The organism is Lysinibacillus sp. NPDC048646 (assembly GCF_050272295.1).
In the GTDB taxonomy this organism is placed as follows: Bacteria; Bacillota; Bacilli; order Bacillales_A; family Planococcaceae; genus Lysinibacillus.
On record NZ_JBNNLZ010000030.1, the window covers coordinates 1 to 52,160 of the forward strand.

Annotated in this window: 53 protein-coding genes, 1 tRNA gene, 1 other RNA gene, 1 pseudogene and 1 other annotated feature; of the genes and pseudogenes, 45 read left to right on the forward strand and 11 right to left on the reverse strand. The window is 38.4% G+C overall.

The window, feature by feature from the left end; all coding sequences use genetic code 11:
* Nucleotides 1–467: 467 nt before the first annotated feature.
* From guaB to asnB, 3 genes are all read left to right on the forward strand, one after another.
* Nucleotides 468–1,931: an IMP dehydrogenase gene (guaB, locus tag ACQKII_RS21545; RefSeq protein ID WP_427462505.1), complete on the forward strand. Its 1,464-nt coding sequence runs from the start codon at nucleotides 468–470 to the stop codon at nucleotides 1,929–1,931.
* Nucleotides 1,932–2,073: 142 nt separating this feature from the next.
* Nucleotides 2,074–3,405: a D-alanyl-D-alanine carboxypeptidase family protein gene (locus tag ACQKII_RS21550; RefSeq protein WP_427462506.1), complete on the forward strand. Its 1,332-nt coding sequence runs from the start codon at nucleotides 2,074–2,076 to the stop codon at nucleotides 3,403–3,405.
* 105 nt (nucleotides 3,406–3,510) lie between these two features.
* Entirely contained in the window at nucleotides 3,511–5,349 is a 1,839-nt protein-coding gene (gene asnB / locus ACQKII_RS21555; protein WP_427462507.1) for an asparagine synthase (glutamine-hydrolyzing), read from the forward strand.
* A gap of 66 nt (nucleotides 5,350–5,415) precedes the next feature.
* On the opposite strand, the gene ACQKII_RS21560 is transcribed toward asnB, so the two are convergent.
* Nucleotides 5,416–6,825 carry a PLP-dependent aminotransferase family protein gene (locus ACQKII_RS21560; RefSeq protein ID WP_427462508.1) on the reverse strand — a complete coding sequence of 470 codons (1,410 nt, stop codon included), beginning with the start codon at nucleotides 6,823–6,825 and terminating at the stop codon, nucleotides 5,416–5,418.
* A gap of 105 nt (nucleotides 6,826–6,930) precedes the next feature.
* On the opposite strand from ACQKII_RS21560, the gene pdxS reads away from it, so the two are divergent.
* From pdxS to serS, 3 genes are all read left to right on the forward strand, one after another.
* Nucleotides 6,931–7,815, forward strand: coding sequence for a pyridoxal 5'-phosphate synthase lyase subunit PdxS (pdxS, locus tag ACQKII_RS21565; RefSeq protein ID WP_427462509.1), 885 nt, complete (start codon nucleotides 6,931–6,933; stop codon nucleotides 7,813–7,815).
* Nucleotide 7,816: 1 nt separating this feature from the next.
* The gene (pdxT, locus tag ACQKII_RS21570; protein WP_427462510.1) at nucleotides 7,817–8,380 is read left to right on the forward strand and encodes a pyridoxal 5'-phosphate synthase glutaminase subunit PdxT; all 564 of its coding nucleotides are present in this window, start codon (nucleotides 7,817–7,819) and stop codon (nucleotides 8,378–8,380) included.
* Nucleotides 8,381–8,429: 49 nt separating this feature from the next.
* Nucleotides 8,430–8,645, forward strand: a binding site (T-box leader).
* 74 nt (nucleotides 8,646–8,719) lie between these two features.
* On the forward strand, nucleotides 8,720–10,000 hold the full coding sequence (serS, locus tag ACQKII_RS21575) for a serine--tRNA ligase (protein ID WP_427462511.1): 1,281 nt from the start codon (nucleotides 8,720–8,722) through the stop codon (nucleotides 9,998–10,000).
* Nucleotides 10,001–10,442: 442 nt separating this feature from the next.
* On the opposite strand, the gene ACQKII_RS21580 is transcribed toward serS, so the two are convergent.
* Nucleotides 10,443–11,309 (reverse strand): LysR family transcriptional regulator, encoded by an 867-nt coding sequence (locus tag ACQKII_RS21580; protein WP_427462512.1) that lies wholly within the window; start codon nucleotides 11,307–11,309, stop codon nucleotides 10,443–10,445.
* Nucleotides 11,310–11,846: 537 nt separating this feature from the next.
* Here ACQKII_RS21580 and ACQKII_RS21585 point away from each other — a divergent pair.
* The 5 genes from ACQKII_RS21585 (at nucleotide 11,847) to ACQKII_RS21605 (ending at nucleotide 16,648) form a co-directional block, all read left to right on the forward strand.
* Complete coding sequence (locus ACQKII_RS21585; protein WP_427462513.1) at nucleotides 11,847–13,073, forward strand: ABC transporter substrate-binding protein; 1,227 nt, start codon at nucleotides 11,847–11,849, stop codon at nucleotides 13,071–13,073.
* Between the two features lie 97 nt (nucleotides 13,074–13,170).
* The gene (locus ACQKII_RS21590; protein WP_427462514.1) at nucleotides 13,171–14,052 is read left to right on the forward strand and encodes a branched-chain amino acid ABC transporter permease; all 882 of its coding nucleotides are present in this window, start codon (nucleotides 13,171–13,173) and stop codon (nucleotides 14,050–14,052) included.
* Nucleotides 14,053–14,066: 14 nt separating this feature from the next.
* Nucleotides 14,067–15,119 carry a branched-chain amino acid ABC transporter permease gene (locus ACQKII_RS21595; protein ID WP_427462515.1) on the forward strand — a complete coding sequence of 351 codons (1,053 nt, stop codon included), beginning with the start codon at nucleotides 14,067–14,069 and terminating at the stop codon, nucleotides 15,117–15,119.
* Nucleotides 15,112–15,909 (forward strand): ABC transporter ATP-binding protein, encoded by a 798-nt coding sequence (locus tag ACQKII_RS21600; protein ID WP_427462516.1) that lies wholly within the window; start codon nucleotides 15,112–15,114, stop codon nucleotides 15,907–15,909. The genes ACQKII_RS21595 and ACQKII_RS21600 overlap by 8 nt, the downstream gene beginning before the upstream one ends.
* A complete protein-coding gene (locus tag ACQKII_RS21605) occupies nucleotides 15,902–16,648 on the forward strand; it encodes an ABC transporter ATP-binding protein (RefSeq protein ID WP_427462517.1) in 747 nt (248 codons plus the stop codon). The genes ACQKII_RS21600 and ACQKII_RS21605 overlap by 8 nt, the downstream gene beginning before the upstream one ends.
* A 191-nt stretch (nucleotides 16,649–16,839) precedes the next feature.
* Here ACQKII_RS21605 and ACQKII_RS21610 read toward each other — a convergent pair whose 3' ends face one another.
* Nucleotides 16,840–17,280, reverse strand: a complete 441-nt coding sequence (locus tag ACQKII_RS21610; RefSeq protein ID WP_427462518.1) for a hotdog fold thioesterase — start codon at nucleotides 17,278–17,280, stop codon at nucleotides 16,840–16,842.
* 498 nt (nucleotides 17,281–17,778) lie between these two features.
* On the opposite strand from ACQKII_RS21610, the gene ACQKII_RS21615 reads away from it, so the two are divergent.
* The 15 genes from ACQKII_RS21615 to paaX all read left to right on the forward strand — a co-directional run bounded on the left by ACQKII_RS21615 (nucleotide 17,779) and on the right by paaX (nucleotide 30,350).
* Complete coding sequence (locus tag ACQKII_RS21615) at nucleotides 17,779–19,110, forward strand: phenylacetate--CoA ligase family protein (protein ID WP_427462519.1); 1,332 nt, start codon at nucleotides 17,779–17,781, stop codon at nucleotides 19,108–19,110.
* Nucleotides 19,107–20,123 carry an NAD(P)/FAD-dependent oxidoreductase gene (locus tag ACQKII_RS21620; RefSeq protein ID WP_427462520.1) on the forward strand — a complete coding sequence of 339 codons (1,017 nt, stop codon included), beginning with the start codon at nucleotides 19,107–19,109 and terminating at the stop codon, nucleotides 20,121–20,123. The genes ACQKII_RS21615 and ACQKII_RS21620 overlap by 4 nt, the downstream gene beginning before the upstream one ends.
* 31 nt (nucleotides 20,124–20,154) lie before the next feature.
* Nucleotides 20,155–20,394, forward strand: coding sequence for a ferredoxin (locus tag ACQKII_RS21625; protein ID WP_427462521.1), 240 nt, complete (start codon nucleotides 20,155–20,157; stop codon nucleotides 20,392–20,394).
* Nucleotides 20,395–20,463: 69 nt separating this feature from the next.
* Entirely contained in the window at nucleotides 20,464–21,417 is a 954-nt protein-coding gene (gene paaA / locus ACQKII_RS21630) for a 1,2-phenylacetyl-CoA epoxidase subunit PaaA (protein WP_427462522.1), read from the forward strand.
* Nucleotides 21,418–21,438: 21 nt separating this feature from the next.
* Complete coding sequence (gene paaB, locus ACQKII_RS21635) at nucleotides 21,439–21,792, forward strand: 1,2-phenylacetyl-CoA epoxidase subunit PaaB (protein WP_427462523.1); 354 nt, start codon at nucleotides 21,439–21,441, stop codon at nucleotides 21,790–21,792.
* Complete coding sequence (paaC, locus tag ACQKII_RS21640; RefSeq protein WP_427462524.1) at nucleotides 21,785–22,588, forward strand: 1,2-phenylacetyl-CoA epoxidase subunit PaaC; 804 nt, start codon at nucleotides 21,785–21,787, stop codon at nucleotides 22,586–22,588. The genes paaB and paaC overlap by 8 nt, the downstream gene beginning before the upstream one ends.
* 27 nt (nucleotides 22,589–22,615) lie before the next feature.
* Complete coding sequence (gene paaD, locus ACQKII_RS21645; protein ID WP_427462525.1) at nucleotides 22,616–23,113, forward strand: 1,2-phenylacetyl-CoA epoxidase subunit PaaD; 498 nt, start codon at nucleotides 22,616–22,618, stop codon at nucleotides 23,111–23,113.
* Nucleotides 23,114–23,134: 21 nt separating this feature from the next.
* Nucleotides 23,135–23,437 (forward strand): EthD family reductase, encoded by a 303-nt coding sequence (locus ACQKII_RS21650; protein WP_427462526.1) that lies wholly within the window; start codon nucleotides 23,135–23,137, stop codon nucleotides 23,435–23,437.
* Nucleotides 23,437–24,213, forward strand: coding sequence for an enoyl-CoA hydratase/isomerase family protein (locus ACQKII_RS21655; RefSeq protein WP_427462527.1), 777 nt, complete (start codon nucleotides 23,437–23,439; stop codon nucleotides 24,211–24,213). Before ACQKII_RS21650 ends, ACQKII_RS21655 begins: the two co-directional genes overlap by 1 nt.
* 2 nt (nucleotides 24,214–24,215) lie before the next feature.
* On the forward strand, nucleotides 24,216–24,989 hold the full coding sequence (locus ACQKII_RS21660; protein WP_427462528.1) for an enoyl-CoA hydratase-related protein: 774 nt from the start codon (nucleotides 24,216–24,218) through the stop codon (nucleotides 24,987–24,989).
* 16 nt (nucleotides 24,990–25,005) lie between these two features.
* Entirely contained in the window at nucleotides 25,006–26,514 is a 1,509-nt protein-coding gene (locus tag ACQKII_RS21665) for an aldehyde dehydrogenase family protein (protein ID WP_427462529.1), read from the forward strand.
* A 73-nt stretch (nucleotides 26,515–26,587) separates the two neighbouring features.
* Nucleotides 26,588–27,460, forward strand: coding sequence for a 3-hydroxyacyl-CoA dehydrogenase (locus ACQKII_RS21670; protein ID WP_427462530.1), 873 nt, complete (start codon nucleotides 26,588–26,590; stop codon nucleotides 27,458–27,460).
* Nucleotides 27,453–28,658: an acetyl-CoA C-acyltransferase gene (locus ACQKII_RS21675; RefSeq protein WP_427462531.1), complete on the forward strand. Its 1,206-nt coding sequence runs from the start codon at nucleotides 27,453–27,455 to the stop codon at nucleotides 28,656–28,658. The genes ACQKII_RS21670 and ACQKII_RS21675 overlap by 8 nt, the downstream gene beginning before the upstream one ends.
* A gap of 69 nt (nucleotides 28,659–28,727) precedes the next feature.
* Entirely contained in the window at nucleotides 28,728–29,504 is a 777-nt protein-coding gene (locus tag ACQKII_RS21680; protein WP_427462532.1) for an enoyl-CoA hydratase-related protein, read from the forward strand.
* Nucleotides 29,505–29,525: 21 nt separating this feature from the next.
* Nucleotides 29,526–30,350, forward strand: a complete 825-nt coding sequence (paaX, locus tag ACQKII_RS21685) for a phenylacetic acid degradation operon negative regulatory protein PaaX (RefSeq protein ID WP_427462533.1) — start codon at nucleotides 29,526–29,528, stop codon at nucleotides 30,348–30,350.
* 46 nt (nucleotides 30,351–30,396) lie between these two features.
* Here the strand turns inward: paaX and ACQKII_RS21690 are convergent, their stop codons facing one another.
* Nucleotides 30,397–30,795, reverse strand: a complete 399-nt coding sequence (locus ACQKII_RS21690) for a PaaI family thioesterase (RefSeq protein WP_427462534.1) — start codon at nucleotides 30,793–30,795, stop codon at nucleotides 30,397–30,399.
* A gap of 20 nt (nucleotides 30,796–30,815) precedes the next feature.
* The gene (locus tag ACQKII_RS21695; RefSeq protein ID WP_427462554.1) at nucleotides 30,816–31,805 is read right to left on the reverse strand and encodes an NAD(P)H-dependent flavin oxidoreductase; all 990 of its coding nucleotides are present in this window, start codon (nucleotides 31,803–31,805) and stop codon (nucleotides 30,816–30,818) included.
* A gap of 44 nt (nucleotides 31,806–31,849) precedes the next feature.
* Here ACQKII_RS21695 and ACQKII_RS21700 point away from each other — a divergent pair, with 44 nt between their 5' ends.
* Entirely contained in the window at nucleotides 31,850–32,365 is a 516-nt protein-coding gene (locus ACQKII_RS21700) for a gamma carbonic anhydrase family protein (RefSeq protein WP_427462535.1), read from the forward strand.
* Nucleotides 32,366–32,530: 165 nt separating this feature from the next.
* Here ACQKII_RS21700 and tadA read toward each other — a convergent pair whose 3' ends face one another.
* Nucleotides 32,531–33,046 (reverse strand): tRNA adenosine(34) deaminase TadA, encoded by a 516-nt coding sequence (tadA, locus tag ACQKII_RS21705; RefSeq protein WP_427462536.1) that lies wholly within the window; start codon nucleotides 33,044–33,046, stop codon nucleotides 32,531–32,533.
* Nucleotides 33,047–33,372: 326 nt separating this feature from the next.
* Between tadA and ACQKII_RS21710 the strand changes: the two genes are divergently transcribed.
* The 11 genes and pseudogenes from ACQKII_RS21710 to ACQKII_RS21760 all read left to right on the forward strand — a co-directional run bounded on the left by ACQKII_RS21710 (nucleotide 33,373) and on the right by ACQKII_RS21760 (nucleotide 41,871).
* Nucleotides 33,373–33,714, forward strand: coding sequence for an ArsR/SmtB family transcription factor (locus tag ACQKII_RS21710; RefSeq protein ID WP_427462537.1), 342 nt, complete (start codon nucleotides 33,373–33,375; stop codon nucleotides 33,712–33,714).
* A gap of 64 nt (nucleotides 33,715–33,778) precedes the next feature.
* Entirely contained in the window at nucleotides 33,779–34,726 is a 948-nt protein-coding gene (locus ACQKII_RS21715) for a cation diffusion facilitator family transporter (protein ID WP_427462538.1), read from the forward strand.
* 85 nt (nucleotides 34,727–34,811) lie between these two features.
* On the forward strand, nucleotides 34,812–35,144 hold the full coding sequence (locus tag ACQKII_RS21720) for a metal-sensitive transcriptional regulator (protein ID WP_143999261.1): 333 nt from the start codon (nucleotides 34,812–34,814) through the stop codon (nucleotides 35,142–35,144).
* A gap of 104 nt (nucleotides 35,145–35,248) precedes the next feature.
* A complete protein-coding gene (copZ, locus tag ACQKII_RS21725; RefSeq protein ID WP_427462539.1) occupies nucleotides 35,249–35,455 on the forward strand; it encodes a copper chaperone CopZ in 207 nt (68 codons plus the stop codon).
* A gap of 83 nt (nucleotides 35,456–35,538) precedes the next feature.
* Entirely contained in the window at nucleotides 35,539–37,950 is a 2,412-nt protein-coding gene (locus ACQKII_RS21730) for a heavy metal translocating P-type ATPase (protein WP_427462540.1), read from the forward strand.
* A gap of 149 nt (nucleotides 37,951–38,099) precedes the next feature.
* On the forward strand, nucleotides 38,100–38,738 hold the full coding sequence (locus ACQKII_RS21735) for a deoxynucleoside kinase (protein WP_427462541.1): 639 nt from the start codon (nucleotides 38,100–38,102) through the stop codon (nucleotides 38,736–38,738).
* On the forward strand, nucleotides 38,735–39,403 hold the full coding sequence (locus tag ACQKII_RS21740) for a deoxynucleoside kinase (protein WP_427462542.1): 669 nt from the start codon (nucleotides 38,735–38,737) through the stop codon (nucleotides 39,401–39,403). The genes ACQKII_RS21735 and ACQKII_RS21740 overlap by 4 nt, the downstream gene beginning before the upstream one ends.
* A 131-nt stretch (nucleotides 39,404–39,534) precedes the next feature.
* Nucleotides 39,535–40,065: a TIGR00730 family Rossman fold protein gene (locus tag ACQKII_RS21745; protein WP_427462543.1), complete on the forward strand. Its 531-nt coding sequence runs from the start codon at nucleotides 39,535–39,537 to the stop codon at nucleotides 40,063–40,065.
* A 159-nt stretch (nucleotides 40,066–40,224) separates the two neighbouring features.
* A complete protein-coding gene (gene tnpA / locus ACQKII_RS21750) occupies nucleotides 40,225–40,698 on the forward strand; it encodes an IS200/IS605 family transposase (protein ID WP_427462544.1) in 474 nt (157 codons plus the stop codon).
* Nucleotides 40,699–40,962: 264 nt separating this feature from the next.
* A pseudogene (locus ACQKII_RS21755) lies at nucleotides 40,963–41,337 on the forward strand (PAS domain-containing protein); the annotation flags it as partial.
* Nucleotides 41,338–41,379: 42 nt separating this feature from the next.
* A complete protein-coding gene (locus ACQKII_RS21760; protein ID WP_427462555.1) occupies nucleotides 41,380–41,871 on the forward strand; it encodes a methyl-accepting chemotaxis protein in 492 nt (163 codons plus the stop codon).
* A 35-nt stretch (nucleotides 41,872–41,906) separates the two neighbouring features.
* On the opposite strand, the gene ACQKII_RS21765 is transcribed toward ACQKII_RS21760, so the two are convergent.
* A complete protein-coding gene (locus ACQKII_RS21765) occupies nucleotides 41,907–43,322 on the reverse strand; it encodes a DHA2 family efflux MFS transporter permease subunit (protein ID WP_427462556.1) in 1,416 nt (471 codons plus the stop codon).
* A gap of 189 nt (nucleotides 43,323–43,511) precedes the next feature.
* On the opposite strand from ACQKII_RS21765, the gene ACQKII_RS21770 reads away from it, so the two are divergent.
* Nucleotides 43,512–44,132 (forward strand): RraA family protein, encoded by a 621-nt coding sequence (locus ACQKII_RS21770; protein ID WP_427462545.1) that lies wholly within the window; start codon nucleotides 43,512–43,514, stop codon nucleotides 44,130–44,132.
* Between the two features lie 49 nt (nucleotides 44,133–44,181).
* Here ACQKII_RS21770 and ACQKII_RS21775 read toward each other — a convergent pair whose 3' ends face one another.
* The 4 genes from ACQKII_RS21775 to ACQKII_RS21790 all read right to left on the reverse strand — a co-directional run bounded on the left by ACQKII_RS21775 (nucleotide 44,182) and on the right by ACQKII_RS21790 (nucleotide 47,929).
* Nucleotides 44,182–45,456 (reverse strand): cation:dicarboxylate symporter family transporter, encoded by a 1,275-nt coding sequence (locus ACQKII_RS21775; protein WP_427462546.1) that lies wholly within the window; start codon nucleotides 45,454–45,456, stop codon nucleotides 44,182–44,184.
* Nucleotides 45,457–45,547: 91 nt separating this feature from the next.
* On the reverse strand, nucleotides 45,548–46,426 hold the full coding sequence (locus tag ACQKII_RS21780; RefSeq protein ID WP_427462547.1) for a response regulator: 879 nt from the start codon (nucleotides 46,424–46,426) through the stop codon (nucleotides 45,548–45,550).
* The gene (locus ACQKII_RS21785; protein WP_427462548.1) at nucleotides 46,427–47,689 is read right to left on the reverse strand and encodes an ATP-binding protein; all 1,263 of its coding nucleotides are present in this window, start codon (nucleotides 47,687–47,689) and stop codon (nucleotides 46,427–46,429) included. It lies immediately after the preceding gene.
* A 147-nt stretch (nucleotides 47,690–47,836) separates the two neighbouring features.
* Nucleotides 47,837–47,929: transfer RNA gene (locus ACQKII_RS21790), tRNA-Ser, on the reverse strand.
* Between the two features lie 193 nt (nucleotides 47,930–48,122).
* Between ACQKII_RS21790 and ffs the strand changes: the two genes are divergently transcribed.
* The 6 genes from ffs (at nucleotide 48,123) to ACQKII_RS21820 (ending at nucleotide 51,837) form a co-directional block, all read left to right on the forward strand.
* An RNA gene (ffs, locus tag ACQKII_RS21795) (signal recognition particle sRNA large type) lies at nucleotides 48,123–48,390 on the forward strand.
* Nucleotides 48,391–48,534: 144 nt separating this feature from the next.
* A complete protein-coding gene (gene dnaX, locus ACQKII_RS21800) occupies nucleotides 48,535–50,319 on the forward strand; it encodes a DNA polymerase III subunit gamma/tau (protein ID WP_427462549.1) in 1,785 nt (594 codons plus the stop codon).
* Between the two features lie 21 nt (nucleotides 50,320–50,340).
* The gene (locus ACQKII_RS21805) at nucleotides 50,341–50,655 is read left to right on the forward strand and encodes a YbaB/EbfC family nucleoid-associated protein (protein WP_427462550.1); all 315 of its coding nucleotides are present in this window, start codon (nucleotides 50,341–50,343) and stop codon (nucleotides 50,653–50,655) included.
* A 12-nt stretch (nucleotides 50,656–50,667) separates the two neighbouring features.
* Nucleotides 50,668–51,264, forward strand: a complete 597-nt coding sequence (gene recR, locus ACQKII_RS21810; protein WP_427462551.1) for a recombination mediator RecR — start codon at nucleotides 50,668–50,670, stop codon at nucleotides 51,262–51,264.
* A 13-nt stretch (nucleotides 51,265–51,277) separates the two neighbouring features.
* On the forward strand, nucleotides 51,278–51,493 hold the full coding sequence (locus tag ACQKII_RS21815; protein ID WP_427462552.1) for a YaaL family protein: 216 nt from the start codon (nucleotides 51,278–51,280) through the stop codon (nucleotides 51,491–51,493).
* 71 nt (nucleotides 51,494–51,564) lie between these two features.
* Entirely contained in the window at nucleotides 51,565–51,837 is a 273-nt protein-coding gene (locus tag ACQKII_RS21820) for a pro-sigmaK processing inhibitor BofA family protein (RefSeq protein ID WP_427462553.1), read from the forward strand.
* Nucleotides 51,838–52,160: the final 323 nt, after the last annotated feature.

Below are 52,160 nucleotides of genomic sequence, written 5' to 3' on the forward strand. Positions count from 1 at the left end.
CTTTAGCGCCGATGGTAGTTGGGGGCTTCCCCCTGTGAGAGTAGGACGTCGCTAGGCATCCAAAACAGTCAGCTGATTGCTGGCTGTTTTTTTATTTATAAAAAATACTAATGAGAATGTCAAATAATTAAAAGAAAAGAGTGCAAAACTTCTATAAAAAGATGTTATCTAATAATATTTACATACTTATTTTGATTTAGTGATACTATAGGTAGGTAAAAAAGAAGTATTACAAAATTAAATGTCTTGTTTTGAGTTCTTGAGCTTTCAATAAAAAAAATATTTCTTGCGCAATAAGTAGTACATTAAATTAAGAAATATTTTCTTTTGAATATGAAATCAGGGCATGAAAATTGGTATAACGAAAAGTCTGAATTGTCTTTCTTTTATAAGTTTCTTGACAGTAGCATGACACGTTGTTAATCTTACAATTAATATTCTTTTAACTATAGGGGGAAGTTACGATAATGTGGGAAACTAAATTTGCCAAAGAAGGTTTAACTTTTGATGATGTATTATTAGTACCAGCTCATTCAGAAGTATTACCGAAAGATGTTGATTTATCAGTTCAACTAACACCAAAGATTAAATTAAATATTCCAATGGTCAGTGCAGGCATGGATACTGTAACAGAGTCTAAAATGGCTATTGCTATGGCACGCCAAGGTGGTATTGGTATTATCCATAAAAATATGGGTATTGATGAGCAAGCTGAACAAGTAGAAAAAGTAAAGCGTTCTGAAAATGGTGTTATTACAAACCCATTCTTCTTAACTCCGACTCACCAAGTTTTCGATGCTGAGCACTTAATGGGTAAATACCGAATCTCTGGTGTACCAATTGTTGATAGTATGGAAAACCAAAAGTTAGTAGGGATTATTACAAACCGTGATCTACGTTTTATCTCTGACTACTCTTTAAAAATTGAAGATGTAATGACAAAAGAAGACTTGATTACAGCTCCTGTTGGTACGACATTAGAGGACGCTGAAAAGATTCTTCAGCAATATAAAATCGAGAAACTTCCAATTGTTGATGAAGACGGTAAATTAACAGGTTTAATCACAATTAAGGATATCGAAAAAGTAATTGAATTCCCGAACGCTGCAAAAGATGTACACGGTCGTTTACTAGTTGGTGCAGCGGTAGGCGTTTCAAAGGATACTATGATACGTATTGAGAAGCTTGTGGAGGCGCAAGTAGATATCGTAGTTATTGATACAGCACATGGTCATTCAGAGGGAGTTCTACAAACAATTCGTTTGATTCGTGAAGCATATCCTGAACTAGAAATCATTGCTGGTAACGTGGCAACAGGTGAAGGTGCTCGTGCATTATTTAATGCTGGTGCAGATGTTGTCAAGGTGGGTATCGGGCCAGGCTCTATTTGTACCACTCGCGTTGTTGCAGGCGTGGGTGTACCGCAAATTACAGCTGTTTACGATTGTGCGACAGTTGCTCGTGAAGTAGGTAAAACAATTATTGCGGATGGCGGAATTAAGTACTCTGGTGATATCGTAAAAGCACTTGCAGCTGGCGGTAACATCGTTATGCTGGGATCACTTCTTGCAGGTACTTCTGAATCCCCTGGCGATACTGAAATTTTCCAAGGTCGTCGCTTCAAAGTTTATCGTGGAATGGGATCGATTGGAGCAATGGAAAAAGGTTCAAAAGACCGTTACTTCCAAGAAGATGCGAAAAAGTTAGTGCCAGAGGGTATTGAAGGTCGTCTTCCATACAAAGGTCCATTAGCAGATACAATTTATCAACTTATTGGTGGTATTCGTGCTGGTATGGGTTACTGTGGAGCTCCTAGCCTTGAATATTTACGTGACAATGCTCAGTTCATCCGTATGACAGGTGCAGGTCTTCGTGAATCGCACCCACATGATGTACAAATTACTAAAGAATCACCAAACTATTCAATGTAATATATTGTTAGCAACTTTTATGCTCTCGTATCGTCTACAAAGATGACACGAGAGCATTTTTTTATGATAGAGATTGCGCACTTACGATAATATCTATGATAAAATTGTCGAGGACAAGATTATTTATTGGAGGGCTTTGAAGGTGAAAAAGACACTGAACACCGTATTACGTTTGCTCCTAGTTCCTGCTCTGTTAATTAGTATGTTTGCGGGAATTCCTGTGAAGGCAAATGCAGAATCAGGTTTAGGACTACACGTGGATGCTGCGATTTTAATAGACGCAGATTCAGGAAAAATTTTATATGAAGAAAATGCAGATACTTCACTAGGTATCGCGAGTATGACAAAAATGATGACTGAATACCTGTTATTGGAAGCAATTGATGCAGGTACAGTTAAGTGGGATCAGGAATATCACGTAACAGATTATACGTATCGTATGTCTCAAAACCGCGCTTTAAGTAATGTACCATTACGTGCAGATGGTTCATACACGATTCGTGAACTATACGAAGCAATGGCCATTTATTCTGCTAACGCTGCTACAGTCGCTATAGCAGAAACAATTGCGGGTACTGAAACTGAGTTTTTAAAACTAATGAATAAAAAAGCAGAAGAGCTTGGTCTTGAAGGCTATAAATTTGTCAATTCCACTGGCTTAAACAATGCTGATTTATTCGGAATGCATCCAGCCGGTACTGGTGCGAAAGATGAAAACGTAATGCCTGCTAAATCTGTAGCCAAATTAGCATATCATTTACTAAAAGATCATCCAAATGTATTAGAAACGTCTAAAATTGCAAAAAAGACGTTCCGTGAAGGTACAGATGATAAAATTGAAATGTCTAACTGGAACTTTATGTTACCTGGACTAGTATTCCAATATGAGGGCGTAGACGGATTAAAAACAGGTACAACAGACTTTGCTGGACATTGCATTACAGGTACTGCAGAGCGCAATGGTACACGTTTAATTTCTGTTGTTATGAAGGCTGTAGATGCAAATGGACAAAGCTCTAAAAGAGCTCGCTTTGATGAAACAGCTAAATTATTTAACTATGGCTTCTCACAATTCTCGAAACAAGAAATTATTCCAGCGAACTATAAGTTTAAAGATCAAGAAACAGTAAAAGTTACGAAAGGGAAAGAAAACAAAGTAGCGATTGCTGTTAAAGAACCAGTTTCATTTATGATCAAGTCATCTGAGAAAGATTTATATAAACCTAAATTAGAATTAGATAAAAAGAGTCTGGAAGCTGGCGTGAAAAAAGATACTGTTGTGGGTAAGGTCGTTATTGAGCGCACAGAAGGCACAGATTACGGCTTTATTGATGGCAAGGACCTTTCAGCCGATGTTGTCACAACAGAAGCTGTAGAACGTGCTAGCGGTATCTCACTATTCTTCCAAGGTATCAGTAGCTTCTTCGGTAATCTATGGAGTGGCATCTCTGACTTCGTTGGCGGATTATTTTAAACATTAATATAAAGGGAACACGCAAATGTTGAGAAAACATTGCGTGTTTTTTTTCACATTTTGCAAATTTCTTGCATACGCTATTAGTCGAAAGGATGTGGCTAAATGTGTGGCATTACAGGGTGGGCTAGTTTTCAAAGAGATTTGCGTAATAGTAATCAAATATTGAAGTCCATGTCGCAAACATTAAATAAACGAGGACCAGACGATGAGAATACTTGGTGTAGTGAGCATATTGCATTTGGCCATCGACGGTTAGCAGTTATAGATTTAATCGGTGGGAAGCAGCCGATGAAAAAAAAACACGATGGTGTAAACTATGTCATTACATATAATGGCGAGCTGTACAATACAGAAGAAATTCGAAACGAGTTGCAAAAGAGAGGGCATATTTTCAAAACGCATTCAGATACTGAAGTACTTTTAACCGCTTATATTGAATGGAAAGAGCAATGTGTTGATTATTTAAATGGGATATTTGCTTTTGGTGTGTGGGATGAGGGAGCACAATCACTTTTTCTATGCCGGGATCGCCTAGGTGTAAAACCGTTATATTATACGGAGCAGCAAGATGGTTTGCTTTTTGCTTCAGAGGTGAAGGCATTATTGGCACACCCAACGGTTCAACCTATCGTTAATACAGAAGGGCTAGCAAATATTATGGCTCTAGGACCATCAAGAACACCTGGAAAATCACTTTTCCAAAATATTAATGAATTACGCCCAGGATATGCTATGCGCTTCTCTAGAGAGGGATTACGCGTATGGCAGTATTGGCAACTTCAAAGTAAAAAGCATGAGGAATCGCTAGAGGAAACGATTGATCAAGTACGTTTTTTACTAACGGATGCTATAGAACGTCAGCTTGTATCAGATGTACCTATTTGTACGTTTCTTTCAGGTGGCTTAGATTCGAGTATTATTACGGGTATTGCCGCGAATACATTTCAACAACAAAATAAAGGCAAACTTCATACGTACTCAATTGACTTTGAGGACAACGAACGTTTCTTTAATCCACATTCTTTTCAAGTGTCAACAGACACATATTGGATTCAAAAAATGAAAGAGACGTTTGATACAACACACCATGCAGAGGAGATTTCACAGCAACAGTTAATTGATTTATTGATAGAGGCTGTAGTTGTAAGAGATTCACCAGGTATGGCTGATGTAGACTCGTCGTTATTATGGTTTTGCCGTGAAATTAAAAAGGATTTTACTGTCGCTTTATCAGGTGAATGTGCCGATGAAATTTTTGGTGGCTATCCATGGTTTACAGAAACCACTACAGGCTTTCCTTGGATCCGGTCATTGCCTGAAAGAACGGCCATGTTACGAGAGGAATGGCGTAAAAAGTTATCTGTGGAAGCATATGCACAGCAAGTATATGCACAAACAATTAGTGAGGTACCGCGCCTTGATGGGGAAAACAATGAGGAGTCGAATCGACGTGAGCTGTTTTATTTAAATATGGTGTGGTTTATGCAAACTTTACTAGAACGGAAAGATCGTATGAGCATGGGAGCGAGTCTAGAAGTGCGCGTGCCGTTTGCTGATCATCGTCTTGTGGAATATGCATGGAATATTCCTTGGGAAATGAAGAATCTAGGTGGCAAAGAAAAGGGATTACTTCGTAAAGCAATGGAACATTTATTGCCTGAGGAAGTATTATATCGGAAAAAGAATCCCTATCCGAAAACCTATCATCCTGTTTACACAACTGGCGTTCAAAAATGGCTGAGAGACATATTGAACGATAAAAATTCTATTCTTCATGAATTATTTGAAAGAGGAAAATTATTGGAGCTTATTGAAACAGGAGGAAATACCTTTAAAGTGCCTTGGTATGGACAATTAATGGCGGGTCCACAGCTACTTGCCTATTTAGGGCAAATACATGTATGGTTTGAGCATTATAATATTCAATTGAAGGAATCATAAAAAATAGCAACAACCATCCTTTCACCTTTATAGGGGAAATGGATGGTTGTTTTTTGTCACCTTCAGTTAGTGACCTCGCTGTATGTCCCAACAATCCATTAGTCGCTCAATAGAAGCTTCAATTTGGTGAACAGGAATACCACCAAAGCCTAGTAAAAACTGTGCTTGTGTAGACAGTAGTCCATCCAGGCGATAATCCGATAAAGGATAAATACCAATTCCTGCATTGTTGGCGTGCTGTTGTAATTGTTTTTCTGATAAAGAGTGTTGAACATTGAGTAAGACATGCATCCCTGCCTGCTCACCTGTCATCTTAACTTGTGCAGAATAATTTTCTAAAATAGTAGTTAGCTTATCATGTTTTTTGCGATACACTTTTCGCATCCGATTTAAATGCTTAGAAAAATGGCCATCCCGCATAAAATTTGCTACGATATGCTGATCAAATCTTGGCACTGTTGAAGAGTAATAGTTAAAAACATCGTTATAAGTTGCAAGCAGTTTTGGTGGTAGCACAAAATAAGCCACACGTAAGGACGGCATTAACGATTTTGTAAAAGTACTCATATAGATGACTTTATCGTTACGATCTAATGCTTGAAGCGCTGGGATTGGTTTCCCAGTATAACGAAATTCAGAGTCATAGTCATCCTCGATAATATAACGGGAAGGACTCTGCGCTGCCCAATTCAATGCTTGTGCTCGTCTTGTTGCAGATAATACGGCACCGGTTGGGAATTGGTGGGATGGCGTTATATAAACAACATCAGCATTTGTTTTTTCGAGGGCATGAATAACAATTCCTTCATCATCGACTTCAATGGGTAAAACCTTTCGCTTATGTTGCGAAAACATCCGGTGCACGGTTGGATAACCTGGATTTTCAAGTGCAAAGCAAGTATCTTCGCTGAAGAGACGTAATATCATTGGCAGAAGTTGTTCCGTACCAGAGCCAATAACAATTTGCTCAGGGCTGCAGACAACTCCACGTGATTGATATAAATAATTAGCAATTTCCGTACGCAATGCTCGTTCTCCTTGCGGCTCCCCTGTTAATAATAAATCCTTTGAAGCATCATCAAAAAGGTCTCTTGCGTATTTGCGCCATGTTTGGAAGGGAAAGGCGTCAATATCAATAGAACCAGGGTTAAAATCAATCATGTAAGATTTTTTCTTTGGCTGTTCGTTTAAGAAAGTAGTGGTGTCTTGTTGGATATACGGTAGTTCATCAATTTCCTCTACAAAATAGCCAACCCGTGATTTTGACATAATATAGCCCTCAGCAAGTAATTGAGCATAAGCAATTTCAATAGTTGTTTGGGAAATATTTAGAAAATCTGATAATTTTCTCTTCGATGGTAATTTTTCACCAACGGCAATTTTCTTCGTAATAATGGCTTCTTTTATACCACTATAAAGCTGATCGTAGAGCGGTTTACCGCCATCTTTCTCAAGTTCAAATAATAGCATGTCCATGTTAGATAATTCACCTGACCTTATGATTGTTTTATAAACTGAATATTTTTATATGGTCAATTTCTATTATACTAAATTTCATCATGAAGGTGGAGGTTAGAGAAAATGAAACAAACTGGGACAGAGTTAGTAAAACGTGGGATGGCTGAAATGCAAAAGGGTGGCGTCATTATGGACGTTATTAATGCTGAGCAGGCAAAAATTGCTGAGGCAGCGGGTGCTGTAGCTGTTATGGCTTTAGAGCGAGTACCATCAGATATACGTAAGGCGGGTGGCGTTGCACGTATGGCAGATCCACGCATCGTAGAAGAAGTGATGAGTGTGGTCTCAATACCAGTGATGGCAAAGGCACGTATTGGTCATATTGTAGAGGCACGTGTATTAGAAGCAATGGGTGTTGATTATATTGACGAGAGTGAAGTCCTAACACCAGCAGATGAGGAATACCATTTATTAAAGAGTGATTATACAGTGCCTTTTGTTTGTGGTTGTCGCGATTTAGGGGAAGCGGCTCGCAGAATTGGAGAGGGAGCTTCAATGCTACGTACGAAGGGTGAGCCTGGTACAGGAAATATTGTAGAGGCAGTGCGTCATATTCGTAAGGTGAATGCACAAGTGCGTAAAGTCGTAGGTATGACAGAGGACGAATTAATGACAGAGGCTAAATTACTTGGTGCGCCATTTGAATTATTACGAGAAATAAAAAAAATTGGTCGCTTGCCAGTTGTTAACTTTGCAGCAGGAGGTGTCGCTACACCCGCGGATGCTGCGTTAATGATGGAGCTAGGTGCAGATGGAGTATTTGTTGGCTCGGGTATTTTCAAATCAGAAAATCCAGAGAAATTTGCACGTGCTATTGTAGAAGCAACAACACATTACAAGGATTATAAGTTGATTGCAGACATTTCCAAAGAACTTGGTGTACCGATGAAAGGGATTGATATTGCACAGCTGAGCCAGAATGAACGCATGCAAGAACGAGGCTGGTAAGATGAAACAGATAGGTGTGTTAGCTTTGCAGGGCGCGGTACGAGAGCATGCACAAATGTTAGAGGCAATTGGTTGCAAAGTTGTGTTAGTAAAGCATATGAAGGATTTAGCAGAGCTTGATGGTCTTGTATTGCCAGGCGGAGAAAGTACTACGATGAGGAAGTTATTAAATCATTATGAGCTTCTAGAACCAATTCGTGTACTTGCACAACAAGGGTTGCCGATGTTTGGTACTTGCGCGGGACTTATTCTATTGGCAAAAGAAGTAATCGGTTATGAATCACATATAGGTGTTATGGATGTAGTAGTGGCTCGTAATTCTTTTGGACGTCAGGTGGACAGCTTCGAGATATGTCTTGATATTCCGGCAATTGGTGAAGCGATATCAGCAGTATTTATTCGTGCGCCGCATATTATATCCGTTGGCGAAGGTGTGGAAATTCTAGCACAGCATGATGGGAAAATCGTGTTAGCACGTGATGGTCATCTACTAGGATGTTCATTCCATCCCGAATTAACGACAGACTCACGCATCCTCGAATATTTTGTGACGTCTATGGTGTGACTTGCAAAATCTTGTTTCATATAGTACAGTATGGTTAAAATTTAAATAAGTGAACACGATGATGGGAAGTAGTAGCAAGCACGTTTTTTTTAGAGAGTCAGCGGGTGGTGGAAGCTGGTAAAAGCACTTGTGAATCCGTCCTGGAGTTGCGCAGTCGAAGTGAGTAAAGTAGGCTGTCGCCGGTTGAAATGCCGTTATGAGATAAGTGGATTAGGCGAATGTCTAATCAATTAGGGTGGCAACGCGGGTAGCTCTCGTCCCTTTCTTGGGATGAGGGCTTTTTTGTGTTCAATTTTAAAAGCTTTTCCCATCATTATGAATCTACTGGAGGTATGAACAATGTTAGATATTAAACGCGTCCGTGATAATTTCGCGGAAATTAAAGAAATGTTGTTAACACGCAATGAAGATTTAGGAAACTTAGACGACTTTGACGGCTTAGATGCAAAACGTCGTGAGTTAATTGCTAAAACGGAAGAGCTTAAAGCTGAACGTAATAAAGTATCTGAGCAAATTTCTGTGATGAAGCGTAACAAAGAAAATGCAGATGAAGTAATTGCACGTATGCGTCAGGTTGGCGACGATATTAAAGAGCTAGACACACAGCTAAATGATGTAGAAGATCGCTTTAAAGATATGATGATGCGCTTACCAAATATTCCGCATGAATCTGTACCAGTTGGCACAACTGAGGACGATAATGTAGAGGAATATACTTGGGGTGAAGTGCCAACGTTTGATTTTGAAATCAAAGCACACTGGGATATTGCTACGGATCTTCAAATTGTAGATTTCGAACGAGGTGCAAAAGTAGCAGGTAGTCGATTCTTATTCTATCGTGGGCTTGGTGCTCGTTTGGAACGTGCATTAATGAGCTTTATGATGGATCTACATGCTGAAGAGCATGGCTATGAAGAAATGCTACCCCCTGTTATTGTAAATCGTGATAGCTTAACAGGTACGGGACAATTACCAAAATTTGAAGAGGATGTCTTCAAATTGGATGACACAGATTATTTCATGATTCCAACTGCAGAAGTGCCAGTCACAAACTTCTACAGAGATGAAATTCTTCCTATTGAAGCTTTACCACAGGGTTTTGCAGCATATAGCGCTTGCTTCCGCTCTGAAGCGGGCTCTGCAGGTCGCGATACGCGAGGTTTAATTCGCCAGCACCAATTTAATAAAGTAGAATTAGTACGTTTTGTTAAACCAGAGGAATCTTATGAACAACTAGAGCTATTAACAGGTCATGCTGAAAAAGTGCTACAATTATTAGGCTTACCTTATCGTAAATTGAAAATGTGTACAGCTGATTTAGGCTTCACAGCTGCGAAAAAATATGATTTAGAAGTATGGATTCCAGCACAAAATATGTACCGTGAAATCTCTTCTTGCTCAAACTTTGAGGATTTCCAAGCGCGTCGTGCAAATATTCGTTTCCGTCGTGAACCAAATGCAAAACCAGAGTTCGTACACACATTAAACGGTTCAGGTCTAGCAATTGGTCGTACAGTAGCAGCGATCTTAGAAAACTATCAACAAGCCAACGGCAGCGTAGTAATTCCGGAAGTTTTAAGACCATATATGGGCGGAAAAGATATTATTGCCCCAAAATAATGTCAGTTGAAAGAGCAGCGACAGACTTAAGCTGACAGAAGCGAAGTAATACCAGAAGTCTTAAGACCGTATAGGGTCGGTACAGAAGTAATACTTCAAAAATGAAATAATTTTATGTAAATTAAACTACTTTAGTGTACTTATTTCGGAAGTTACCTAAAGTAGTTTTTGTTTTTTTATGTTTATATGGCTCATCAACAAATGAATGTCATGTGGTACAAAAGCATTATTTACATAACGTAAAAAACAGCCAGACACACTTTTATTTGGAGTACTGGCAGCTTTTTAGTATTCACTATCTTTTTTTATCTTTCCCGTTAAGGAAGTACAAAGAAGTAACCTTTATATAGAAAAAGTGTAATCTGTATTGAAAGTATCTAACGTTCTATGTGATGAAGAATAGTGTAGCATGCCAGGGTCTTCACTATTAATGTGCCATCTACTATCTAAACAACTCTAAAAAATTCAGTGCGGATTTTGCTAAGTAACGTTCTTTTGGCCAAATTATGGTTGATTTTGATTTAATGTTACAATTAGCGAATTTAATAATTTTAATACCATCCGTAGAAAATTTATCTAGACTTGTTTTCGGCAAAATGGTTACACCTATTCCTTCTCCTATCAAAGAAGAGACCATCGCAATATCAATACACTCACAAATAATATTAGGCTCAAATCCATGACTTTTAAATTCATCTATAATAATACGAAGTGTACTACAATTTTGATGACGGTAAAAAGAAAGAAATGGTATATCCCTTAAATCTTCCATTCGAATCGGGCTTTTTAAATTCCATTGCGATGGTGTGGCAAGTACAAATTCATCTACATCTAATCCTAACGAAAAAAAGTTATCATCTTCAATGGGTTGCTGTAAAATGGCTACATCAATTTCTTTACTTAATAGACTCTCTGTTAAGAATAATGTATCTCCTTCGATAATTTTAAAGCATAAATCGGGGTATCGTTCGCGCATAATCGTGATTTTTTCAGGTAAATAGGATAAGCAAGTTTGATCTGCGCCTATGGATAGTACACCTTTTAAGCCTTCTCCTACTTCTTTTATTTCAGTAATAGTATCCTCGAAATTTGATAATAAAGTTTTTCCTTTTTCATATAACACTTTTCCGGGACCTGTCATATCAAGTGTCCTACCATTTCTATCTAGTAGTTTACAATTCAATTCTTCTTCCATCATTTTTAACTGCTGGCTAAGTGGAGGTTGTGCCATATGTAGCTTTTTGGCAGCTTTAGTAATTTGACCCTCCTCAACGATTGTTATAAAGTAGTTTAATTGCCTTAAATCCATAGATTCTCCCACCTTTATACTTAAAATGTAATATTTAATTGAATAAGTATATTTATTATGTATAATAACACCTTTTCAGATTTTTTAGAATATAACAATTTTTTATTAATTATGTTTCTTCTCTTTATATTTCGAGGGGAAATGCATTTTTGCTAGAGGTGGCAAGGACTTTATACGTTAAATTAATTAACTTTTTATGCGAAAAAATATAACAGAAAAAAAACGAGTATATAAAAATCGTATATATAATGATTTGATGTGTATATTTTTAGTATTTATCATTTATAACGATACATGTTATTCTTTGGACTAACAAAATCGAATATTTGCTACTTTATAGTTATTAAAACCTAGATTTTGTGGTTTTTTTCTAAAAAACTATATTCAGTTGTTGTCTTATATTTTTTTGTATTACAACAAATGTTGCAATTGGATATTTTATGTTATGTTTTTTATTCATGGGGGGCTATACATACCGGCATTTTAAAAAGGGGATGCGGTTTATATAGGTAAAAATAATTAAGGGGTGTAGTATTTATGAAAAAGACTTTACTGTCACTTTTCCTATTGATGAGTGCGTTATTTATGGTAGCGTGTGCTTCATCATCTGATTCAGGAAAAAACGATTCATCGTCATCTGCGGGATCTTCTAGCTCAGAATCTGGCACTGGAGCATCAGCTGATTCAATAAAAATTGCAGGGATTTTTTCAGCATCTGGTGGAGCAGCTGCTCTTGGGGAATCAGAAATGCAAACGCTTAAAATGTTAGTAGAACAAAAAAATGCAGAGGGTGGAATTAACGGTCAACAAATTGAATTAGTCACTTATGATGATAAATCTGACCAAAATGAAGCAATTCTTGCGATGAAAAAAGCATTAACACAAGATAAGGTATCAATTGTTATCGGTGGGACAATAAGTGGTAACTCATTGGCAATGTTACCTTTAGCAGAACAACATCAAGTTCCTTACATTTCAGTTGCTGCAAGTAAACAAATTTATGTGGATGAAAATGGACAAGCACGAAAATGGGTTTTCAAAATGCCACAAGACGATCAACAAGCTGTAGAACGTATTTTACAATACTTAAAAGAAAATAACTTAACGAAAGTTGCATGGTTAAATGTAGCGAATTCTTATGGAACAGGTGGTCATGATGAGTTCGTTAAACATGCACCAAAATACGGTGTTGAGTCAGTGATCGAAGACGAATTCGAAACAACAGTAACGGATGCAAAACCATTATTAACGCGTGTAAAAAAGGCAAACCCAGATGCAATTATCGTTTGGGGAACTGTACAGGAGTCCGCAGTTGTTATTAAAAACATTCGTGAATTGGCACTAGATACACCAGTGCTTGCAAGTCATGGAATCGCAACAAATCAATTTATTGAAGTCGCAGGCGATGCAGCAAATGATGTAATTTTACCAACAGGTAAATTATTAGTTGCTAATAGTTTAGAAGATTCAAATCCACAAAAAGAATTATTACTAGCTTACAACGAATCTTACACATCGAAATATAATAAATCGGCAAGTACGTTCGGTGCATATGCAGCAGATGCTTTCACAATTGCAACAAAAGCAATTGAAGCTAAAGGTACTGATAGCGTCGCTCTTCGGGATTTCATCGAACAAGAACTAGGAGAATTTGTAGGCCTTACTGGTACATTTAATATCAATGTCGAAAACCACATGGGATTAAGTCCAGATAGTTTTGCGATGGTACGTATTGTAGATGGAAAGTGGACTTTAGAAGACTGAAAAAACTAATACAAATTCAATGAACAGTGGTGTCTTTCCATCACTGTTCATTCATTATCAATCAGTAACATCGAAATGAAACGGAGTGAATGACAGCATGGAAACATTATCACAAATGTTGCAATTATTATTTTCAGGTTTAACAATTGGAGCTATCTATGCACTGATTGCAGTGGGGTTCGTTATTATCTATAACGTGACTGGTATTCTTAACTTTGCACAAGGTGAATTTGCTATGTTTGGTGCCTTAATCAGTATTTCACTCGTAAAAGTAAATCTACCCTTATGGTTAGCCATTATCTTAAGTATCATAATTGTGGCGGCAATCGGCGGTATATTTGAGCGAACAGCAATTCATACCGCTCGTAAATCGTCCATGACAACACTAATTATCATTACAATTGGGGTATCGATTGCCTTCCGCGGTATTGCAATTTTAATTTGGGGAACACAAGCACAAACATTACCACCATTTACGGATAATACACCGATTCAATTTTTAGATGCCGTATTACTTCCGCAAAATTTATGGGCAATCGGTCTTTCTATCGTAATTTTAATCGTCATGATGTACTTTTTTAACTACACATTTACAGGAAAATCATTAACAGCTTGCGTGATAAATCCTTTTGCAGCTCGTTTAATGGGAATCAATCCGAATAAAATGTCATTATTTGCTGTTGTTGCAAGTGCTGCAGTAGGAGCTTTAGCAGGTACAGTAATCGCTCCTATATCAGGTGCATCCTATGATATGGGGATGATGCTCGGTATTAAAGCGTTTGTAGCAGCGGTCGTTGGCGGATTAACAAATGCTCCAGCAGCAATTGCAGGTGCCTTTTTAATCGGTATTATTGAAGCGTTTACAGAAGGATTATGGTCTTCAGGTTTAAAAGATGTAGTGAGTTTCTCATTATTGCTGTTAATTTTATTTGTAAAACCAGAGGGTCTATTTGCTAAAGCTTCAGGAAAACGTGTATAGGGGGGATAATAGCTATGACAAAAAAAAATTTAAAGCTTATTTATAATAACAGCCTAGTCGGACCTGGCATTTTCTTTGCACTGCTATTTTGTATCCCGCTAGTGGGATCTACTTATACACTTGCCATTTTTACAATGATTGGATTTTATGCATTAGTATGCATCGGGTTAACATTGCTAACAGGATACGCGGGACAAATTTCTTTAGGCCACGCAGCCTTTTATGGAGTCGGTGCCTACACATCTGCTTATATGACTGGTACACACGGTTTATCTCCTTGGTTAGCAATTATTGTAGGAGCACTGATTTCTGCACTTGTTGCTTTACTAATTGGTATTCCGACATTTAAGTTAAAAGGCTATTATTTAGCATTAGCAACATTAGGGTTTGGCATTATTGTCTACACAGCATTCAAGGAGTTAACACCGATTACTGGTGGCTCAAACGGTTTCTTCGGTATTCCGTCTATTAGCTTATTTGGCTTTGAATTCGTCACAGAGCGCAGTTACTTCTATCTCATTTGGGTATTTGTTTTTATCGCACTCATATTCGCACGTAATATTATTCACTCACGTATTGGACGTGGTTTACGCTCCATTGAGGGGAGTGAAATCGCCGCAGATGCTGTTGGTGTTAATTTAATGAAACATAAACTACAGATTTTCGTGACGAGTGCTATTTTCACATCAATTTCTGGCTCTTTATTAGCGCACTACGTATCATTTATTAATCCAGATTTATTTACAGCAAATACATCAATCTATTTATTAATTATGGTAATTATAGGTGGATTAAGTAATATTTGGGGTGCTATTGTGGGCTCAGCAATGTATGTTTTGCTAGGGGAATTATTAAAGCATTATGTACCATTGATGTTACCAAATGTCGGAGGGGAGTTTGAAATCGTATTCTTCGGTTTATTACTTGTCTTAACATTAATTTATATGCCGAACGGTTTAGTACCACAATTCGAGAAAGTTTTCTCCAAATTTAAAAAGAAGGGTAACGCTACTCACATGTCCTTAACGATCAATACCCAAGCGACAGGAGGGAAAACGAATGACTAACAAAGAGCTCATCTTAAGCGTAGAAAACTTAACAAAGGTTTTCGGCGGCGTGGTTGCTGTAGACAATGTATCCTTCACAATTAATAAAGGTGAAATTTTTGCTGTTATCGGTCCTAATGGAGCTGGTAAAACAACACTTTTCAATATGATTACTGGAGTATTACCCAGTTCATCAGGAAATGTGTACTTCCAAGGTAATCGATTAACACATAAAAAACCATATCAAATTGCACAAGCAGGGGTAACAAGAACATTTCAAAACTTAGAAGTCTTTGATAATATGACCGTCATCGAAAATGTGATGACGGGCGCACATATTACGATGAAAACAAACATTTTAACGGCAGGTTTACGATTACCGACTGTCGTCAATGAAGAAGTTAAAACAATGGAAAGAGCATTGCAATGTTTAAAGGACGTAGGAATTGCTGAATTCGCCTATGAAATGGCAGATAAATTGCCTTATGGTAATCAGCGACTGCTTGAAATTGCGCGTGCAGCAATTTCAAAACCACGACTAATTTTATTAGATGAGCCAATGGCAGGTCTGAACGCTGAAGAATCCAGACAATTAGTCGACGTAATTTTGAAAATGCGTGCGGGTGGCATGACATTTTTATTTGTTGAACATGACATGGAAACGGTTATGTCCATTTCTGATCGTATAGTAGTTGTGGATAATGGTGTGAAAATTGGAGAAGGTACCCCTGAAGAAATTTATCAAAATCCACAAGTTGTGGCAGCATACTTAGGCGATGACTCTGAGGAAGAAGGTGTAGCATATGCTTAAAATCGAAAATCTACATACCTACCATGGGCATTTACACGTCCTTGAAGGCATAAGTTTTGAGCTATTAGAAGGAGAATTACTGTCGATTGTCGGATCAAATGGTGCTGGGAAAAGTACGCTGCTCGGTACTCTAGCTGGTGTTTATGCGCCAACTGAAGGGAAAATCGAATACAAGGGATTTGATATCACTAGAGATGGTGTACAAAGGACAGTTGCTAAAGGAATTTGTTTAGTACCTGAACGAAGACAAATTTTTTCTTCGTTATCTGTAAAAGATAATCTCATGCTTGGTTCTTATCATCGCTATAAGAAAGATAAGAAAACGATTCTTCGCGACTACGAGGAAATCCTAGAATTATTTCCACGCTTAAAGCAAATGCTCAATCGTCCTGGTGGTTTACTTTCAGGAGGTGAACAGCAAATGGTGGCAATTGGCAGGGGTTTGATGGCCAATCCCAAAGTATTAATGCTAGATGAGCCGTCATTAGGACTCGCGCCTTTAATTGTGAAAGATATCATGAATATTTTACGTAGACTGTGTGATGAACGTGGTGCAACGATTATTTTGGTAGAACAGAACGTAAAAGCCGCCTTAAAGGTAGCCGACCGTGCCTGTGTATTAGCGCATGGTCAAATGACAATTTCAGGTACAGCCCAAGAGTTATTAAATGATTCAAAAGTACAAGAAGCGTACTTTGGTAAACCGCTAAAAAAATCACCTGCTCTAGAAAAAGTATAAGAAAACAACTTCAAAATCCCTCTCTAGTTTCGTTGCTAGGAGGGATTTTAACATATTAAAAGATGTGTGTGAAACCTATTCACTTTCCAGAAAGGTTTCATACACATCTTCTATAACAAGCAATCGGTGGGCGGTTAATAGATTGCTTCTTCATTCACATCAACATTACCATTTCACTTTTGATTACTTCATTACTCTTGTCCGATGAAATTTTCAGTTTTACGATATACCATCGCTTCCATTGTGGCACATAATTCATCGTTACTCAACACATCGATACGATACCAAGCTAAGCGGCGTGTCTTTTTCACTTCCTGAGCGATAGCTGTAAGTTGATGATCAGCAAAACTTGCGTTCATGTAGTTGATCGTATTTGTCACACCAACAGCCGTCTTACCATAAGAATTACTTGCCACTGCAAAGGCATAATCAGCTAGTGAAAAAATTATGCCTCCGTGTACAGTACCATGTGTGTTGAGCATATGAGTAGCTGGCGAAAGTGTCACTTTCGCAAATCCAGCTTTCAACTCTACTAATTCCATCCCTAAATAATTAGCGTATGGTTCGTTTTTTAAAGCTTCAAAAATATCGTCATAATATTGTTCATGTTGCTGTGCTTCTGATAACGTCAATACAAAATCCCTCCTTTTGTTTGTTAATATATTCCAAATTAAATGCCGTTAATTGAACAGAACGTGCAAACAATTGGGTTACATATACTATAAAAATAGATACAAAATAATAACGACTGTAATAAAAGTGAAATATAAAAACAATGTAACATCGATAATTTGAAAAGTAAATAAATAATTAGAAAATATGCGTAATATATAGAATTATTTTGATTTTTTGCATGTATTAATAAAAAAATTATTTGTTTCTATTGTGGAATTATTTGAGGATGTCATTGGTGTTATTTGGTTTATAAAAAATTACAGTAACATTACTAACAAAAAATAGTTTAAAAAATAGCGATAAATAACTTAAAAGAGATAATATAAAATATATTGACAATTCGGACAAATTTGTATATCTTATAATTAAATTACAAAATATCAACTACCGTTATCTATTTGTTATATACTGTGTTTGATTGTAATGAACTGTAAAAGCCTAAAGGGGGATTAGGGATGTATCATCCAGAAATTGAAACAGCATCAAGGGGAGAAATGGAAAAGATTCAACTAACACGTTTGAAAGAAACAGTTGAAAGAGTATACAATAATACACCTTTTTACAAGGAACAATTCGATCTACTAGGAATTACGCCTGCTGATATTCAAAGTTTAGCAGATATTCAAAAATTGCCATTTACTAAAAAAGTAAATTTACGTGAGCATTATCCATTTGGACTTTTCGCAGTACCGATGGATGAGGTAGTGCGTATTCACGGCTCATCAGGTACTAGTGGAAAACCGACAATTGTTGGCTATACAAAAAATGATATCGATATGTGGTCGGGACTTTTAGCTCGTGCTATTGTTGCCGCAGGGGGACGCAAATCGGATATTTTCCATAACGCTTATGGATACGGTCTATTTACAGGTGGAATTGGTTTACACTACGGGGCTGAAACATTAGGCGCAGCAGTGGTACCGATTTCAGGAGGCAATACAGAACGACAAATTACATTACTAGAAGACTTTAAGCCACGTGGCATTGCAGGTACACCATCCTATATACTAACGATTGCTGAAAAGATGGAAGAAATGGGCATTGATCCAGCAACGAATGGGATTGAGTACGGGATTTTTGGTGCAGAACCTTGGTCAGAGGAAATACGCCGTGCAATAGAGGATAAATTAAAAATTCGTGCTATGGATATTTACGGTTTAAGTGAAGTCATGGGACCTGGTGTATCAATAGAATGTTATGAAGCACAAAATGGCTTACATATCGCCGAGGATCATTTCTTCGTAGAAATTATTGATCCAGAGACATTAGAACCTGTAGCTGCTGGCAAAGATGGTGAACTGGTTATTACAAGCTTAACAAAGGAAGCGCTACCAATTATCCGCTATCGAACGGGTGATATTACATCGATCACACATGAAAAATGTAAATGTGGACGTACAACGATACGTATGGCACGTGTTAAAGGACGTACCGATGATATGTTGATTATTCGAGGAGTGAATGTTTTCCCATCGGAAATTGAGCGAGAATTGCTACAAGTTGAAGGTTTAGCCCCACACTATCAAATTCATTTATTGAAGAAAGGGAATATGGATGAAATTGAACTACATGTGGAGTTGCAACCGAAATTATATAAAGACATTGGTGGAAACTTAAACCATCCCCAGATTCAAATGTTATCAAGAAAAGTTAAACATGATTTAAAAAATGCATGTTTAGTTTCTGTTAGTCTTGTGATTGAAAATATGGGTTCTATTCCACGATCAGAAGGAAAGGCAATTCGTGTCATTGATCGGAGAAATGAGCGGAAGGAGGTTACTCAATGATTGAAACAGAACAAATAAAAGATGTGACGATTATTGGGGGAGGACCTATTGGCATGTTTGCCGCCTTTTATGGTGGTATGCGTGGCATGAGCGTGAAAATTATTGAAAGTCTCCCTCAATTGGGCGGTCAACTAGCAGCACTTTATCCAGAAAAGTATATTTACGATATTGCTGGTTTTCCTAAAATACGTGCTCAAGATCTTATCTACAATCTAAAGGAGCAAATGAATACATTTCCAGTAGATATCTGTACAAATGAATCTGTACTAACCATCGAAAAAGATGCAGATGGTATTTTCACACTTGTTACGACAAGTGGAATTCATTACTCTCGTACAATTCTTATCACTGCTGGAAATGGTGCTTTCAAAGTACGTACACTTGAGTTCGACGGAGAAGAGAAGTATGCAGAACATAATTTACATTACTTCATTAATGACCTGAATGCTTTCAAAGATCGTAACGTTATGGTCTTCGGAGGTGGCGATTCAGCAGTCGATTGGGCTATGATGCTAGAACCAATTGCTAAAAAAGTATCAATTGTACACAGACGCGATAAATTTCGCGCACATGAACATAGCGTAGAAAATCTGATGCAATCTTCTGTCGAGGTGATTACACCTTTTGTGCCTGAAGAGTTAATTGGAGAAGATAGCATTACTCACGTCAAGTTAAAACATGCGAAAGATGAAACAATCGAGCCAATCTATGGTGTAGATGATGTTATCGTAAATTTCGGCTTTGTCTCATCATTAGGTGCAATTAAAGACTGGGGCATAGAAATTAGCAAAAACTCCATCGTAGTCAATTCTCGTATGGAAACGAACATCCCTGGTATTTATGCAGCAGGTGACATTTGTACGTATGATGGAAAAGTAAAGTTAATTGTCAGTGGTTTCGGGGAAGCACCAACAGCTATTAGTAACGCGAAAGTCTACATTGACCCAACATCTAAAGTACAGCCGTTACATAGCACGAGTATAATGGAAGAAAAAAAGAAACAGCTTACCTGATGCAAAAGGTTTTTGAAAGGAATAAACAACTATGGCTAAATTCACAAGAGTAGATCAGAGTACATGTATTGCATGCGGTGCATGCGGTGCATCAGCTCCAGAAATTTTTGATTATAACGACGAAGGTATCGCTTATGTTATTTTAGACGATAACGAAGGATGCCAAGAAGTACCTGAAGATTTATATGATGATTTAGAGGATGCATTGGAAGGCTGCCCTACAGAATCCATTAAAGTAGCAAGTGACTCAGAAAGCTTGCTGGATGAATAATTTTTTTGCCTTTCAATATAACTAAATATATACGAATAAAAAAAAAGGGTTATACGAGGAGGATTTACAATGAGTGTAGCAACGCAATTAGCTGAGCAAGTATTACAAGAGCAGTTTGAGGCACGTATTGCCGCTGGAGACAAAATTGAAGTAGATGATTGGATGCCAGAAGAATACCGTTTAGCGTTAATCAAATTAATTTCTATGCACGGTATTAGTGAAATCATGGGTGCCCTTCCTGAAAAAGAGTGGGTTCCTAAAGCACCGACTTTGTACCGTAAGCTAGGCATTATGGCAAAAGTACAAGATGAAATGGGCCATGGCCAATTATTATTACGCGTAGCAGAAGATTTACTAAAGCCTTATGGGAAAAATCGTGGCGATTTGATGATTGATTTATTCGAAGGTCGTCTTAAATTTCACAATGTATTCCATATGGAAACAAAATCATGGGGCGATGCAGGATTAATCGGATGGCTTGTTGATGGTTCGGCTATCATTTCACAAACAAATATGTTAGGTGCTTCTTACGGACCATATGCACGTGCTTTACAACGTATTTGTGCAGAAGAAGTATTCCACGCACAACACGGTGAAGCTATCATTATGGCTTTAGCAGAAGGAACACCTGAACAACGTGAACTGGTGCAAGATGCGTTAAATCGCTGGTGGGAATCACTGTTATTCTTCTTTGGTCCAGAAACAAAAGAAACAACAGGCACAAGCAAACAAGATGTAACAATTAAATACAAAATTCGCGTGTTATCAAACGAAGGATTACGTCAAAGTTTCTTAACAAAGTATGTTCCACGTATTCAATCGTTAGGTTTAACAGTTCCTGATTCAACTTTACACTTCGATGAGGCACAACAAAAATGGATTTACGCACAACCAAACTGGGAATATTTCAAGAAAATTCAACGCAATGAAGGTCCGTGTTCGCAAGAACGTCTAACACTTCGTCGTTCATCTTACGAAAATAACGCTTGGGTACGCGAAGCATTAACGGCACAAGCAAATTAACTCTTAGAGGGGGGTATTATCGTGGAAAAAGAATCTTTCTATCAAGAATTTGAAGTATTCAGCAAACGAACACCAACAGCCCATTTTCAACACCAATTCAGTCTCCTAGCTCCAAACGGAGAAATGGCACTAATGATGGCTCAGGAAAACTTTATGCGTCGTGAACCTGTCGTAGACATTTGGGTAGTAAATCGTAAACATTTACATGGCTTAACACAAGAAAGCAAACAAGCGTTACAACGCTTAGATAATAAAGACTATCGTACAACAAAAGGCTACGGCTATTTAAAGAAAAAATGGCGGCACTATGAGCAAGGTATGCTAGATGAAAAAGAAATTCTATCTTGGGCTGGGGGAGGCAAAAAAGATGAGTAAAGAAGTGACACCTGAATTTAAAAAAGCCGTAATTACATTGCTTTATCAATTAGCCGATGATGATTATTTATTCTCTTATCGAGGATCTGAATGGCTTGGATTAGCACCGCATATTGAAGAAGATGTGGCTTTCTCATCCATTACACAAGATACAATGGGGCACGCAAAACTATATTATACATTGTTAGAAGAACTTGGTGAAGGCAATTCAGATTCACTAGCGCAGCTTCGACCAAAAGAAGAACGTGGTAATAGCCTACTTGTTGAACGTCCAAACGGTGAAGGTTACTACAAAGAAGCGCCAAATTATGACTGGGGTTATGCGGTTGCACGTAATTACATCTATTCAACAGCGAAAAAAGCAAAAATCGAAGCATTAAAAGTAAGCAGCTATGGTCCAATCCAAGAAATAGCTACTAAGATTAGTGCCGAACTATACTACCACCAAATGCACTGGACTACTTGGTTTACTCAATTATTTACAGCAACAGAAGAATCACGTTCACGTATGAGTTCAGCACTAGAAGAAGTGATTAAAGATGCTGGTGATTTATTCTCATTTGGCGAATTAGCACCAAGCCTCGCAACAACATTTGAATTAATCGAGTCAGAAGAAGCAATAAAAGAACGCTGGTTCGCGATTATAAAACCAACATTTGAAACCGTAAAAATCGCTGTACCTGAACTGCCAACACCGACAATCAATGGGCGCAACGGTCAACATACAGACGATTTAACATCCGCAATTGAGACAATGTCAGAAGTGTATCGTTCTGATTTAGCAGCGAGTTGGTAATCACCATTTACTGAAGGAGGATACATTATGACAACTACTGATTTGCACGAGGCGCACATCTATGAAGTACTTGATACAGTGAAAGACCCTGAAATCGATACGGTGAGCATTATCGATCTTGGCATGATTGAGCGTGTTCAAGTAAATGATGGTCATGTACGTATTGCGGTGCTACCAACATTTTCAGGTTGTCCTGCACTAACAATTATTCAACAAAATATTGAAAAAGCGGTGGCTCAACTAGAAAATGTTCGTGAAGTAGATGTCGTATTTATTAATAGTCCTACTTGGACTTCCGATCGTGTTACAGCAAAAGGTCGAGAGGGGTTAAAGCAATTCGGCATAGCCCCTCCTCCTCGCTTTTTAAAAAAAGATGGCTCTTGGCATGTAGATTGCCCTTACTGTGGGTCTACTTATGTCACGATTGAAAACATATTTGGCCCAACAGCATGCCGCAGTATTTTATATTGCAAGAGCTGTAAAAATCCGTTTGAGGCAATGAAATTAATTTCTACTTCAATGTAGATAAAGGGAGGGAATTTTACTATGGCGAAATTAGTCGCATTATATAAACATCCTGCAGATAAGGCAGCATTTGACGAGCACTACGAAAAGGTACACACACCAATCACGGCAAAAATTCCAGGTTTACGTGAAATGAAAGTAACAAAGTTCAGTTCAACACCGATGGGCACAGAGTTACCTTATTATTTAATGTGTGAAATGACATATGATAGCGCAGAAGATTTAAAAAATGGGCTGCGTTCTCCAGAAGGTAAAGCATCGGGAAAAGATTTAATGAGCTTTGCGAGTGACATCGTTACACTTATTATCGGTGAAGAAGCGTAATGACAGCCTTCACATTTATTGAAGTAACGATTGATAGTGGAATCGGAAATATCTATTTAAACCGTCCGCGCCAATACAACTCATTAAATCGTGCAATGGTCCGTGAAATTATGCAGGCGATGGAACAGTTTGATCGTGACGATCACGTACAAGTCATTGTCGTAGCAGGACACGGAAAAGCATTCTCATCGGGAGCAGATATCGACGAAATGGCTGCAGATAGTACCGTTCGTTTAGAGTTACTAAATCAATTTGCTGACTGGGATCGTATCGCACAAATTAAAAAGCCTATTATCGGCAGTATCAAAGGGTTCGTTTTTGGTGGTGGCTTTGAATTAGCATTATGTTGCGATGTATTAGTTGCCGCAGAAGGCACTGAATTTAGTTTCCCTGAAATAAATCTCGGTGTGATGCCTGGTGCAGGTGGTACCCAACGCTTAACAAAATTAGTAGGACGTACAAAAGCATTGGAGTGGATTTGGAGCGCTACCCGCATTACTGCCGATGAAGCACTCACACATGGCATCATCAACAAAATTGTACAGCCAGAATTGTTAATTGAAGAAACACATAAATTAGCGACAATGCTCGCGCAAAAACCTGCACTCGCTGTACGTCTTATTAAAGAAGCTGTCAACAAAGCCGTTGACTACACACTCTATGAAGGCATGCAGTTTGAACGTAAAAATTTCTATCTATTATTCTCTTCAGAAGATCAAAAAGAAGGCATGCAAGCTTTCGCTGAAAAACGTCAACCGAACTTTAAGGGGAGATAATTATGTTTGAAACTATTCAATATGAACTAAAAGAAACAGTGGCGTATATTTCGTTAAATCGTCCTGATACATTAAATGCATTTACGGCACAAATGAATCATGAAATTCGAACGGCTGTTAAGCAAGCCTCTACAGACACTAACGTACGTTGCATTGTGTTACGTGGTGAGGGGCGTGCATTTTGTTCAGGTCAAGACTTGTCAGTTATCGACGAAGATATGAAACTTGGTGATATTTTAACAGATTACTATGGCCCAATGGTGCAACAAATACATAGCTGTGAAAAACCGATTATCGCAGCTGTGAAAGGTGCCGCAGCAGGTGCTGGCTTTAGTCTAGCACTTGCCGCAGATTTTCGTTTAATGGCGGAAAATTCCTTCTTTATGAATGCCTTCATCCATGTAGGTCTCATACCAGATTCAGGGAATTTATACTACTTAAAACGATTAGTAGGCGACGCCAAAGCACTTGAAATTTCTATACTCGGGCAACGAATTAAGCCAGATGAAGCCAAACAATTAGGATTAGCAACCGCTATCTACAGCAATGACACATTTGAAGATGAAGTCCAGACATTTGCCCAACAGATTGGACAGCTACCGACTAAAGCAATTGGCTTAATTAAACGTAATATGAAGGCAGCACAACACCTAAAGTTTGAAGACTTCCTTACGTATGAAGCACAAAGCCAAAGTATTGCTGGCGCTACAGATGATCATCAAGAAGGTATGAAAGCATTTACGGAAAAAAGACAGCCCCAATTTAGCGGACAATAAGAAGGAGCGAATGACAATGACACAACAAGTACAAGAGCAAGTATCAGTGAAGCGTGATTTTTACCATTTAATTATTAATGGTGAAAAGGTGGAGAGCAGTAACGGTGGGAAATTCCAAACAGTTAATCCTGCGACAGGTGAAGTTGTAGCAACTGTAGCCAAAGCATCCCAAGAAGATGCAGAACGTGCAGTGCAAGCAGCGCGCGCATCATTTGACCATGGGAAGTGGAAGCAATATCCTGTAAATCGTCGCGCACAAGTGCTCAACAAAATTGCTGCTATCATGCGTTCACGCTTCAATGAAATTGTAGAACTAGAAATGCTTGATACGGGTAAATCACTTGTTACCGCACAAGGCCAAGTAAACCAAGCAATTGAAGATTTTGAGTTTTATGCAGGAGCAATTGTTGGTCACCGCGGTACAGTGAACAATATGCCAGGTCAATTCCACAACTACACAGAAAAAGAGCCAGTTGGTGTATGCGCACAAATTGTTCCTTGGAACTATCCACTCATGATGACGGCTTGGAAAATTGCCCCGGCCATTGCCGTTGGTTGTTCCGTTATTGTCAAACCAGCTTCTTTAACACCATTAACTGCCATTATTCTAGGTGAGATTTGCTTAGAAGCAGGTGTGCCAGCGGGTGTTGTAAACATCGTACCTGGTTCAGGCAAAGATGTAGGTAATTACTTGGTGGAACATAAACAAGTCGACAAAGTAGCATTCACAGGTTCTACACCAGTCGGCAAAGGCATTATGGAAAAAGCATCCCAAACATTAAAACGCGTCACATTAGAGCTAGGTGGGAAATCACCAAACCTCGTGTTCGAAGATGCAGATATCGATGCTGCAGTTGACGGTTCACTATATGGTATTTTCTATAACTCAGGTCAATCATGTGAAGCCCGTTCACGCTTATACGTCCACAAAGATATTTACGATGAGTTTTTAGAAAAGTTTGTTGCAAAAACAAAAGCAATTAAACTAGGTGATCCATTCGATAAGGGCACGCATATGGGCGCAATTATCGACTTAGATCAATTAAACGTCATTGATGGCTATGTACAATCTGCCATTGAAGAAGGTGCGACAATTTTAGCAGGTGGAAAAATCGCAACAGTAGAAGGATTTGAAAATGGTTTTTGGTATGAACCAACTGTTATTGCAGACGTGAATCATTCCATGAAAGTTGTACGTGAAGAAATCTTCGGTCCAGTAGTAGTCGTGATGCCATTTAGCGATGAAAAAGAAGCGATTCACTTTGCAAATGATTCTGAGTTTGGTTTAGGTTCTGCTGTTTGGTCAAAAGACGGTGCACGTGCTACTCGTGTTGCAAATCAAATCCAAGCAGGCATTGTTATGGTTAACTGTCCATTCTCTGCTATGCCAGGTACACCATTTGGTGGTTATAAGCAATCTGGTTTCGGTCGTGAGTTATGTATCGAAACATTAGATTTATATACAGAGACCAAAAGCATCATTTCATATTATGGTAGCCGCCCACTAAACCCAATGGGCGTCTAACCACCACAATAACCATATGCGATGAGGTATCCCCACTCTTCGTATATGGTTTTCACAACAAGGAGGAGCTTTCATGAAAAAAGTTATTGTCATCGGATCAGGCGTTATGGGTCGCGGAATTGCTTACGTAAGCGCTGTCGGTGGTTTTGAAACAGCTATTATCGACATTAACGAACAAGCGTTAGAAAATGCTCAAAGAGAAATTACAGCTATTTTTGAAAAATCTGTTATACGCGGAAAATTAACAACGCAACAAGCACAAGAAGCTATATTACGTCTTGCTTACGTGACAGACTTAGCGACTGTCGCAAAAAATGCAGATCTAATCATTGAAGCTGTACCAGAGAAGCAGGACATTAAAAGAGCTGTGTTTGAACAGATGGAACAGTTTGCATCCCCACACTGTTTATTTGCAACAAATACCTCAACAATGAGCCCCACAGAAATTGCTTCATATGCGAAACGACCCGAACAAACAATCGCGATGCACTTCTTCAATCCCGTACATAAAATGGAGTTAGTCGAGATTATTAGAGGTCTTGAAACAAGCGATGAGACGGCACAATCAATTCGTGAAATCGCGGAGCAAATGGGCAAACAAACCGTTGTCATTAACGAGTTCCCAGGTTTCGTTACAAGCCGTATTAGTGCACTCGTTGGTAACGAAGCATTTTATATGTTACAAGAAGGTTTAGGTACACCCGAAGATATTGATAAAGCGATTAAACTCGGCTTAAATTATCCGATGGGCCCATTTGAACTGGTAGATTTAGTCGGTCTTGATGCACGCCTGAATAATTTGCGTTATTTACATGAAAAGCTCGGCGAAAAATACCGTCCAGCACCACTACTTGAACAATATGTACAAGCTGGACGTTTAGGCCGTAAGAGTGGAAAAGGTGTTTATGACTATACCGAGCAAAATGAGGTGAAAAAAAATGATTGAAGTAGTTATTGTAGATGCTGTACGTACACCGATTGGGCGTTATAAAGGCGCATTAAAATCGGTTCGTCCTGACGACCTAGCCGCTGTTGTGATTAAAGCACTCGTGGAACGAAATCCAAAAGTGCCAGCTGAACAAATTGAAGATGTTATTTTCGGAAATGCCAACCAAGCCGGTGAAGACAACCGAAATGTTGCACGTATGGCAGCGTTACTTGCAGAGCTACCAATTGAGGTTGGTGGAACAACGATTAACCGATTATGTGGTTCAGGAATGGATGCTGTGCACTTCGCAGCACGTGCCATCAAAAGCGGCGAAGGTAATATTTTCATTGCGGGTGGTACAGAAAGTATGACGCGAGCACCGTTTGTCATGGGGAAAACTGAAGTGGACTATCCGCGTGGCGACCAAAAGCTATTTGATACAACCATTGGCTGGCGTTTTACAAATCCTGCATTACAAAAGATGTACGGTGCAGATACGATGCCCCAAACTGCAGAAAACGTAGCACAACGTTATAATATTAGTCGTGAGGAACAAGATACGTTTGCCTTTGAAAGCCAACAACGTGCGAAAAAAGCGATGGCAGCAAATCGTTTCGCTGAAGAAATCGTACCCGTACGTATTAAAGATAAAAAAGGGAATGAAATCATCGTTGATACAGATGAACATCCCCGTCCAGATACAACATTAGAGGCACTTGCTAAACTACGACCTATTTTTGATAACGGTACTGTCACTGCTGGGAATGCCTCTGGAGTAAATGACGGAGCATCGGCACTATTACTAATGAGTGCCGAAAAAGCACAAGAACTTGGCGTAACACCATTAGCACGTTATGTAACGGGTGCTGTTGCAGGATTAGAGCCTGCTGTCATGGGTTTAGGACCAATCTATTCGTCACAAAAAGCATTACAACGTGCTGGATTAACAACAAGTGATGTCGGCTTATTTGAATTAAACGAAGCATTTGCATCTCAAGCATTGGAATCTATTAAACAACTAGACCTAGATTCAACAAAAGTAAATGTTAATGGTGGTGCGATTGCATTTGGGCATCCTCTTGGAGCAAGTGGTGCTCGTATTTTAACAACATTACTCTACGAAATGAAGAAACAAAACGTACAATATGGACTTGCTTCTATGTGTATCGGTGTTGGTCAAGGAATTGCAACAATTATAGAAAATATGGAATCATAGAGAGGAGCCGGCACATTTAATGTGCCGGTTTTTACTGAAATCGAAATAATAAAAAAGAGGGGTTTGCATATGGATACAATTTCATTTAAAATAAACAATTATATTGCTTATATAACAATAATTCGACCAGAGACGTTAAATTGTTTCAACTATACAACGTTAGCTCAATTACAACAAGTTGTGGATGAATTACATATAGCTGACAACATCCGTGCTGTCATTTTTACAGGTGCAGGCGAAAAGGCATTTAGTGCAGGTGCAGATTTAAAAGAACGGAAAACATTAACATCCCAAGAAGTACGCCGGAATGTAAGAGCAATTCGAGACGTGTTCAATAGTATTGCAAATTTACCGCAACCTACTATTGCGGCGGTTAATGGACATGCATTAGGTGGTGGCTTTGAGTGGCTCTTAGCCTGTGATTTTGCAATTGCTGTTGAAGAAGCATTACTAGGGTTAACTGAAACGAGTTGGGCTATTATTCCTGGAGCAGGCGGCACGCAACGATTGCCGCGTCTAGTAGGCGAAATGAAGGCAAAAGAAATGATTTTAACAGCGTCGAAAATTACAGCTACAGAAGCTGTGAAACTAGGTATCATTTTAAAAACGGTACAACGGGAAGTGTTAATAACTGAATGCGAGGCACTTGCAGCACGTATTATGCAAAATGGTCCTGTAGCCGTTCGCCAAGCAAAGTACGCCATCTCACAAGGGATGAACACCGATTTACAAACAGGTCTTGCCATCGAATCGAAGGCATATGAGTTAGTTATTCCGACAGAGGATCGCCTTGAAGCATTACAGGCATTCAGTGAAAAACGTCAACCTGTATTTCAAGGGAAATAAGTAAGAAAGTTGGGGGATAAAATGGGCGCCAATACACAGTCAATGATTTTTACGCTCTATGGCGATTATATTATGCGCTACGGTTCAAAAATTTGGATTGGTAGCTTAATTCGTTTATTGAAGGAATTTGGCCATACAGAGCAAAATGTGCGTGTATCCGTATCTAGAATGGTCAAACAAGGGTGGTTACAATCTGAAAGACAAGGGAACCGTAGTTATTATTTTTTAACAAGACGCGGTAAAAAACGCATGGAAGAAGCGGCCAATCGTATTTTCAAGCTGAAACCCAACAAATGGGATCAAAAATGGCGACTTCTGATGTATACCATCCCAGAAGACAAACGTCAGATTCGAGACGAATTACGTAAAGAACTCTTATGGAGCGGATTTGGTTCTTTTTCAAATGGCTGCTGGATATCGCCCAATAACTTAGAAGAAGAAGTTAAATTACTTATTCAAAAATATGATATTGCCGATTATGTAGATTTCTTTTCAGCCGAATATATCGGGCCGCATAATCACGAGGCACTTATTGAAAAAAGCTGGTCATTGACAGAAATTGAAGGGCGTTATGAGGAATTTATGAATCAATATAGCAAGCAATATATTGTGCATCAAAGCGCCATCTCTAATGAAGAAATGTCAGATGCTGAGTGTTTTGTAGAGCGTACAAATCTTGTTCATGAATATCGCAAATTTTTATTTTTCGATCCAGGACTTCCACAAGAATTATTACCGCCTATGTGGAGTGGAAACCACGCCGCCTTACTGTTCCAACAGTACTATAAATTACTAGAAGCACCATCATATCGTTTCTTTGAAGAAATTTTTCATGCTGATAATTAAAAAAATCAAAAGAGCCCACCTCATACAAAGGAGAGCTCTTTTGATTTTATAGAACCATTATAGAAGACGTTACTTTAGCGACATACTGTTCATTTTGCGATATTGTTGCCTCCACATAACAAGTTTTCCGTCCCTTTTTTACAATCGTTGACTCAACAATGGCATTACCTACGTGAAGAGGTCGTAAAAATGTTGTTTGTAAATTGATGGATGAAAAAACCTGATTTTCTTCTAGTACAGAAGCCATCGAATACGCCATTGTAATGTCAGCCGCAGAAGTAATATATCCACCCATTACGACTTGATGACCGTTTAAAAACCTTTCGTCAATCTCCCATGAACAAATCGCATCTCCGGCAGTAGCTGAGATTACTCTAATACATAGCGTTTGATCACATGCTGGTGGTTCAACCGTCCCGTTAATAGCTTGTTTTAAGTCAATCATGGTCGTTTAGGTCCTTTCTTCTATTGAGACTGAAAATTATTGAGCAATGCATGATTTAAACATTGCTGTGTATCGGTCATCATATTGTTGATAAGTGTGGCAACAGTCGGTAGGTCTTGAATCGCCCCGGCAATTTGCCCACTATTCATAAAACCACCCTGTTCATTTCCTTCAATAGCGCCCTTCATATGATACGTTTCAGATGTACGTTCTAGATAATCAGCAAGTGTTATACCTTTTGCTTCGTCTGCCAGAAGTGAAGATGTGAAAGGCGATTTTAATACACGACGTACTTGTCCAACTGATCGGCCAAGAATAACCGTTTCCACATCAGTCGCATCGAGCAGTCTTTGTTTATACGTCATATGGACAGGCATTTCCTGCGTAGCAATAAAACGTGTTCCCATTTGTACACCCGCTGCCCCAAGCATGAATGCAGCTGCCAATCCTCGCCCATCACCGATACCACCCGCTGCCACAACGGGAATTGAAACGGCATCAACCACCTGCGGAACTAGCGTAAATGTTGTCAGTTCTAGATTTGAATTAATTCCTGCAGCCTCATAACCTTCTACAACAAGCACATCAGCACCACCTTGTACGGCTTTGATAGCATGTTTGACAGCTGCTACAACCACAATTACACAAATATTATGGGCATGTAACTTCTCGATAAATGGTTCCGGATTCCCTGCTGATAAAGAAACGACCGGTACTTCAAGTGTTATAGCCATTTGTAATAATTCTTTCGTATGAGGATTAACATTAATTGGAACATTAATAGCAAATGGTTTTTCCGTCAATCTTTTTGTCGCTACTATGCGCTCCTCTACTTCTGCTGTTGACATCGTCCCACAGCCTATCGTCCCTAATCCTCCTGCATTTGACACAGCGGCTACAAGTGCAGGACTGCTGATATTTCCCATTCCGCCTTGGATAATTGGATATTGAATCTTTAAAACAGAACATAATTGATTCAATAAATACACCTCCCGTTTAAAATGTGTTATATTAAATTTAACAAAATAATCAGACGAATGGAAGGGTGAATTTTATGGAGATCACATATGCTACTAAGAAACCAGTTGTACACGAATCTGTCTTTCAGGCTCCAGGCACATATATCATTGGGGATGTATTAATAGATGAAGAATCCTCTATTTGGTTTAATGCAGTATTACGTGGAGATGAAGATACTATCAGCATTGGAAAACGCTGTAGTATTCAGGATAATGCAACGATTCATTTATTCGAAGGGGCGCCTGTTATTGTAGAAGATGACGTAACGGTTGGCCACCAGGTAGTCTTACATGGCTGTAAAATAGGTCGTCGTACGATTGTCGGCATGGGGTCAGTTATTTTAGATTATGCTGAAATTGGAGAAGAATGTATTATTGGCGCAAATACACTTATTACACAAGGTACAAAAATTCCTCCACGTTCATTAGTTGTTGGCTCACCAGGTAAGATTGTTCGCACTTTACAAGATAAAGACTTTGAGTTAATCCAATTATCAATTGACATATATGTCCAAAAAGGAAAAGAATTCAAGCAGATTTTCGAGGGTTAATTAGTTACTGACATACTGTGAATACTACTGGAGTTAACATTATGTATGGAAGTAATGAAAAAGATTTAGTTTGGATACAAAAAACAGCCAGACACTCTTTTTGCTCCTGTCGTTTCGTTTTCACGTAGGAACAGGTTGCGACTTCGGAATGTCTGGTTTTGTTATTTATTGTTCTCTAAGTTGTTCGGCTAATTTCCGTGCCTTTTTCTCAGCTTTTTTACGTTCACGTAATGTTTGGAAAAAATCGGTTAAAATTTGCCCACATTCCTCAGCCAAAATACCTTCTGTCACGTCACATTCATGGTTAAAGCGCGCATCATTTAATAGACGGTAGAGTGAATCTACGCAACCTGCTTTCATATCTCTTGCACCATAAACAACACGGGGCACCCGGGACTGTAAAATAGCCCCTGCACACATAGGGCAAGGCTCAAGTGTAACGTAGAGTGTTGTATTTTCTAGACGCCAGCTACCGATTTTTTCACATGCTTCTTGAATCACCATTAATTCGGCGTGTGTTGTCGCATTTTGTGTTGTTTCACGCAAATTATGGGCACGTGCAATAATCTCCCCATCGAAAACAAGTACAGCCCCTATTGGAACTTCGCCAAGTATAGCCGCTTTTTTTGCTTCTTCTAAGGCACTATGCATAAAAGTACGATCTGTTTCAAAAATATCCACTAGTATCTCTCCTTAAGAGTAGTGTATCATGCGGTTAATTTTATTATCAAATGGAATAAAAAATAGGCAATCCCAAAAGTAAAAATAGTATGCGAGATACTCATGGCATGCTTTTTTTGATATAAAGGCATAAACTCTTACGGGAAAGCGAAGTGAATTTTTACCATATAGCAAGATGATATTTATTGTTTAAAGGACTTTTGGGATAGCCACTAAGTTGTTTGCCATTTATTTCTTTTGTAATTGACATTCCTTATAGAACCATTTATATTTGTATATGAACACATGCTCATATACAAATATAATTTATTGGGGGTCCATTATAAATGACTGATGAAATTAAAAAGAGTAATGCAGAAGTACAATTTGAGAAGGAACAACAGTTAGACGAAGAAACACTTTTTGTTGTGTCTCAAACGTTTAAAGCCTTAAGTGATCCGACAAGAATACGTATCTTAAACTTATTATGTTCAGATGAACATTCAGTGAACGACATAGCTGAAATCTTAGATTTAAGCCAATCAACGGTGTCGCACCAATTACGCTTTTTGAAAAATTTAAGATTAGTGAAATTTAGAAGAGAGGGTACTTCATTATATTACTCAAAAGACGATGATCACATTATGAATTTATTGAAACAAGCAATTGAACATGCTACGCACAACTAGATATTTTTTATTAACAGAGTGATTTATAGCAAAAAAGACGAAAGTAAAAAATGGAGGGATAGGCATGGGGCATCATCACGATCATGGCCATGATCATACACATGGCGCGAATAAAAAAGTGTTATTAATATCATTTATCATTATAACGAGTTATATGGTTGTTGAAGCTATTGGTGGTTATTTAACAAATAGTTTGGCACTCTTATCGGATGCTGGACATATGTTGAGTGATTCTATCTCGTTAGCGATCGCTCTCCTTGCTTTTATGTTTGGTGAAAAAGCAGCAAGCTATAGTAAAACATACGGTTACAAACGCTTTGAAATTTTAGCTGCAGTGTTAAATGGTGTAACATTAATTTTGATTGCTTTATTTATTTTTTATGAAGCAATTGAACGTTTCGCGAATCCACCTGAAGTGGCGACTACAGGCATGCTTATTATAAGTGTTATTGGCTTAGCGATAAATATATTGGTCGCATGGATTATGATGCGCGGTGGTGATACAGAGGATAATTTAAATATGCGTGGAGCCTTTTTACATGTACTAAGTGATATGCTTGGTTCTGTAGGAGCAATTATAGCCGCATTATTGATTATGTTTTTTGGTTGGGGTTGGGCTGATCCACTGGCGAGTGTAATTGTCGCATTACTAGTACTAAGAAGCGGCTATTATGTAACAAAGGCTGCTATCCACGTTCTAATGGAAGGAACGCCTTCAAATGTTGATGTGCAGGATATTATTCAAACAATTGAGCATACTAGAGGAGTCCAAAGTATCCATGATTTACATATATGGACAATTACGAGTGGAACAAATGCGCTTTCCTGCCATGCAGTTGTTGATGAACAGCTAAAAATTGCTGACAGTGAGAATATATTACGTGAAATTGAACACAATCTTGAGCATAAGGGAATAAAACATGTAACGATACAGTTAGAAACAGCAGCACATAAACACGATAATTCAATTTTATGTAAGATAAAAAATGAAGAATCGCATCATCACCATTAACGGAGTACTTAGTTTATGAAAATCTTTTACTTTACATACCCTTCTTGGGTATAGTATGATGATTATGGAATAGGAGGTGGATATGATGGAAGACACAGTGAAAGAAGATGCTTGTCATACGGAGGAAGGGGCGTCGTGTCGAAAAAGTCATCACCCTGAACGTGTTAAAAAAGATTTAACTACTCGTTTGAATCGAATCGAGGGTCAAATACGAGGCATTAAGGGCATGATTGAAAAAGACGTTTACTGTGATGATATTATTACGCAACTATCGGCTACACAATCGGCTTTAAACAGCGTAGCGAAGATCTTATTAGAAGGTCATTTAAAAGGTTGTGTTGTAGATCGCCTGTCAGAGGGTGATGAAGCAGTCTTAGATGAATTACTAGTGACGATTCAAAAATTAATGAAAAAGTAAAAGAATTTATAGATGATACAGCTTTGAACACACAGGGGGAATGAAGCCTTTTTTGATGAATAAATAGCCCACTGTCATATTCTAATTTAAAGGAGAGATTTTTTATGCAAAACGTAACATTAAATGTGCAAGGTATGTCATGTGGTCATTGTGTAAGTTCAGTGGAAAAAAGTGTTGGGGCGCTAAATGGCGTAGAACAAGTAAATGTAAACCTAGCAGATGGTTTAGTTGATGTAGCTTTTAACGAAGCACAAGTATCGCTTGAACAAATTAAAGAAACAATTGACGATCAAGGCTACGAGGTAGAATAACATAAAAGGAGTGCTCACGTAGCACTCTCTTATTTTATATTTTATATACCCCCTATTGGTATAAAAGAGAGGTGGAAAGTAAAATGAGCTCAGAGTTGAAAGAAGCCAATCTACAAATTACAGGGATGACATGTGCAGCCTGTGCAACGCGTATAGAAAAAGGTTTAAATAAAATGGACGGTGTTGAGCACGCAACTGTAAATTTAGCACTTGAAAAATCATCCATTAAATATAATGCAACCAAACTAACTGAGGCAGATTTTGAAAAGAAGATTGAAGCGCTTGGTTATGGTGTCGTAAAACAAAAAACAGAATTAGATATAACAGGGATGACGTGTGCAGCCTGTGCAATACGTATAGAAAAAGGATTAAATAAGATTGAAGGTGTGTCATTTGCAACTGTAAATTTAGCACTTGAAAAAGCAACAGTTGAATTTAATCCATCTGAAGTTGCAGTTACCGATATTATCGCGAAAGTAGAGAAATTAGGGTACGAAGCACATCAAAAAGCAGATGAGCAAGAAACAGTAAATCATCGCGAAAAAGCCATTAAGCAGCAACAAAACAAATTTATTTTATCGGCCATTCTATCTCTACCATTACTTTGGACGATGGTTGGGCATTTTTCGTTTACTTCATTTTTATATGTCCCCGAATTGCTAATGAATCCGTGGGTGCAGCTGGTGCTAGCAACGCCTGTTCAATTTATTATAGGGAAACAATTTTATGTTGGTGCATATAAAGCTTTACGTAATGGTAGCGCCAATATGGACGTACTTGTAGTAATGGGAACATCTGCAGCCTATTTCTACAGTGTCTATCAAGCAATTGTTACAGCAGGTTCGCATCATGGCCCACACTTATATTTTGAAACAAGCGCCGTACTCATTACATTAATTTTATTAGGTAAATTATTTGAGGCAAAAGCAAAAGGTCGTTCATCGGAGGCTATTAAAAAGTTAATGGGTCTTCAAGCAAAAACGGCTATAGTCGTACGAGACGGGGTTGAAAAAGAAGTATCGTTAGAAGAAGTGGTAATTGGTGACATTATCTTAGTTAAACCAGGTGAAAAGATCCCAGTAGATGGTGAAGTATTAGAGGGAACAACGGCCGTCGATGAATCCATGTTAACAGGGGAAAGTTTACCTGTTGATAAAAAGCAAGGTGATCTATTATTCGGCTCAACAATTAATAAAAATGGCTTCATAAAAATGTCAGCAACAAAGGTTGGCCGTGATACAGCACTTGCACAAATTATTAAAGTTGTAGAAGATGCGCAGGGGTCAAAAGCGCCAATTCAACGTTTGGCAGACCAAATATCAGGCGTATTTGTACCTATCGTTGTCGGGATCGCCATCATTACCTTTCTAATTTGGATTATCTGGGTTCAGCCAGGTGAAGTTACACCTGCACTTGAAGTATTAATCGCAGTACTGGTTATCGCTTGTCCATGTGCGCTCGGCTTAGCTACACCTACATCTATTATGGCAGGATCAGGTCGTGCAGCTGAATTTGGCATTTTATTTAAAGGTGGCGAGCACTTAGAGCAAACACAAAGCATCGATATGGTTGTAGTCGATAAAACAGGTACAGTGACACATGGTAAACCAGTACTAACTGATGTCTTAGTAGCTACAAAACAAGACGAAGAGCAATTCTTATCACTGATTGGGGCAGCAGAGAAGCAGTCTGAGCATCCATTGGCAGAAGCGATTGTACATGGGATTGTAGAGCGAGGCATTACGCTTGGAGATGTACAATTTTTCGAAGCAATTCCCGGCTATGGCGTGCAGGCGACTGTATCAGGTCAAGGAGTTGTTATTGGAACACGTAAATTAATGAAACAATATGGTATAGATATAGAAGAAATACTGCCAGCAATGGAAACATTAGAAGAGAACGGTAAAACAGCAATGCTAGCGGCCATTAATGGACACTATGCAGGTCTAGTAGCAGTTGCAGATACTGTTAAAGATACGTCGAAAGAAGCTGTTCGTCGTTTACAAGACATGGGTATCACGGTCATTATGATGACGGGTGACAACGAACGTACTGCAACAGCAATCGGTGCAGAAGTTGGCGTCGATGATGTTATTGCGGAAGTGCTTCCTGAAGGTAAAGCAGATGAAGTGAAAAAACTACAAGCCGCAGGTAAAAAAGTGGCGATGGTGGGTGACGGTATTAATGATGCGCCAGCACTTGTGACAGCCAATATTGGCATGGCAATTGGTACAGGTACAGATGTAGCGATGGAAGCTGCGGATATTACACTTATCCGTGGTGACCTAAACAGTATTGCTGATGCAATCATTATGAGTCGTAAGACAATGCGCAATATTAAACAAAACTTATTCTGGGCATTTGCTTACAATACGCTAGGTATCCCAATTGCCGCAATGGGACTACTGGCACCTTGGGTTGCTGGAGCGGCAATGGCTTTTAGTTCAGTATCAGTTGTCTTAAATGCTTTACGTTTACAACGAGTAAAATTATAGCTAATATACGACCCACTTCGGTGGGTCTCTTTTTATGGTCATTTTTTTTTAGAATGCATTGATTCTGTTTTTCACTTTCTCACTATGATACAATGAAAAGCACTGATTAATTTTAACTTTATTCATAGAATGTAAAGGAGGAGCTTCTAGTGACTGTACCATTTGTTACGGTAGAAGGTCCGATTGGTGTTGGTAAAACCTCTTTATCAAAAGAGATTGCGGCGACATTTAATTACCATCTATTAAAAGAAATAGTAGACGAAAATCCCTTTTTAAATAAGTTTTATGAGGACATTGAGGAATGGAGCTTCCAGACGGAAATGTTCTTCCTATGTAACCGTTATAAACAATTAACAGATATAAAAAAATTCCGCTTAGCAGATGAAACCCCTGTTGTGGCAGACTACCATATTTTTAAAAATCTAATTTTTGCTAAGCGTACGTTGGCACCTACTGAGTATGATAAATACGAAGAAATCTATCAAATTTTGACGAAGGACATGCCTGTTCCGAACGTAGTTGTTTATTTATATGCGAGTGTGGATACATTAATGAAACGAATTGCCCAGCGTGGTCGCGAATTTGAAAAAATGATTTCGCGTGAATATATGGAGCAACTCGTAGCAGATTATCATTCTTTTATTGAGCATTTTGAAAAGATGCATCCACAAATTCCTGTTATTCGCTTTAACGGTGATCAGCTAGACTTCGTAAAAAAACCAAGTGATTTACAATATATTCTAAAAATAATAAAGGATACGTTACAACAAAGGAGCTTGCAACAATGAATTTGAGAGAAAAATACGATATTCCACCACATACGGTAATAACAATCGCCGGTACAGTTGGCGTTGGAAAATCAACAATGACGAAGGCGCTGGCAGAGGCATTAAATTTCCGTACGTCATTTGAAAAAGTGGATACAAATCCGTATTTAGATAAATTTTATGAGGACTTTGAAAAATGGAGCTTCCATCTTCAGGTGTACTTCCTTGCTGAACGCTTTAAGGAACAAAAACGTATTTTTGAATACGGTGGTGGTTTTATTCAAGATCGCTCTATCTATGAAGATACAGGGATTTTTGCAAAGATGCACTTCGATAAAGGAACGATGAACCCGACCGATTATAAGACTTATACAAGTTTGTTCGACGCGATGGTGATGACTCCGTACTTCCCACACCCAGATTTACTTGTCTATTTAGAGGGACCGATTGATGATGTCATAGGACGCATACAAGAGCGTGGTCGTGCAATGGAGCAACAAACACCGAATGATTATTGGATTGAGATGCATGACCGTTATGAGAATTGGATTAATAATTTTAATTCATGCCCAGTGCTTCGTTTAGATATTAATGATTATGATTTAATGAAAAATCCTGACGCAATTGAATCAATTGTGAGTCGCATCAGTCATATGCTAAAACAAACAAGCCATTTACGTAAATAGGAGTCTCTCATAGTTTATAACTAATAATAGCCTAGTAAGAATAAGTAGTTGTTTAAGAAAATAAATGACAAAAGACGTGAGACAATATGAAGCTTATTGTTATCACGTCTTTTGCAGTAGGAGGACTTATTATGAGAATAGCAGTGTATTGCGGCTCTGGATTAGGCATAAACCCAATTTATGCTGAGAAGGCAACAGAGTTAGGTATGGTTTTGGCAGAAAATGGACATGGCGTTGTGTACGGGGGTTCAAAAACAGGATTAATGGGAAAAGTGGCAGATGCAGTGTTAACAGCAGGTGGGGAAGTGATTGGTGTAATGCCAACACATTTACAAAAGCGGGAATTAGCACATGCCTCGCTAACAGAAATTCATTTTGTTGAGTCGATGCATGTGCGAAAAGCCAAAATGGTAGAGTTAGCAGATGCCTTTATAGCCCTACCAGGTGGAGGCGGTACGATGGACGAATATTTTGAAGTGTTTACATGGGCGCAAATAGGTTTACATGAAAAACCAGTTATTTTATATAATGTGAATGGTTTTTATGATGCACTTCTGCAACATTTTACTAGAATGTTAGAGGAAGGCTTTATCCGTACAGAACAAAAATCATTAATTCGTGTAGCAACGACACCAGAAGAAGTTTTAGAAATCATTAAATAGACATGGGCAAATATTGCCCATGTTTTTTTGTATGCTTTGAAAACCCCCTGCTGTGCAGGGGGTTCCGGAAAGCTTTTAGCTATGGACAATAAAAAAACTCCAATCGTACAATAAAGTCAGGTCTGGTCAACCGACTTCGTACGAAAGGAGCCTCCAAAAATGGATAATAAAAGTTTAGCACATACAACATGGAATTGTAAGTATCACATCGTCTTCGCACCGAAATATAGAAGACAAGTTATTTATGGTCAAATCAAGGCGGATGTAGGAAGAATTCTACGTCAGTTGTGTGAAAGAAAAGGTGTAGAAATTATTGAAGCAACAGCATGTCCAGATCATATACATATGTTGGTGAGTATACCGCCGAAACTAAGTGTATCTTCGTTCATGGGCTATATAAAAGGGAAGAGTAGCTTAATGATTTTCGACCGACATGCCAATTTAAAGTATCGATATGGAAATCGACAATTTTGGTGTAGAGGATATTATGTGGATATAGTCGGTCGAAATCGAAAAATGATTCAAGAGTATATCAAGAACCAATTACAAGAAGATATCCTACATGATCAGATGACAATGAAAGAATTCATTGACCCGTTCACAGGAGAAGAAATCAAGAGAAAGAAAAAATAAGTAAGCCGCTTTAGCGGTTTGTGTGGAAACGGAGTGCGGTTGGCGGACCTTTCAGAATGTCTTTAGACATGGGCCAGTACCCCAGCGTTTCACGCGCAGAGCAAACCACCAGTTATACTGGTGGTTCTGATTTGTGAAAAAATAATTAAACACGCTCGTTATGCAAGGTGCACACTTAATTAGATTATAATGGAAATAATAACTTTTGAAAAATAGTAGTGGAAGAGCTATTCAGTTTAAAATGGAGTGATTGGGGTGTATTTTATGCAAAAGATAGACACACTAGTAACAGATGATTTAGTGGTTCAGGCAATTGAACGCAATGTAGCCATTATCCGCTTTGATATGAATCGGAAAGTTGCCTATGTGAACGAGCTTTTTGCGAAAACGATGGGCTATACAGTGAATGAAATGATTGGAAAGAATCATAAAGTATTATGTTTTCCTGAATTTGTAACTAGCCCTGATTATGAAAGTTTTTGGCGCAATTTAGCAGAAGGAAAAAGCTTTCAGGATAAAATTAAACGAATGGATGCCCAAGGAAATAGTATTTGGCTTGAGGCTACATACATGCCGGTGTTTGGGAATGATTCAAGAAAAGTAATTGGCGTATCAAAAATTGCAACGAATATTACAGACCGTCAAAATACAATTATCAATGTAGCAGACAACTTAAAGCAAATGTCTGCCCAGCTCTATAGCCGTTCAGAGGCAGGTATAAAAAATAGTGAGGGTTTGCTAGTAACAATTCAACAAGTTTCAAAAGAATCTGGGGAGAATGTGAGAAATCTTGCCCAGTTGCAAAATCAGGCTGAATCGATTAAAGGTATCGTCAAAACTATACAGGACATTGCTTCTCAAACAAACTTACTTGCATTGAATGCCGCTATTGAAGCTGCAAGAGCTGGTGAATATGGAAGAGGTTTTGATGTTGTAGCAAAAGAGGTTAGAAAACTTTCAGTAAGGGTGGAACAGTCCATCTCAGAAGTGAAAGATAATGTAGAGGGAATAGTACGTGAAATTGGGCAGGTCACAGAAAGTATTACACGTATAGCTGAAAAAGTTGAGCAAACGAATGCCCAAATTAAGGTGACTTCTAGTGACTTTGTTGAAATAGCTTCTGCTGCGGAGGCATTAGATGAACGTTCAAAACAATTTACAGATTTAATTTAAAAGAAGCATGTGGCAAGGATGCCGCATGCTTCTTATTATTTTTCATCTTGTACATGTTTCATAAAGAATGATAAAACAAGCGCAATAGTTGCGAGGACCAATGCAAAAGTTAGAGCATGCTGTACACCAATAATCGAGCCAGTAAAAGAATTATCAGCAGTTTTTCCATTTACTTTAACAAAATTGGCTGTACTGATTGACATAATTGTAATAGATACTGCTGTACCAATTGCGCCTGCAACCTGCTGTAATGTATTCATAAATGCAGTGCCATCTGGATACAAATGACGTGGTAGTTGATTTAAGCCATTTGTTTGTGCAGGCATACTTGCAAGTGAAATACCGACAAACATTAGGATATGAAAAACTACGATAAAGTAGACAGATGTTTCTGCATCAATTGTACGTAATGCGAAAAGTGCAACAATTTCCAGTAATAAACCGACTGGCACCATAATACGAGGACCAAAACGATCAAAAATATGACCTGAAGCGACAGCCATGAAGGCATTGATAACACCCCCAGGAAGTAGAGAAAGACCAGCAATCATTGGTGCAAGAAGTAAGATATTTTGCAGATAAATAGGAAGTAATACCATCGTAGCTAAGATAGTCATATGTACGAGAATGACCATCAAAATGCCAATATTGTACATAGGGAATGAAAACACTTTTAAATTTAACATCGGTTGTTCCATTTTTAATTGACGTACACAGAAAAGTATAATTCCTAGTGCACCGATGCCGATAGCAATCATTACTTCAGCTGTTATAAATGTGCCAAGCTTACCAGAAATACTGAATCCGTAGACTACTCCTCCAAAACCAATTGTTGAAAGGATGATTGACAATACATCAAATTTAACGGGATGTACTTCACTCACATTTTGCACAAATTTTAAGCCGAGCCCAAACGAAATTATTAAGAATGGTAGGCTCATCCAGAAAATATAATGCCATGAGAAATGTTCCATGACGAAACCTGCAATGGTTGGGCCAATAGCAGGGGCGAAAATGATAACTAAGCCGATTTTTCCCATTGCAGCCCCACGTTGATTAATGGGATAAATCATGAGTACGACCTGCATCATGAGAGGCAAAATAATGGCGGCTCCTATAGCCTGAATAATTCGTCCAGTAAGTAATAATATAAAGGTTGGCGATATTGCTGAAACCACAGTACCGATAATCGTAAATAGTAATGACACAATAAATAAATGCCTCGTTGTAAAACGCTGCATAAAAAATCCTGATAAAGGTACTAATATACCGAGAGTTAATAAATACCCAGTTGTTAGCCACTGAATAGTAGAAGCGTCTGTTTTAAAATCTACAATGAGTTGGGCAAAGGCCATATTAAGGGCTGTTTCATTAAATAAACCGATAAAGGCAGCGACTAGAAAAGCAGCAATAATTTTATTGCGTTGTTCATATAACTTTTGACTATCCATATAACCCTCTTTTTCTTTAGTTTTCATTTACTCCTAACAGTAACATATACAAATGATTTATTTCCATCTGTTTCCGCCGTATTTATCGAATATAAAGTAGTAGAGGATAAAAAAGACTAGTCAATGTGGTTATGTTTTATTTACAATATTTGTGTAAGAATTTCATAATTCATAATAGGGGTGTTATGCATGACAAAAGTGGAAGTAAGTTTTAAGCATTTACCGACGACAGCGATCTCTGATGCAACAGGAGGACATACGAATTTACGTAGTGACATTAAGCCATTAGCAGATCATTTTAAAATTGCCGGGCGTGCAATAACTGTTCGATTACCAGATGGCGAAAATGGTGCCGTGCTTGAAGCCATTCGAGCTGCGAATGAGGGTGATATTTTAGTGATTGATGCAAAGGGTAATACGAATCGCGCAGTGGCAGGGGACTTTGTTATTTCGTTAGCGAAAGGTATTGGTGTGCAAGGCTTTGTAGTGGATGGTGTCATTCGTGATATTGCCGCTATTCGAGAGCTAGATTTCCCTGTGTTTTCACTTGGAACAACAGTAGCAGCTGGCAATAAAAATGGTGGCGGTCAAATAAATGTACCTATTGCTATTGGTGGGGTAACTGTTCGGTCGGGCGATTATATTGTTGGGGATGTAGATGGTGTCCTTGTGGTACCACAGGAGGATGCAGCGCGTATTGTTGCCGCTGCTGAGGCAAAAGTTGAAAAGGACGAGGTGCGCGCACAAGATGCACACTCAAATGGAAGAGAGTCCATTATTGCCTATCTAGATAAAGTGTTAGCCAAATAAAAAAATCCTCACGATGCATTAATACATCGTGAGGATTTTCTTATTTAGACTATGCTAAATTTTCATTTTCTTTAAAGTAATTTTTCATTTTTTCTTTATCAAAACGGCCTTCCCATTTCGCCATTACTAATGATGCTAGTGAGTTACCGATTACGTTAACAACTGTACGTCCCATATCAAGAATACGGTCGATACCTGCGATAAATGCTAAGCCTTCAAGTGGAATACCAACAGTACCTAATGTTGCAAGAAGTACAACGAAAGATACGCCTGGTACACCTGCAATCCCTTTAGACGTAACCATTAATACAAGCATTAATGTAATTTGTTCACCAATACTTAATTGTATGCCATACATTTGTGCTATGAATAACGCTGCAATCGCTTGGTATAGTGTTGATCCATCTAAGTTAAAGGAATAACCTGTTGGAATAACAAAGGATACGATATCTTTCGGTGCGCCTAATTTCTCCATCTTCATCATAATTCGTGGTAATACAGCTTCCGAACTAGCTGTTGAGAATGCTAAAATTAATTCATCTTTTAATACTCTAATTAAATAGAAAATACTGATACCTGCGATTTTTGCGACGATGCCAAGAACGACAAAGATGAAAAATAGCATTGTTCCATAAACAAGTATAGCAAGTTTGGCAAGTGGTACTAGGGAAGCAAATCCATATTTGGAAACGGTTACACCAATTAAACCAAATACCCCAATTGGAGCGAATTTCATCACAAGGTTTGTTACCCAGAACATAGCATCCGCTACACCTTGGAAGAATCCTAAAACTGGCTTTCCTCGTTCCCCGACGGCAGCAACACCCAGACCGAAGATGACAGAGAAGAAGATAATCGCAAGCATATCGCCCTCAGCCATAGATTGGATAATATTGGTTGGTACAATACCTACAATAATATCGAAAGGTCCTTCATGTTGTACTTCCTCAGTTGTCGAAACGTATTTCGAAATATCCCCTTGAGAAAGTTCGTTCATATTTATACCAGCACCTGGTTGGAACAGATTTGCCGAAAGTAATCCGACAACAATTGCGACTGTTGTAATAACTTCAAAGTAAATAAGTGACTTCCCGCCTAATCGCCCAAGCTGTTTCATGTCGCCTGTCCCAGCAACACCAACGATTAATGTAGAAATAATAATTGGAACAACAATCATCTTAATCAGATGTAGAAAGATATCCCCTAGTGGTTGTAGATATTTTTCAATATTGGGGTTTCCATAAAAAATACCACCAACAATGATCCCTAAAGTCAAACCAATTAGAATTTGAGTGGCTAAACTGATCTTAAATTTCTTTTTCAAAATCTTCGTTCCTCCTAATATTAAAATTTTTAGGACACGCCTTACTTTAATAATACGGAGGACTTATAAAATCCGACAAAATCCGATAAAATTAATTTAATTTTGTTAAAATGTCTGAATATAGCACTTGAATAAACTTCTTTATATTCACCTTTGCTTTACGATTACCATGATCCTCAATTTGCTTCATGAGCTGCCGAATCTCTTTAAAATCAAAGTATCGCGGTGCATAATATTCAAATTCTGAGTTTGTGTAATCAACTACACCTAAATTGGCCAAATTTATCATCGCTGCTAAAATCGTACGACGTACACGCTGTTCTATGGCCTTACTTTCCTTCAATATTTCATCAGGAGTCGTTTTTGTGACAGCGGCTATTTCTTCATATAGCTCTTTTAATGGAGGCAGTGGAGCAATCTTATGTTGATGTGCTAGTAAAGTCTCGATAATGGCAATTATATCCTCACTACCAATTTCACCGACAATGCCCATATCATTAAGTATTGATTGAATATGATCACGTGAGGTTGCTTTATGATTTTTTTGTTCACTTATTTCAATATTAGTAAGTGATTGGCGAATAACCAAGAGTGAGTTTTTTAGTCGAAATTGTTCAGTTGTTTTACGTAACACGTTTTCGACCTCAATTCGGTTAATTGGCTTATGAATAAAGAAATCAATACCTTGTTCATACGCCTCACCGACCATTTCCTTATTCACTACCTGAGAAATCATGATAAATTGTCCCTCAAAGCGATTTTGAATTAGATGTTCTACTGTTGCAATACCATCTAGCTTTGGCATAAGTAAATCGATTAGCACAAACTCTGGTTGTGTCATTAATATCTGTGGTATAGCGTCTTCACCATTGCGCGCTTCACCAATGACGGTACCTAAACCACTATCTTCAATAATTTGCTTTAGCATGACCCGGCTTGCGCGATCATCATCTACAATAAAATACCTCATTTAAGTCTCTCCCGTTTGAATAGTTTGCGTAGGAATGCTAATTTTAAACATCGTTTTTTGGTTATTTGATTCTACGGTGATAGTCCCGTTTAATTTTGCTATTAGTGCGGCTACATGTGAGAGTCCAATACCAGTTGCTGCTACACCTTCAACATTATACTTAGTAGTATAACCAGGCTCGAAAATAATAGAGAGCTCATTTTGTGAAATGCCCTTTCCGTTATCGCATACGGTTATTACAGTATCATCTTCTTGCTGATGAATAGCAATAGCAATAACGCCGTGTTCTTCTATTGCTTCAATGGCATTAGCTGTTAAATTATTTAATAGAGCCAGTAATGCAATATGCTCCTCTGTTTGAAAATCAATATCAAAATTGATTTTAAACTGTATATCTTTTCCGAGCATTTCACTATATTTACGATTACCGTCCTCTATATAATGTAATAATTCTGACAATCGAATAGAGCCAAAGCTCTTTTCACCTACAATTTTTGAAATACCCGCATAAATACGTTGTGAATCTTTTTTTACTTCATGAATTTCCTGGGCAATATGTAGAGCTTGTAAACTTTCCGCCCGGTAGCCTTGAACTTTTAATTGTTGATATAAATCAAAACCACTAGCCGTAATAGTTTCTATATGATTCATAGATTTTTTTAGATATAAAGTTTCTACATATAAATCAGAACCAACATTAAGCATTTCTTGTACACGTTTTTTTTGCTCAGCAATTAAAATGGAACTATAGATACCAACCACAAAAAAGCTTCGTAGCAAGGCAACAGCTAATAGTATAAGAAAGTCATGTACTAATACAAAATTATACGATTGTACAAGAAATCGCGCTAGCTGTTCACCTAGATTACTCGTGACTTCGCTAAAGGCTACTAGGAGCCCAAGCTTTAACGGTTTTTCACGATATTGGTGAATATTTAATTGATGCAGGCATATTGCAAACAAAAAGTAAAATATAGCTGCAGGTAAATGGGTAAAAAAACTATCTATTACTGAAATATCTTGCGTGCTGTAATTAACAGTGACTCGGAAAATTGTCGTCACTGAACTTGTAATAATCCCTGCTAAGATAATTGGTGTAGGTTTAAGCAGAGTACATAAAAAGAATATGATACTGCCTAATCCAAAGCGGAACGTTGTATCATTAAACGGCATAATTTTTATTTCACTACCGACCGCTGTAAATAAGGCGATCATAAAAACCCATGTAATAGTAGCGCGGGATATCAAAACTTTCGTGAACATTTTCAAACATCCTCCCTAATCTATATTAGTCGAGTGAGATATCTAATAAAAAAATACCACAACCTAAGTGGAAGTGGCATCTAGAAGTATGAGTTGCAAATTTTAGGCAAAAAAAAACGGCTACATCATGTAGTCGGATTTAAAAACTGGAGGAGGTAGAGGGATTCGAACCCCCGCGCGGTGTTACCCGCCTGTCGGTTTTCAAGACCGATCCCTTCAGCCAGACTTGGGTATACCTCCATAGTATGTTGTTGCAATGTCTTATCGACAAGAAATAATTTATCATGTATTGAATATCACGTCAACACTTTTCTGGATTTTTTTTAAGGTTTTCTAAAATTATCTTTTTTTATGTTGAGGAATTACATTTAGAATTTAAATAATTTGTGCATTTCGTTGCATTTTATGAAAACTGAAAGTATACTAGATATTGCCGTGCTAGGTGGGAAGGTAGCGGTGTCCTGTAACTCGCAATCCGCTCTAGCGAGACTGAATTCCTTTTTCGAGGCTGTCCGTATTGTTTGGTCTGCCTTTTGCACGTAGTGTTGACGATTGGGTCCTGCGCAATGGATACCCATGAACTATGTCAGGTCCGGAAGGAAGCAGCATTAAGTGGTGTTATTCATGTGCCGCGGGGTTGCCTAATCTGAGCTAACGACAAGAGTAACGCTTATGTGCGGCTGTCGAAGAAAGGTGCACGGCATTAAATTGCCAATTCAAACGCATTCGTCTATTGTAGGCGAATGCGTTTTTTTTATGTGAAAAGTGACGACACGGTTTTATTAATAAAGCAGCCAATGCTATAATAGAGCTATCATATTTAAAAAGAAGAGGAGAGGAAACCATTGACGTATCAAGCATTTTATCGTGTGTATAGACCACAATCATTTCGTGAGATGTCAGGTCAAGCGCATGTCAAAAGAACGCTACAAAATGCTCTCCTAGCGAATAAAACGACGCACGCGTATCTGTTTTCTGGTCCGCGTGGTACTGGGAAAACGAGCGCGGCTAAAATTTTTGCAAAGGCATTAAACTGTGAGCGTGCTCCGTCAAATGAGCCCTGTAATGAGTGTGCAACTTGTTTAAGCATTACAGATGGTTCTCATCCAGACGTAATCGAATTTGATGCTGCATCTAATTCGCGTGTTGAGGAAATACGTGACATTATTGAGAAGGTTCGTTTTGCACCTGCGAGTACTAGGTTTAAAGTGTATATCATTGATGAAGTGCATATGCTTTCTACAAGTGCCTTCAATGCCCTTTTAAAAACATTAGAAGAACCACCGTCACATGCCGTATTTATATTAGCAACGACAGAGCCGCATAAATTGCCAGCTACGATTATTTCTCGTTGCCAGCGCTTTGACTTTAAGCGGCTTTCGACGAACGATATTATTGAACGGATGAAAATTGTATTAGAAGACATCGAGCTACCTTATGAAGAACAAGGTTTAAAGGTTATCGCACAATCTGCTGCTGGCGGTATGCGAGATGCTCTAAGTTTATTAGACCAAGTCGTCTCTTTCAGTGGTGATCTCTTAAAACTAGAAGATGCACTACTTGTTACAGGGGCGATTAGCCAGGAAGTTTTTTATGATTTAGCAGAGGCTTTAAAGATGAAAGATGTCGCGCAAATGCTTGCATTATTAGAACAACTTATTGCCGATGGGAAGGACCCACTTCGTCTGTCAGAAGATTTAATTACATTTTTCCGCGATTTACTGCTACTGCAAACAAGCGATGGGTTAGCGGAATTATTAGAGCTAGTATCACCAGAGGAGCGAGTGTTTGCGTTAGCGCATGATTTTGCACCAGATATGCTTTACGGCTATATTGACATCTTGGCGAAAACACAGCAAGAAATGCGTTTCTCTCATCATACAAAAATTTATTTAGAAACTGCTTTGCTAAAAATGACGCAGTTTTCAGGTGGAGTCGTTAATCAAGTGAGCTCTTCAGGAGAAACAACGATGAGTCCTGAGCTCGCGCAAAAAATAGTGGCACTTGAGCAGATGGTTCAGCAATTATCAGCGCAATTGCAAAATGGAGTGCCTGCGCAAACCACGCAGACACCTAAGGAGCAACGTCCGCGTGCAAAAAATCCAAATGGCTATAAAGCTCCGACTGGACGTATTCAAGAAATATTAAAGGACGCTACAAAACAGGATGTGCAACGTGTTAAAGCTGTGTGGGCACAAGCGTTGAACCAAATGCAAAAGTCACAATCCGCTCTATTAGCAGAAGCTGAACCTGTTGCGGCATCTTCGAGTGCTTTTGTGTTAAAATTCAAGTATGATATTCATTGTCAAATGGTTGCTGATAATCATGCGCTAAAAGCTCACTTCACACAATTAATTGCAGGGCAAACTGGCACCGTGTACGAAATGCTATGTACGCCTGAAGAGACTTGGCTAAAGCTGCGCGAAGAATTCATTCGTGATCACGGCATGCAACAAAAGAAAGCGCAGTCAACCATTGATCATGATGTAGAGTTATTAGAACCACCACCGGCAGAAATGCCAGAAGAACCCTTTTTCGACGATTCGCAACCGCTTGCATCACAGGATCCACTTGTGACGGAAGCGGAAAAGTTGTTCGGTAAAGATTTTGTTGAAATAATTGAAGATTAATTACTTAGGAGGAATTTGTTTATGCGTGGAATGGGAAATATGCAAGGTATGATGAAAAAAATGCAAAAAATGCAAAAGGAAATGATGGAAGCTCAAGAGGCTTTAAATGCTGAACAGTTTGAAGGTACTGCTGGCGGCGGTATGGTTAAAGTAGCTGTAACAGGCCAACGTGAAGTAGTGGAAGTGAATCTTGATGCGTCAGTAGTAGATCCAGATGATATCGAAATGCTACAAGATTTAATCGTTGTTGCAACGAATGAAGCGCTTAAAAAAGTAGAAGAAAAAACAAATGCAACAATGGGTAAATTCACTCAAGGCATGAACCTTCCGTTCTAGGAGGTAAAATATATGTACTACCCAGAACCCATATCTAAACTAATCGATAGTTTTATGAAATTGCCAGGGATCGGGCCGAAAACTGCGGCTCGACTGGCGTTTTTTGTGTTAACGATGAAGGAAGAAGATGTACTTTCTTTCTCGAAGGCTTTAATTGATGCAAAACGGAATTTAAGCTATTGTTCTGTCTGTGGCAACATTACCGATGTAGACCCATGCCATATTTGTACTGACAAACAACGTGATGCTTCTGTTATTTGCGTTGTACAAGATACAAAAGATGTTATTGCGATGGAAAAAATGCGTGATTACAATGGTATGTACCATGTACTGCAGGGAGCTATTTCGCCGATGGATGGCGTTGGGCCGGAGGATATCAATGTGGCGTCACTATTAGTACGCTTGCAAGATGAAACTGTGCAGGAGCTTATTTTAGCAACAAATTCTACTATTGAAGGCGAAGCAACAGCTATGTATATATCACGTCTAGTGAAACCATCTGGTATTCGTACAACGCGTATTGCACACGGTCTACCAGTAGGTGGAGATTTAGAATATGCTGATGAAGTAACGTTATCGAAGGCAATGGAAGGCCGTCGAGAGTTATGAGTGAGGGATTGAGATGTTCTTCCGCAATAAAGGAAAACTAAAAAAGGAATTTGATGAAAAACTTGTAGGCCTTATTAAAGAAACAAAAGAGGATTTGCAACAAGCGAAAATAATTGAAGAACTAGTAGATGATTATGATTTAGAAATCATTGCCCGACGGAAAGCGGCGGAGAGCATTCATTATTATTTGTTCAAAGAAGCCAGAGTTCGACGAGTATTAATTAAATAATAGTTGTTAGAGTTATAGAAGCGAAGCAGAAATCATACACTTACATAATTATTATCGAAGGAGGCAAGCATATGCCATGGATCGTAATAGTAAGTATTGGTGTTCCTGTAGCGCTTCTATTTCTTTATATAGTAGTGAGGCACATTAAGTTAGGGAAAGTATTAGAAGGATTCTCAGTTTTTTGGTTTCGATTCGCCTTTGCTTTTTTACTACTATTCATTATTCATTTAGCTGTTGGTTATAGTGGCTACAATGTACCGATCAATCTATTTTCAGTTACTACAATTGCAGTGTTAGGAATCCCGGGAGTACTAGGAATTACTTTTTTAATCTATTTTCTATAAAGCACTTGCAAATTGAAAATATTATGATATAGTAGTAAGAGTCGTTAAGATAACTATTGAAAACAACTTCACAAAACAATTTACTTAAAAATAATTGTTGACATCATAAAACGCAACGTGTTATGATATAAGAGTTGCTGAAACAAACGGCGGCGAAATGAACCTTGAAAACTGAACAAGCAAAACGTAATCAATAAAGTTTTTAGTAGCTAACTTCGGTAAGTGAATGAAACAAAATTTTGGACATCAAAATTGATGCCAGCAAAACAATTTGAGCTTATCAAATTTCTTTTATGGAGAGTTTGATCCTGGCTCAGGACGAA

Excerpts from the sequence above, each read along its gene's own strand:
- ACQKII_RS21720 (WP_143999261.1), top strand. The coding sequence starts at position 34,812 with ATGGAAGACACAGTGAAAGAAGATGCTTGTCATACGGAGGAAGGGGCG.
- ACQKII_RS21805 (WP_427462550.1), top strand. The coding sequence starts at position 50,341 with ATGCGTGGAATGGGAAATATGCAAGGTATGATGAAAAAAATGCAAAAA.
- paaA (WP_427462522.1), top strand. The coding sequence starts at position 20,464 with ATGAGTGTAGCAACGCAATTAGCTGAGCAAGTATTACAAGAGCAGTTT.
- ACQKII_RS21820 (WP_427462553.1), top strand. The coding sequence starts at position 51,565 with ATGCCATGGATCGTAATAGTAAGTATTGGTGTTCCTGTAGCGCTTCTA.
- ACQKII_RS21590 (WP_427462514.1), top strand. The coding sequence starts at position 13,171 with ATGGAAACATTATCACAAATGTTGCAATTATTATTTTCAGGTTTAACA.
- tnpA (WP_427462544.1), top strand. The coding sequence starts at position 40,225 with ATGGATAATAAAAGTTTAGCACATACAACATGGAATTGTAAGTATCAC.
- ACQKII_RS21745 (WP_427462543.1), top strand. The coding sequence starts at position 39,535 with ATGAGAATAGCAGTGTATTGCGGCTCTGGATTAGGCATAAACCCAATT.
- ACQKII_RS21785 (WP_427462548.1), bottom strand. The coding sequence starts at position 47,689 with ATGTTCACGAAAGTTTTGATATCCCGCGCTACTATTACATGGGTTTTT.
- recR (WP_427462551.1), top strand. The coding sequence starts at position 50,668 with ATGTACTACCCAGAACCCATATCTAAACTAATCGATAGTTTTATGAAA.
- ACQKII_RS21675 (WP_427462531.1), top strand. The coding sequence starts at position 27,453 with ATGATTGAAGTAGTTATTGTAGATGCTGTACGTACACCGATTGGGCGT.
- serS (WP_427462511.1), top strand. The coding sequence starts at position 8,720 with ATGTTAGATATTAAACGCGTCCGTGATAATTTCGCGGAAATTAAAGAA.
- ACQKII_RS21600 (WP_427462516.1), top strand. The coding sequence starts at position 15,112 with ATGACTAACAAAGAGCTCATCTTAAGCGTAGAAAACTTAACAAAGGTT.
- ACQKII_RS21655 (WP_427462527.1), top strand. The coding sequence starts at position 23,437 with ATGACAGCCTTCACATTTATTGAAGTAACGATTGATAGTGGAATCGGA.
- ACQKII_RS21670 (WP_427462530.1), top strand. The coding sequence starts at position 26,588 with ATGAAAAAAGTTATTGTCATCGGATCAGGCGTTATGGGTCGCGGAATT.
- paaD (WP_427462525.1), top strand. The coding sequence starts at position 22,616 with ATGACAACTACTGATTTGCACGAGGCGCACATCTATGAAGTACTTGAT.
- ACQKII_RS21615 (WP_427462519.1), top strand. The coding sequence starts at position 17,779 with ATGTATCATCCAGAAATTGAAACAGCATCAAGGGGAGAAATGGAAAAG.
- ACQKII_RS21580 (WP_427462512.1), bottom strand. The coding sequence starts at position 11,309 with ATGGATTTAAGGCAATTAAACTACTTTATAACAATCGTTGAGGAGGGT.
- pdxS (WP_427462509.1), top strand. The coding sequence starts at position 6,931 with ATGAAACAAACTGGGACAGAGTTAGTAAAACGTGGGATGGCTGAAATG.
- ACQKII_RS21680 (WP_427462532.1), top strand. The coding sequence starts at position 28,728 with ATGGATACAATTTCATTTAAAATAAACAATTATATTGCTTATATAACA.
- ACQKII_RS21815 (WP_427462552.1), top strand. The coding sequence starts at position 51,278 with ATGTTCTTCCGCAATAAAGGAAAACTAAAAAAGGAATTTGATGAAAAA.
- ACQKII_RS21780 (WP_427462547.1), bottom strand. The coding sequence starts at position 46,426 with ATGAGGTATTTTATTGTAGATGATGATCGCGCAAGCCGGGTCATGCTA.
- ACQKII_RS21650 (WP_427462526.1), top strand. The coding sequence starts at position 23,135 with ATGGCGAAATTAGTCGCATTATATAAACATCCTGCAGATAAGGCAGCA.
- ACQKII_RS21740 (WP_427462542.1), top strand. The coding sequence starts at position 38,735 with ATGAATTTGAGAGAAAAATACGATATTCCACCACATACGGTAATAACA.
- ACQKII_RS21660 (WP_427462528.1), top strand. The coding sequence starts at position 24,216 with ATGTTTGAAACTATTCAATATGAACTAAAAGAAACAGTGGCGTATATT.
- ACQKII_RS21700 (WP_427462535.1), top strand. The coding sequence starts at position 31,850 with ATGGAGATCACATATGCTACTAAGAAACCAGTTGTACACGAATCTGTC.
- ACQKII_RS21605 (WP_427462517.1), top strand. The coding sequence starts at position 15,902 with ATGCTTAAAATCGAAAATCTACATACCTACCATGGGCATTTACACGTC.
- ACQKII_RS21690 (WP_427462534.1), bottom strand. The coding sequence starts at position 30,795 with ATGATTGACTTAAAACAAGCTATTAACGGGACGGTTGAACCACCAGCA.
- ACQKII_RS21585 (WP_427462513.1), top strand. The coding sequence starts at position 11,847 with ATGAAAAAGACTTTACTGTCACTTTTCCTATTGATGAGTGCGTTATTT.
- ACQKII_RS21560 (WP_427462508.1), bottom strand. The coding sequence starts at position 6,825 with ATGGACATGCTATTATTTGAACTTGAGAAAGATGGCGGTAAACCGCTC.
- ACQKII_RS21730 (WP_427462540.1), top strand. The coding sequence starts at position 35,539 with ATGAGCTCAGAGTTGAAAGAAGCCAATCTACAAATTACAGGGATGACA.
- ACQKII_RS21620 (WP_427462520.1), top strand. The coding sequence starts at position 19,107 with ATGATTGAAACAGAACAAATAAAAGATGTGACGATTATTGGGGGAGGA.
- ACQKII_RS21715 (WP_427462538.1), top strand. The coding sequence starts at position 33,779 with ATGGGGCATCATCACGATCATGGCCATGATCATACACATGGCGCGAAT.
- ACQKII_RS21595 (WP_427462515.1), top strand. The coding sequence starts at position 14,067 with ATGACAAAAAAAAATTTAAAGCTTATTTATAATAACAGCCTAGTCGGA.
- paaC (WP_427462524.1), top strand. The coding sequence starts at position 21,785 with ATGAGTAAAGAAGTGACACCTGAATTTAAAAAAGCCGTAATTACATTG.
- ACQKII_RS21625 (WP_427462521.1), top strand. The coding sequence starts at position 20,155 with ATGGCTAAATTCACAAGAGTAGATCAGAGTACATGTATTGCATGCGGT.
- ACQKII_RS21765 (WP_427462556.1), bottom strand. The coding sequence starts at position 43,322 with ATGGATAGTCAAAAGTTATATGAACAACGCAATAAAATTATTGCTGCT.
- ACQKII_RS21760 (WP_427462555.1), top strand. The coding sequence starts at position 41,380 with ATGTCTGCCCAGCTCTATAGCCGTTCAGAGGCAGGTATAAAAAATAGT.
- asnB (WP_427462507.1), top strand. The coding sequence starts at position 3,511 with ATGTGTGGCATTACAGGGTGGGCTAGTTTTCAAAGAGATTTGCGTAAT.
- ACQKII_RS21770 (WP_427462545.1), top strand. The coding sequence starts at position 43,512 with ATGACAAAAGTGGAAGTAAGTTTTAAGCATTTACCGACGACAGCGATC.
- ACQKII_RS21665 (WP_427462529.1), top strand. The coding sequence starts at position 25,006 with ATGACACAACAAGTACAAGAGCAAGTATCAGTGAAGCGTGATTTTTAC.
- guaB (WP_427462505.1), top strand. The coding sequence starts at position 468 with ATGTGGGAAACTAAATTTGCCAAAGAAGGTTTAACTTTTGATGATGTA.
- copZ (WP_427462539.1), top strand. The coding sequence starts at position 35,249 with ATGCAAAACGTAACATTAAATGTGCAAGGTATGTCATGTGGTCATTGT.
- ACQKII_RS21710 (WP_427462537.1), top strand. The coding sequence starts at position 33,373 with ATGACTGATGAAATTAAAAAGAGTAATGCAGAAGTACAATTTGAGAAG.
- paaX (WP_427462533.1), top strand. The coding sequence starts at position 29,526 with ATGGGCGCCAATACACAGTCAATGATTTTTACGCTCTATGGCGATTAT.
- pdxT (WP_427462510.1), top strand. The coding sequence starts at position 7,817 with ATGAAACAGATAGGTGTGTTAGCTTTGCAGGGCGCGGTACGAGAGCAT.